The sequence below is a fragment of the Pseudoalteromonas sp. AWH4_217 genome, assembly GCF_056161105.1.
On the sequence record NZ_JBSWYM010000013.1, the window covers coordinates 57,672 to 115,342 of the forward strand.

General features: G+C 51.2%; 31 protein-coding genes, 1 tRNA gene and 3 CRISPR repeat arrays (2 of these 35 cut by a window edge). Of the genes, 18 read left to right on the plus strand and 14 right to left on the minus strand.

Features of this window, described 5'->3' with window-relative positions; genetic code table 11:
- From ACXAH1_RS16595 to ACXAH1_RS16670, 16 genes are all read left to right on the plus strand, one after another.
- Window positions 1–1,188, plus strand: the 3' portion of a protein-coding gene (locus tag ACXAH1_RS16595) for a metallopeptidase domain-containing protein (RefSeq protein WP_475198184.1). The gene continues 276 nt to the left of window position 1, outside the view; only the last 1,188 of its 1,464 coding nucleotides appear in the window; the start codon falls outside the window, past its left edge; it ends in the stop codon at window positions 1,186–1,188.
- A gap of 226 nt (window positions 1,189–1,414) precedes the next feature.
- Window positions 1,415–1,927, plus strand: coding sequence for a DUF2141 domain-containing protein (locus ACXAH1_RS16600; RefSeq protein ID WP_475198186.1), 513 nt, complete (start codon window positions 1,415–1,417; stop codon window positions 1,925–1,927).
- Between the two features lie 1,347 nt (window positions 1,928–3,274).
- Window positions 3,275–3,934 (plus strand): GIN domain-containing protein, encoded by a 660-nt coding sequence (locus ACXAH1_RS16605; RefSeq protein ID WP_253050505.1) that lies wholly within the window; start codon window positions 3,275–3,277, stop codon window positions 3,932–3,934.
- 231 nt (window positions 3,935–4,165) lie between these two features.
- Window positions 4,166–5,800, plus strand: coding sequence for an HAL/PAL/TAL family ammonia-lyase (locus ACXAH1_RS16610; protein ID WP_475198187.1), 1,635 nt, complete (start codon window positions 4,166–4,168; stop codon window positions 5,798–5,800).
- Window positions 5,801–5,819: 19 nt separating this feature from the next.
- Window positions 5,820–6,092: a phosphopantetheine-binding protein gene (locus ACXAH1_RS16615; RefSeq protein ID WP_054013672.1), complete on the plus strand. Its 273-nt coding sequence runs from the start codon at window positions 5,820–5,822 to the stop codon at window positions 6,090–6,092.
- A complete protein-coding gene (locus ACXAH1_RS16620) occupies window positions 6,052–6,594 on the plus strand; it encodes a MaoC family dehydratase (protein ID WP_475198189.1) in 543 nt (180 codons plus the stop codon). The genes ACXAH1_RS16615 and ACXAH1_RS16620 overlap by 41 nt, the downstream gene beginning before the upstream one ends.
- Window positions 6,595–6,596: 2 nt before the next feature.
- Window positions 6,597–8,126: a hypothetical protein gene (locus ACXAH1_RS16625; protein ID WP_475198191.1), complete on the plus strand. Its 1,530-nt coding sequence runs from the start codon at window positions 6,597–6,599 to the stop codon at window positions 8,124–8,126.
- Window positions 8,113–10,338 (plus strand): beta-ketoacyl-[acyl-carrier-protein] synthase family protein, encoded by a 2,226-nt coding sequence (locus tag ACXAH1_RS16630; protein ID WP_475198193.1) that lies wholly within the window; start codon window positions 8,113–8,115, stop codon window positions 10,336–10,338. The genes ACXAH1_RS16625 and ACXAH1_RS16630 overlap by 14 nt, the downstream gene beginning before the upstream one ends.
- A 2-nt stretch (window positions 10,339–10,340) precedes the next feature.
- Entirely contained in the window at window positions 10,341–11,105 is a 765-nt protein-coding gene (locus ACXAH1_RS16635; RefSeq protein WP_054013675.1) for an ABC transporter ATP-binding protein, read from the plus strand.
- Window positions 11,102–12,208, plus strand: coding sequence for an ABC transporter permease (locus ACXAH1_RS16640; protein ID WP_475198195.1), 1,107 nt, complete (start codon window positions 11,102–11,104; stop codon window positions 12,206–12,208). Before ACXAH1_RS16635 ends, ACXAH1_RS16640 begins: the two co-directional genes overlap by 4 nt.
- The gene (gene fabZ, locus ACXAH1_RS16645) at window positions 12,205–12,651 is read left to right on the plus strand and encodes a 3-hydroxyacyl-ACP dehydratase FabZ (RefSeq protein WP_475198196.1); all 447 of its coding nucleotides are present in this window, start codon (window positions 12,205–12,207) and stop codon (window positions 12,649–12,651) included. Before ACXAH1_RS16640 ends, fabZ begins: the two co-directional genes overlap by 4 nt.
- 1 nt (window position 12,652) lies before the next feature.
- Complete coding sequence (locus tag ACXAH1_RS16650) at window positions 12,653–13,381, plus strand: SDR family NAD(P)-dependent oxidoreductase (protein WP_475198199.1); 729 nt, start codon at window positions 12,653–12,655, stop codon at window positions 13,379–13,381.
- Window positions 13,378–14,094, plus strand: a complete 717-nt coding sequence (locus ACXAH1_RS16655; protein ID WP_475198202.1) for a hypothetical protein — start codon at window positions 13,378–13,380, stop codon at window positions 14,092–14,094. The genes ACXAH1_RS16650 and ACXAH1_RS16655 overlap by 4 nt, the downstream gene beginning before the upstream one ends.
- Complete coding sequence (locus tag ACXAH1_RS16660; protein ID WP_475198205.1) at window positions 14,091–14,858, plus strand: thioesterase II family protein; 768 nt, start codon at window positions 14,091–14,093, stop codon at window positions 14,856–14,858. Before ACXAH1_RS16655 ends, ACXAH1_RS16660 begins: the two co-directional genes overlap by 4 nt.
- Entirely contained in the window at window positions 14,848–15,621 is a 774-nt protein-coding gene (locus ACXAH1_RS16665; protein WP_475198207.1) for an SDR family NAD(P)-dependent oxidoreductase, read from the plus strand. Before ACXAH1_RS16660 ends, ACXAH1_RS16665 begins: the two co-directional genes overlap by 11 nt.
- Window positions 15,622–15,714: 93 nt before the next feature.
- Entirely contained in the window at window positions 15,715–31,029 is a 15,315-nt protein-coding gene (locus tag ACXAH1_RS16670; protein ID WP_475198208.1) for an amino acid adenylation domain-containing protein, read from the plus strand.
- Between the two features lie 216 nt (window positions 31,030–31,245).
- On the opposite strand, the gene ACXAH1_RS16675 is transcribed toward ACXAH1_RS16670, so the two are convergent.
- The 3 genes from ACXAH1_RS16675 to ACXAH1_RS16685 form a co-directional block, all read right to left on the minus strand.
- A complete protein-coding gene (locus ACXAH1_RS16675; protein ID WP_475198211.1) occupies window positions 31,246–32,823 on the minus strand; it encodes a pentapeptide repeat-containing protein in 1,578 nt (525 codons plus the stop codon).
- Window positions 32,824–33,235: 412 nt separating this feature from the next.
- The gene (locus ACXAH1_RS16680; protein WP_475198212.1) at window positions 33,236–35,308 is read right to left on the minus strand and encodes a M13 family metallopeptidase; all 2,073 of its coding nucleotides are present in this window, start codon (window positions 35,306–35,308) and stop codon (window positions 33,236–33,238) included.
- 417 nt (window positions 35,309–35,725) lie between these two features.
- Window positions 35,726–36,538 carry a phage protease gene (locus ACXAH1_RS16685; RefSeq protein ID WP_475198214.1) on the minus strand — a complete coding sequence of 271 codons (813 nt, stop codon included), beginning with the start codon at window positions 36,536–36,538 and terminating at the stop codon, window positions 35,726–35,728.
- Between the two features lie 87 nt (window positions 36,539–36,625).
- On the opposite strand from ACXAH1_RS16685, the gene ACXAH1_RS16690 reads away from it, so the two are divergent.
- On the plus strand, window positions 36,626–37,723 hold the full coding sequence (locus ACXAH1_RS16690; protein ID WP_475198216.1) for a hypothetical protein: 1,098 nt from the start codon (window positions 36,626–36,628) through the stop codon (window positions 37,721–37,723).
- A 231-nt stretch (window positions 37,724–37,954) separates the two neighbouring features.
- Window positions 37,955–39,266: direct repeats of the CRISPR family, unit length 29 nt; unit sequence CGGTTCAGCCCCGTGCGTACGGGGAACAC.
- Between the two features lie 91 nt (window positions 39,267–39,357).
- Window positions 39,358–42,139: direct repeats of the CRISPR family, unit length 29 nt; unit sequence CGGTTCAGCCCCGTGCGTACGGGGAACAC.
- A 157-nt stretch (window positions 42,140–42,296) separates the two neighbouring features.
- Here the strand turns inward: ACXAH1_RS16690 and cas2e are convergent.
- From cas2e to ACXAH1_RS16730, 8 genes are all read right to left on the minus strand, one after another.
- The gene (cas2e, locus tag ACXAH1_RS16695; RefSeq protein ID WP_475198217.1) at window positions 42,297–42,605 is read right to left on the minus strand and encodes a type I-E CRISPR-associated endoribonuclease Cas2e; all 309 of its coding nucleotides are present in this window, start codon (window positions 42,603–42,605) and stop codon (window positions 42,297–42,299) included.
- Window positions 42,602–43,531, minus strand: a complete 930-nt coding sequence (cas1e, locus tag ACXAH1_RS16700; protein ID WP_475198219.1) for a type I-E CRISPR-associated endonuclease Cas1e — start codon at window positions 43,529–43,531, stop codon at window positions 42,602–42,604. The genes cas2e and cas1e overlap by 4 nt, the downstream gene beginning before the upstream one ends.
- Window positions 43,532–43,603: 72 nt before the next feature.
- Window positions 43,604–44,281 (minus strand): type I-E CRISPR-associated protein Cas6/Cse3/CasE, encoded by a 678-nt coding sequence (cas6e, locus tag ACXAH1_RS16705; RefSeq protein WP_475198220.1) that lies wholly within the window; start codon window positions 44,279–44,281, stop codon window positions 43,604–43,606.
- A complete protein-coding gene (gene cas5e / locus ACXAH1_RS16710; RefSeq protein ID WP_475198222.1) occupies window positions 44,274–44,945 on the minus strand; it encodes a type I-E CRISPR-associated protein Cas5/CasD in 672 nt (223 codons plus the stop codon). The genes cas6e and cas5e overlap by 8 nt, the downstream gene beginning before the upstream one ends.
- A complete protein-coding gene (gene cas7e / locus ACXAH1_RS16715; RefSeq protein ID WP_475198224.1) occupies window positions 44,942–46,087 on the minus strand; it encodes a type I-E CRISPR-associated protein Cas7/Cse4/CasC in 1,146 nt (381 codons plus the stop codon). The genes cas5e and cas7e overlap by 4 nt, the downstream gene beginning before the upstream one ends.
- A 14-nt stretch (window positions 46,088–46,101) precedes the next feature.
- On the minus strand, window positions 46,102–48,186 hold the full coding sequence (casA, locus tag ACXAH1_RS16720) for a type I-E CRISPR-associated protein Cse1/CasA (RefSeq protein ID WP_475198226.1): 2,085 nt from the start codon (window positions 48,184–48,186) through the stop codon (window positions 46,102–46,104).
- Between the two features lie 484 nt (window positions 48,187–48,670).
- Entirely contained in the window at window positions 48,671–51,553 is a 2,883-nt protein-coding gene (gene cas3 / locus ACXAH1_RS16725) for a CRISPR-associated helicase Cas3' (protein WP_475198228.1), read from the minus strand.
- A gap of 106 nt (window positions 51,554–51,659) precedes the next feature.
- Window positions 51,660–52,493, minus strand: coding sequence for a WYL domain-containing transcriptional regulator (locus tag ACXAH1_RS16730; protein ID WP_475198230.1), 834 nt, complete (start codon window positions 52,491–52,493; stop codon window positions 51,660–51,662).
- Window positions 52,494–52,620: 127 nt separating this feature from the next.
- Between ACXAH1_RS16730 and ACXAH1_RS16735 the strand changes: the two genes are divergently transcribed.
- Window positions 52,621–52,689 (plus strand) — tRNA-OTHER (locus tag ACXAH1_RS16735).
- A 482-nt stretch (window positions 52,690–53,171) separates the two neighbouring features.
- A CRISPR array of direct repeats spans window positions 53,172–56,315; the repeat unit is 29 nt; unit sequence CGGTTCAGCCCCGCGTGTGCGGGGAACAC.
- Between the two features lie 396 nt (window positions 56,316–56,711).
- Here the strand turns inward: ACXAH1_RS16735 and ACXAH1_RS16740 are convergent.
- The 3 genes from ACXAH1_RS16740 to ACXAH1_RS16750 form a co-directional block, all read right to left on the minus strand.
- A complete protein-coding gene (locus tag ACXAH1_RS16740) occupies window positions 56,712–57,146 on the minus strand; it encodes a hypothetical protein (RefSeq protein ID WP_475198232.1) in 435 nt (144 codons plus the stop codon).
- Between the two features lie 9 nt (window positions 57,147–57,155).
- Complete coding sequence (locus ACXAH1_RS16745) at window positions 57,156–57,410, minus strand: hypothetical protein (protein ID WP_054013689.1); 255 nt, start codon at window positions 57,408–57,410, stop codon at window positions 57,156–57,158.
- A gap of 146 nt (window positions 57,411–57,556) precedes the next feature.
- Window positions 57,557–57,671, minus strand: the 3' portion of a protein-coding gene (locus ACXAH1_RS16750; RefSeq protein WP_475198236.1) for a hypothetical protein. 593 nt of this gene lie beyond the right edge of the window; the window shows 115 of its 708 coding nt (coding positions 594–708); its start codon lies off the right edge, out of view; its stop codon occupies window positions 57,557–57,559.

Consider the following 57,671-nt stretch of genomic DNA (forward strand, 5'->3'; position numbering starts at 1 on the left):
AGCGACCCCAGCTCCACAGCCCCCGGTAATGCTCAGTGTATCGTATTAAGTCGCCCTGCATCTTATTGGGGCTACATTACACTGGATGGCAATCACAGCGGCAGCTCTATTGTGGTCGACTTAGGTGCCACGTCCTGCCGCACTGCCGATACCACAGAGCCTCCAACGGAGCCACCCGGCGACAACGACGGGTATCCGTATGATCACGTCAATATTCAGGTGTATCGCTTTCAGTTTAGCGACACACCATTAGATTGGCCGACTATGGAAAGCGATATGCAGGGGGTGACCACTTACTACGACCAGCAGTCCTATGGGCGTTTCAATGTCACCTATGACACCAGCACACCTGTCATAAATATTAACCAACCAAAGAGCACGTACGATAACGACTTTCATGGCTGGACTGCCATGTGGAAAAGTAAGATCCGGGCCCAGGGTATCGATCCGGATGCACCCGGCAACGCACAAGTTGTAATGATGGTTGCCCCTCAGGTCGGCAACTTTAACTCCAGCGCCGCGCCCCCGAGCATTTCTCTGTACCACCACACAACTGGGGTAGTTGCTCATGAGTTGGGACATGCATTGGGGCTGCGTCACGCAAAAGCCATTGAAGCAGGTCCGGGCAAAGTGATTGGTGTCGGTGATTACGACACAGAAAGCCTGAATTATGGCAATGTGTACAGCATGATGGGCATGGGCGCACACTCTTTACAGGCCTACAACCTCTTGTATAAACACTATTTTGGCTGGCTAAATGACAGTGAAGTACCCGTCATCAACGCCTCGGGTACCTATCGTATTTACGCCTTTGATCAGGGTGCGAATAACCGCGGCTACATTGGTCTCAGACTAAAGTCTGGTGACGGCAAATACACATACTGGCTGGAATATCGTACCTCTCACGATCGCTACACCAATACGCAAAACGGTGTACTTATCAACCTGCAAGGCTATTTTGAAAATGAAAGCGACAAGCGTTTTTGGAAAACCACCTCTTATTTGCTGGACATGACTCCAGGTTCGAAAACACCTGGCTGGTGGGGCGATGACCAAACTGACTCAGAGCTGGTCATTGGCAAAAGCTACACCGATCATTGGGGCGGATTCACCATTACACCTACTCAAAAAGGCGGTACGCCCGGAACACCCGATGCCTGGATAGAAGTTCAGGTAGACCTCAAGTAACTCTGACGCACACAACAGCAGGGTTTACGCCTGCTGTTGTATCATGCCGACTTCGCGACATATATAAGAAACGCCATCAAGTCCAAACAATGAGTACAAACATGGGCCTCAGCAAAACACCCGTCGTTCCTAAAAAAATAACAACTGCAATCAGTGTTAACCAGTGTTAATATTTTTGAAAACACATTAAGGTAGTATTCGTGAAAAACTACAGCCAGGATTTGCTATGAAACCACTTTATTTAGTCGCAGCACTCACTTTGGTGTTGTCCGGATGCCAGTCGACCAGCTCGCAGAGTATTAATTCAGCCGATGCCACGCCCGCCAGCTTGACCGTTGTGATAGACAATGTCGCCAGTGAACAAGGACAGCTGATCGTGACCTTACACGATAACAGTGAGAGCTTTCATTCCGACGATAACATCAACGACAAAGACAGCAGATACTTCCGCAGTCAGGTGATTACACCCAGTATGCCAGTCACAACCGTCACCTTTGAAGGGATCCCCTCGGGCCGTTACGCTATCAATGTAGTCCACGACGAAGATAAAGATGGTGGACTGGATCGCATGGTTTTTCCTTTTTTGGGTATGCCCAGTGAGCCCTACGCTCTGTCGAATAATATTTATGACACCTTCAGTAAAGGCGATTTTGAAGACGCCCTGATCACCGTTCAAACACCTGGCAGTGAAGTACATCTGACACTGGCAACTCATCTGAATAAGATAAGCGGGCTGTAATACTGTTTTTATAATTTGCTCTGCCGCGGCCAGTTGGTTTTACTGGTACACAGTGGTGACCTACAGCCCCCGCCCAGCTAAGCACGCCAGTCTGGGCTTCTCTGACCTCCTGGCACGGCAAAATAAGGTTTAAGTGCGCTCAATAGTGACGTGCCTCACTCACCTTGTTGGAAAGTACAATGTAACCAAAAACCCTCCAATTCCCAAGCAAACAGCAAAACACGTTTATCGATATCCGCTCACGGCTGACAATCTAACCCCCAACAGACTGTCGTTGATATATATTCAACTTTTCCAAAATGAATCCTGAGTTTTTGTGTGTTGTAGCAAGCATTGAGTGGAAATTAATGCGACTTAAACGGGGTTTTCCGGAACTCATTAGTGCCTATATTGGTAAGAAACGAGGATCTGATGAATATAAAAGTCAACTTAGCCAATTTGATTTCCCCAAAATAATTAATTACCCATTTACCAACCACCTCACAATGAATGCACATTACAAAAAACAGCTGTGCTACCTGCTATGTTTGCACTCCTTGGACTTTTGCCGGCAATTTCAGTATCGATACATTGCCATTTTTAGTAAACAATGGATTACATTTAAAGATATTTTGAATCTGAACCATCTGTCAGGTCCTGACCATACCGCTTACGATCCCCCCCAACCGGGGAGGGAGTTCTCTCCATCACGGCTTTTTTATGCTGACTGAATAACTTCATTCATAGACCTGCGAAATTTTTTTCTCTTTTTTCGGCCCATTTTTTTATTGTGTATAGTGCAGCGATAGAAATGACTCTGGCAACCGCCGGAAAATTCCAACACCTGTGTGCCAAGGAATTGCCCAATTTGGAACAATCCATTTTAGGGACGTTTTTTGCACAACTCCCCGACATTTGTCGCAAAATTGCACACAAGTTCACCTCTTTATACCCTCTGTATAAAAAATAAAGCATTTACTCTACTTTAAATAGCATTGTTGTTGTTTATCCAATATTAGTTTTTTGATTAATGTTGCGGGCTAATCAAAATACCGTTTTTTGTAATTGTTTTTTAATTTTTTATCGTTATCATTCGATAATTCTTTGCTTCCACTTAGTTAAAGCTTTGTTAAGCAACGGCTTGACCCTGTATTTTTTATGGGTAATATATTTGCCGACACAACGCGTTATTTAATTCCTTGGAATGTTGTGTTGTTTTTTGCATGCAATAAATTGGATATTTATATATTTATTTGGTTTTACTGTATGTTGTATATTACGCTGTATCTGTTGTTCAGATAGTAATAATTTATTGTTTAAGTCAAATAAACGGATTTAATTTTTTATTACTCATAGATGGAGTTTTAAATGAAAACGGCAATAAATGGCCTGGTTTTAGCGACAGGCGTACTGGGTGCTTCTTTAGCACATTCTGCTGAAGAGTCATTCAATGTAGCGGCGTTCGATCAACTCAACCTGAAAAAAGGTATCGAAGCAACCGTTTACTGTGGCAACGAGCCAAAAGTAGTAGCGACGGCACAAAGCCATGTTCTTGATGTACTTGAACTGACATCTCAAAACGGTGAACTCAGTGTCAGCAACGAGGCTTACAGCGAGCGCGAGTGGTGGAACAAAGACAATCGCTTAGCACTTGCCATCTACACCAATCAACCTATCTCAAACTTCGAAAACTATGTTGGCGTTAAGCTGGATGTTGCATCTTGCGCAGTGAACACGTCTCAAGTTTCAGTGACAGGTACGGTTGGCACCGACATTAGCCTTGCAGGTCAAACCGAACATTTGAATCTGGCCTTGCTTCAGGGCGGTAACTTCACAGCCAGAGACGGTAACTTTGTCATTGACAGCGTTGACCTTAGCCTGGAATTCGGCAGCCATGCCGAACTGTGTCATGCCACTTTGGTTTCTGGTTACATGTCTTTCGGCACTAGCCTGCACCTTGGCGCAACGACTCAGTACAATGTCAGTCAGAGCTTTGCAAGCTCAATCCGCACTGACCTTTGTCAATAAGTCGCTTTTATTAGCGTCCACTTGAGTGGGCGCTTTTAATAAAAACTTTTAATTATCGTATTTTTAGTAATTGGTAAAAGAAAAGGAAGCGTCTTAAAACACCCCTTTAATTAAAAACTCACTTTTTTTCGAAAAGCGAGCTTATTTCGGCGTGCATAAAAACTGAAAATGGATTTATCAGGCAAGGCAGACTACATGGGTAATCTTAATAATTATATTGGCGTATAAACTATGGAAAACATATTTGACAAAGACTTGGTATCAAAATCAACGAGCAGAAATTCAGACCACCTAACTCTTGAAATCGGGGGAGACTATGAATTACTTATCGATGATGTAGGTTCGTTTGTAACTAACCCTAATGTGGATATATCTCTGAATGCTGCGTTGGAGAAAGTCATCAGAGAAAATCGCGAATATCTTGATGATAAAATAGAGAATCGTGAAGATATATATGGTGTAACTACTGGATTTGGCAACTCTGCCAGCAACCGTATATCGCCAGAACTTGCTGCCAGTCTACAAGAGAATTTAATCGCCTACCATGGATGTGGTGTCGGGGATTACCTGCCTGAACAAATCTGTGCAGCGACCTTACTGATCCGCCTCAACTGTAATGCCAAAGGCTTTTCTGGCGTAAGTTGGGAGCTGCTGAAACAAATGGAATGCTTGTTAAATCACCGAATTTTCCCAGCTATCCCGGCTATGGGGTCGGTTGGTGCAAGTGGCGATTTAACGCCTCTGTCATACATAGGTGCGGCACTGGCCGGTAAGCGTCACGTCTATTATCGTGGAGAGATCCGCCCTACCAGTGAGGTATTTGCTGAATTAGACATCACCCCTTACCGCCTTAAGCCCAAAGAAGGGCTGGCCATCATGAATGGGACATCGGTGATGTGTGGTATCGCCGTCATGTCATTTTTGGAAATTGAACGTGCTATCGAACTAAGCTGCAAACAAGTGGCGCTATTTGTTGAGCTGATTGACGGTCGTGCTTCGCCTTTTCACCCTCAGGTACACAACCTCAAGCCACATCCGGGCCAGATCAAATGCGCTGCGATGATCTACGAACGCTTATCAAATCCGGAGCAGCGTCTGGGGCGCCGCCTGCGCAGTGACGATGAATTTGGGGCAGGAAAAAAAGAGCAATTCAGATTACAGGACAGCTACTCCATTCGTTGTTCGCCTCAGGTCATAGGGCCACTGCTGGATACGCTTGACTGGGCCAAACGGGTGATCACCACAGAGATTAACTCAGTAAATGACAATCCGTTGTTCGACAACCAAAAAGATCTGATCCTCAACGCCGGACACTTTTATGGTGGGCATGTTGCAGCTGTCTGCGACGCACTAAAACCACAACTGGCTAACCTCGCCGCCCTTTTGGAGCGCGAGTTGGGCATTTTAGTCGATGACAGACTAAACGGCGGGATCCCAAACAACCTGGTCGCCATTGACGACTTAGGTGATGAGTCCTGGATCAACCATGGCTTTAAGGCTGTGCAAATCACCGCCTCGGCACTGACCGCTGAAGCCCTGAAGAATGCGTCACCGATGAGCGTATTCTCCCGTACCACCGAGGCACTTAACCAGGATATCGTCAGCATGGGCACCATTGCAGCCCGCGACTTAAAACACATTCTCTCTTTGGTGAAACCTGTGATAGCCATCCACGCAATGGCAACCCGCCAGGCCTTTTACGTACTCGATAAAGATGGTAGTGCAGACAAGCTCAATACCGAATCCATGCGTTTCTTTGAGCAACTACGCGACTACTTCACCCCAGTGATCCAGGACCGCCCGATGGACCGTGACATTGACACTATGGTTAAGAAGCTGTTCCCGGAATATCAATTACATAACTAATAAAATAAGGAGTTTTCACATGGCTGATTTCGACCAGATCAGAACTTTTATCAAACAGGACATCATCGTAGATAACCTGGAGGTGGTGGATTCCATCGACGAACTGGACGACGAACAGGGACTGGTAAGCGATGGCCTGGAACTGGACAGTATTGAAGTGCTTGAGCTCGTGGTCTCAATCGAGAAAAAGTATGGCATGAAGTTTAGTAACTACGGCAATGAAGTGATCAAGGAAAAAATGGCATCAATCAATGCCCTGGCACAATTTGTCAGCGAAGAAGCCAGAGCCTGAGGTCGCCATTGTGTACACGCTAGGTAAAACCTTCAGAGAGCTGACCTTAGGTGAGCAGGCAGGGCACAGCAAGACCATTGCCGAAACGGATGTGTATAACTTCGCTGGCATCACAGGAGACTTCAATCCGGTGCATGTTGATGAGGTGTTTGCACACTCTTTCGGCTTACAGGGACGCATAGCTCATGCCGGCATAGCGCCCGCCATGATAGCACCGGTTATTGGCATGAAGCTGCCCGGAGTTGGCTCTATGGTGCTGTCGATGGAGATAGGGTTTCACGCGCCCATTTATATCGGCGACACCATTTTTGCCAAAGCCGAAGTCAGTGCCAAATTCGCAGACACTCGCCAGGTTGAACTAACACTCAGCTGGCACAACCAGCGAGGTGAATTGGTCAGCGATGGTAAGGCTGTGGTTTTACCGCCCAAAGCGGCGAGTAAAAAGCGGCTTGCCGAGCGTTTACGCAGCTTAGATAACACGGAAACTGCACAGGAGCCCTAGGTATGAGACATCAGCAAGTTGTCGCGCAGATCCGCGTGCTGATGCAGCACTCATTGGAAATAGAAGTAAGCGAACTGGCAGAGTTGGATAATCAGGCCGATCTGCTTGGTGCCCCTTTGTTTCTAGACTCTATTGATATGTTGCAGCTTATCGCGGATTGCGAGCGCCACTACTGCATCAAGCTTTATCCGCAGCGCCATACATTACGTAATTGCGTTGCCGATCTGGCCACCCTGATCATCTCACAACTGGGACAGACACAGGTAGCGCAGCAGCACTTGCACCGTTTTATGGCAAGCGATGGCAGCCATTATGACGAAGCCGAGCTGGTTGAGCTGCTCAATCGGGTGCTCAGTTTCAGTCCTGAGTTGGCTCGTCAGAGTAAAACAGAGGAAGTGCAGGTTGCACAGCAAAATGCCATTGCGCTGATGCTAACGGTCTTCAGTTTGCTGTTAAGTGGCCGCACTCCCGTGCTTGGCGGTAATGACGGACTGAGCTGGCAGCAATTGTGTGCCGGGACCGATAACGGTGAGCCGGCTACCCCACATTGCACAGGGTTAGATGCCAGTCTGATGCACCGGCTAGGTAACGCCAGGGTGGGCTTTCTCACCTCAGGCAGTACCGGAAAGCCAAATTTGTTTTTTAAATCACTGCATAGTATGTGGTCCGAAGCTGAAGGGATTTGTCAGAGCCTGGATTTCTCAGGCTATGCGCTTATCAATGCGCTGATCAGTCCGCAACATATGTATGGGTTTATCTGGACCTGGTTGATACCGATACGATTAAACAAGCCTGTTTTCTATCAGGACGCCCAATATATCGATGCCACGCCCTGTGGCGAGATCAGCATGTTGAATATCCTGGTCCCCAGTGTCTGGGATTTACTGGCCCATGAAAACCTGACTCCGGGCAGCGCGGTGATCAGCTCGGGCGCACCTTTCGGCGCACGGCGCGAAGCTGAATTTGCCACGCTACAGAAAACAGTCCCCCAATTAAGTGGGATTGAAGTCCTTGGCAGTACCGAAACTGGTGGGATCGGTTTTCGGGCTATCGCCCAGGATAGTATCGCTACCTTCACTTTATTTTCCGAAGTCCGGCTGCGGCTGGATGACGAGGGTACGGCCATATTGCGCTCACCCTATCTGCTGAGCGACCACCCAGAGTTCGTCATGATGGATAAAATTGCCTTACTCAGCGATGGTCGCATACGTCACCTAGGACGCAAAGACAAAGTCTTTAAATACAAAGGAAAACGTTTGTCACTGGAAGAGGCAAAACAACGCTTACAGGTGTTTTTTGGTACGGCGCCATTAAAACTGTTTTTTGTCGAAGACGACAATGACAAACGCGGCGGACAGCTGCTGGCTTTTGTCGAAACCCAAAGCCAGCAGCATCCGTGCGAGCAGGCACTCAGGGACGCCTTTCGCGATTACCCTGTGCCGAATATCGCCCTGCTACCGTCTTTTCCGCTCAATCAAATGGGAAAAACGACCCTTAGCTCACTATTGGAAGTAACTCATGCAAAGCAATAACCATAATGACAACGCCATGGCGGTGATCACCGGCTATGGCCTGGAATCAGCCATCGGCAACAACCAAACCTTGTTTGCCAGCATGGCTGCCGGACATTCAGGCGTCAGAGCCCAGGCTGATTTTGCTCAGTTGCAGCTGGAAAGCCATCATGCCGCCCTGCTCAACGAGTTTAGGACCAGCCATAAAGCACGCTCAGACCAGTTCGACTTTGCTACCCTGTTTGCCATTTCGGCGGTAGAACAAGCGTTGGCAGATGCCGGTTTAAGCCTCGAACAACTGGCCGATAAACGCGTTGCGCTGTGTTTTGGTAATGCCAATTCCGGTACCGACATTTTGCTTGAAGGGATGGCGCAGCAAGACAACGAAAAAATCAAACAATATCCGGCTTATCGGCAGGCCGCCAATGTGCACCGCCATTTCAATCTGAACGGCCCACTGTTTTGTTTTACCTCAGCGTGTACCGCCAGCAGCAGCGCCATCAGCTTTGGTCGCGAGTTACTACGCGATAACAAGGCCGACATAGTGATCGCTGGAGGCAGCGACTCGCTGGCCAGACTGGTATATGCCGGTTTTCATTCGCTGCGCTCAGTCTCTGCCGGCGTCTGTTCGCCCTATGGCGTGGATACCGGACTGAGCCTGGGAGAAGGCGCGGGTTTTGTGGTGATGGAAACGGCAGAAGCTGCACAGCAGCGCGCAGCAAACATACTTGCTCAGCTACGTGGCAGTGGTTCCAGCCTGGATGCCTATCATGCCACGGCACCAGAACCAGAAGGTCGGGGCGTATCTCGGTCACTCAGTATGGCGCTGGCGGATGCGGACGTATCGGGCGCGCAAATTGACTATGTGAATAGCCACGGTACCGGGACACCGGCTAATGACGGTGCCGAGCTACAGGGGATCCGCAGAGCCCTCAGTGGTAAACAGCCGATGACAGCCCGGGTGTCGAGTTCCAAATCCTATTTCGGCCATGCCCTGGGCGCCGCTGGTGCACTGGAGCTTATCTCTGTACTGGCCGCACAACGTCATGGTTGTCTGCCAGCGACTCTGGGTGTCAACGACGTGCGTGAAGATTGTCAGGGATATGCTCTGATCCGAGAGCGCCTGGCAGAACAACAAGTTGACTGGTTTGCCAGTACCAACTCGGCGTTTGGAGGCCACAATACCAGCTTAGTGCTGGCCAGTGGAAAGGTTGCACTCGCGCCAAAGGCACCCGCAACACAGCAGCGCGTTTTTATCGCGGCGCATACCCGAATCGATAGTCAGATCCGCACAGCTGCTGATAAAACAGCCACAATCTCCGAGCTTGACGAGGCCGGCTTTAGTCTCAAGGCGCATTTCCCCGCACTGTACCGACGCCGGATGAGCTGTTTGTCCCAGTATGCCATTGGCGCTGCCGAGTTTGCACTGGCGGCCAGTGGATTAGAGCGTGAAACAAACGACCCGACTCGCTGCGGCGGCTATTTCGCCACGGCACTGGGTTGCAGTGAAGTACAAGAGCGCAACTACGATGATCTGGCAAAGCTGGGCGCCAACAATATCAAGAGCACCCTGTTTACCGATACCGTGCTGAATGCCTCTTTGGGGAGCCTGGCGATTGCCCACACTATCCGGGGTACAGCGGCAAACTTCAGCGACTGTGGTAACGAGGGTTTACAAGCCTTGTGGCAGGCCTTTTACGACCTGCGCGCCGACCGAGTTGAGCGGGCACTGGTGGTGGCTGGCGAAGACAGCAGCAACAGCAGTAAACAGATCTGGCAAGCTCAGGCGGTGGATGCAGCAGACACCCAACAAGCGAATGCCGCGGCACTGGTCATGGTCAATGAATCCGGGCTCGCGACAAACACCCAACCGCTGGCCGAAGTGGTGACGTGCTTTACCGTTTCCACAGCACAAGGGAAGCAATTGCCCGAAATGGTCAGCTTAGAGGAAGTGGACCATGTGGTCGTTGCAGCAACTCGCCAACATGAGCTACAGCATGCTCAGCACCTGCTCAGCGAATTATGCCCGCAAGCACAAAGCGTCACTCCGTTGGTCGACAATCATTTGTGCATTGCAAGTCAAGGTTTAAAGGCCCTGATCCAGGGGCTTGATGAGATGTCCAGTCAGACAAGCGAAGCACCATTGTGCCGTGTGCTGGTGGTGTCTGTTAATGCCGAGCAGATAATGCATGGCTGTGTGTTACATAGTGTCGCATCGGCACCAAGGAGTTAAGGATGGAACAGGTTATTGCCGTCAAAGATCTGAAAAAGGTCTATGACAGAACACAAAAAACGGCCGTTGCGGGCGTGTCCTTTGAGGTGGAACGCGGCCAATGTTTTGGTTTTATCGGGCCTAACGGGGCAGGCAAATCCACCACACTGGAAATGTTACAGGGCCTGAAAAAGCCCTCAGCCGGGAGCATAGAATTATTTGGCATGCCGTGGCAGGGTAACGAGAAAAAACTTCGCCGTCGCATTGCCGGTGTGCTGCAGGAAAATGAGATGTATGCGCGCCTTAAGGTAGTGGAAGCGGTTAGATTGTTCGCCAGCTTTTACCCGGACTATCAGGCCATCGACGAGGTGCTGGAGCAGTTTAATCTTACGCCACAGCGCAATAACTGGCTGTGCGAGCTTAGTGGTGGACAACGTCAGCGGGTCTTTTTGGCGATGGCAGTGGTCGGCAAACCCGAGATCATCTTTCTTGATGAGCCCACCACCGGACTGGATCCCACCAGCCGCCAGGAATTCTGGGAGATCCTCAACAAACTCAAAGCCGATGGTGTCACCCTGATACTGACTTCTCATTATATGGATGAAGTGGAGTTTTTGTGCGATACCCTGGCGATCATCGACAAGGGCACCATTATCGAGTCGGGTTCACCTCAGGACATTATCCATCGCACTTTTGCCGAGCCGGTCATCAAAGAGCCACGCAAGGCGACCCTGAACGACGTGTTTTTAAAATTAACCGGATTTGACCTTTCGGGAGGCATGGCATGAGCCACACAATCAGCCCTAAGCTTTACCCATTCTGGCAATTAATGCTCCTCAATGTCAGACCCTTTTTTCGCGAGCCGGCGGCTATGCTATGGACCTTTGCATTGCCGGTGTTGATTGCACTGTTAATGGTCAAAGCCTTTTCCGGCAGCGCCCAGTTGCAGGAAATCAATGTTGCAGTGACCTACAATGAGGCACCAGACAAGCGCTGGCGCGAGTTGATGCGAGACGACCTGCAGGTCAACCTGATCACGCTTAGTCAGGAGCAAACCGAACAGCTTCTGGCCTCTTTGGCCGATGCGCAACAGGAGATCCAACCTTCAGGCCCATTGCAAAACCTGCTGGCCCAGTATGACTCCCTGTTGATTTTAAATCAGGGGCAAATCTATACCACAGGGGACTCTGATCAATTTAACGATAAGGCAATCAACTACCTGATGCAGCTGAAAAGCGGCTTAACGGGCAATCCCCTGAGTAGCCAGCAGCTCAGCATCGTCGGCTATCGCTATGTCGACTGGTTGATCCCCGGGATAATCGTGCTACAGATCCTTGGTCTGGCGCTGTTCTCCATCTCCAATGGCCTGGTCTCAGATCGCCAGCAGGGCTTTTTTAAACGTCTCAAGTTATCACCCTTTAAGAAATCGGATTACATTATGGGCGTGGTGCTGGCTCGACTGTTTTTACTGAGCTTCCAGCTGTTATTGTTGCTGGCCATTTTCTACTTTATGTTCGACTTTAAACCGCCCGGCAACTGGGCCAATATCGCCGTCGTGCTGTTTTGTGGATCTGCCTGTCTGTGCCTGTTAGGCGTCTTGATCGGCGCTCGCAGCACCCGGGTCGAAGTTTCTACCGGTATCGCCAATATGCTGTATTTTCCGCTGATGTTCTTGTCCGGCATTTATTTCCAAACCAGTTATTTCCCGGACGTTTTTGAAGCCTTTGTGCAGTGGCTACCGTCCACCGCTTTTCTGGATGCCTTCCGTCTGGTAGCCAACGAAGCCGCCGGATTACAGCAGGTTGCACCACAACTTACGATACTGGCAGGCACCTCAGTGGTGTTGTTTATCGCTATTTATCTGAGCTTTGACTGGGGAGACAACGGATGAGCAATACTGAGCCGACAGGCAACCTAAACACTTTGAGTGAACGCTTGCCCCACAGGGCACCGTTTAAATTTGCCGACCGCATAGTGCGTCTTGAGGCGGGCGAATACATCGAAGGGCACAAGTTTATTAGCCACAATGAACCAAGCTTGCAGGGCCACTTTCCCGACCAGCCCATCTTTCCCGGTGTGCTGATCATCGAGACAATGGCACAGATCAGTGGCCTGTGTTTTAGCGAGTACAGCGCGGGCATGTTGTCGAGCATCGACAAAGCCAAGTTTCTGCGTCCCGTCGTGCCTGGCGATATTCTGGTGATTAAGTCGCAATTATTGACTCGCCTGGAGGACATGGCGCTCTTTCAGGCCATCGCTTATGTCGGCGACGAGGAAGTCGCCCGGGCCAAGGTATCTATCCATTTCAGTCAGCCTGTGTCGTCGGAGGCCTGATATGGACCTGCAATTGCAAGATAAGGTGGTCCTGATAACAGGCACGTCCCGCGGGATCGGGCTGGCACTGGCGCAGGCTTTTCTGGCGCAGGGTGCCAGGGTCTTCGGGCTGTGCCGCAGTAAAGATGTGGCTGAAGAATTGGCGCAGCCAAACTATGTCCAATTCAGCGGTTCAGTGGACGACCCTGAATTCGTCGAGGAAACAGTAGCCAGGATTATTGCCCAGCATCAGCGTATTGATGTACTGGTCAATAATGCCGGTATCACCCGGGATAACTTGTTACAGACCATGAGCCGGGACGACTTTAATGCCGTAATGCAGGTGAATTTTGTCGGCGCATTTTCTCTGTGCCAGGCCGTGTTGCCTCATATGCAGCGCGCAGGTCAGGGACGGATCGTTAATCTGGTATCGCTCAGCGGCGTGTCAGGACGTGAAGGCCAGGCAAACTACGCGGCCTCCAAGGGGGCCGTGATTGGCATGACCCGCATGTTGGCGCGACGTTATGGAGAATCGGGCATTTATTGCAATGCGCTGGCGCCTGCATTGATAGCCACTGAAATGGCCGATGTCATGCCACAAAACAAAGCCAGGCCTGTACTTGCGCATACCTCGCTCGGGCGGGTCGGACACGTATCAGAAGTAGCAGATTGGGTGTTGTTTCTTGCCACACCGCGAGCTGGATATTGCAACGGCCAGGTGATCAAACTGGACGGAGGGTTTTTACTATGAGCAGAGTCATCTACGCGTTTGCCCACAGTGACTGGGACCGGGCACTGCTCGACTATTTGCAAGCTCAGGGCGAGTCACCACTATTGCTCGCGCCAACAGCTGAGATAGTCGCGCACTTTCCGGCTTTAGCAACCCTGCCAATAGACGCGCTGGCACAAGCCGATGAACCAGACGCGGTGCTGTTTCAACAACTCAGCGCACAAAGCAAAGACACTGACACCGGTCTGGTTGTGCTGCATGCCATCGGCGGCGTTGCAGATAGCGCTGCAGCGTCCGATCCAACGGTCAGTCAGGCGCACATCGAAGCGGCGTTTCTCACCGCCAAATATTGTTGTGGTGTATTGCGAGAATTTGAAGGCAGTCTGTGTTACCCGTTACTGTCGGGCGCCTATGCTTATGTTCAGGAACAAGGTTGCCTGCACGGCCACGACAGCATCACCTGCTATGGCATAGATGCATTACAAAAAAGCCTGGCCAAAGAATGGTGTGGCTACCCTGTGCGGGTAAATAGCCTGGCATTGCCGCTGTGCGCCAGTGATGACACCGAACGCAAGGCACTAAAGCGAGCCATGCGCAATTCGGTATACGGTGCTAAGCCTGCGGTCATGCTGCGCGAGCAAGTGCTGGCCGAGATCTGGCGTCAGGCCAGTGATCCGGGCTGGCAAAACGGCCAGACCCTGGCGTTGCGTCCGGCAATGGATATTAAGCTATGAGCGATGTTGTAAAACCGTTCACCTTGTTTTGCTTTCACCATGCCGGCGGGTCGGGACGCTATTTTCGTGCCTGGTCGCAGTTACTGCCCGCTCACTGGCAGGTAATTTGTCCTGACTTGCCCGGTCGTGGCGACAAACTGGCGATGGCAGGCTGTCGTGACTGGTCAGAACTGACAGCGCAGTTGCTTAGAGAGATAGGCCAATGCCAGACTCCGTTTGCTTTTTTCGGACACAGTCTGGGGGCCAGAGTCGCTTTTGAGCTGGCTCTGGCACTTCAAAAGTCGGGCCAACCTTTGCCACTGTGGCTGGGCGTGTCCGCCTGCCGGGCACCCTCACTGCCCAGCCGAACCCAGGTCCACACACTGGCGGATGAGCCGCTGGCCGAGCAGCTGCAGCGTTTGCAACAGTTCCCAGCCCAGAGACTCTCCCACCCTGAAGTCCGGCAACGTCTGCTGGCGCAGGTACGCGACGACTTTTATCTCGCTGAATGTGCACCACTGCGCAAGCCCAGTCCGCTCGCTTGTGCCCTCAGTGTCTTCAGCGCCACTGATGATGAAATCGTGAACACGACAGAGCTGCCCCCCTGGCAGGACTTTTCTCACTTTTCCCTGTGCAGCCACCAATATGCGGGGCAGCACTTTTACCTTGAAGAGCACAGCGCCGAGGTATGTGCGCAAATCGACCACGATATTTCCGCGGTCATTGCACAAACGGGCCAGCGCCTTAATCAAGACACTTTGCAAGGAGTTAATCATGGAGTTTAAGCAAGGTAACGACAATCAGGCAGTCAACTCTGCCCGGGTTGTTGTCTGTGGTGCCAGCTCAGAGCTGGGCCAGGATATTTGTCAGCGGTTGAGCAACAACGGCTACAGCCTGCTGTTATTGGGGCGCAATCTGGCACTACTGGAACAGATCCGCGGCACCTTACCCGGGGAACACCAGGTTGCGCAGGTCGATCTTAACGAACCAGATAGCCTGACCGAGCACATCATTGCCAACGCCACAGCCCATGGCCCTTTTCAGGGCGCGGTGCAATGCGCCGGCGTGCATCAGATGACGCCGTTGCGTTCCACCTGCTACGCCGACTTTGAGCGCATGTTTCGCATCAATACCGGCGGTGCCCTGGCATTACTACGGGCTTTTACCCGTAAAAAAGTACGCGCAGCCGGTGCCCCGACCTCTGTGGTGTTGCTGTCTTCGGTGAGCCAGTCTCAGGCAGAGCCAGCCGTGTCTGGCTATGCCGCGAGTAAAGCTGCGATGGCTGCGCTATGTCGTAGTGCCGCACTGGAACTGGCAAAAGATCAAGTGCTGGTCAATTGTATCGCCGCCGGGATGATCAAAACCCCGCTCAATAACGGTTATGCCGAAGTCGCCGCAGAGGCCATCAGTGCAATCGAGAGCAAACACCCGCTCGGCTTTGGCCAACCCGGGGATATCAGCGATGCAGTGCTGTACTTATTACAGCAAAACCGCTGGAGCACAGGCAGTACCTTATATGTAGACGGCGGCTTCAGCTGTCGTGCCTGAGCTGTGTTACCCAAGCTTTATCCGGCCCCCGGGATTGTCCCGGGCGCGCCTTTGCAGTGTTTAAAATAACGAATAAAATAACAGGAAGTCCCAGTGAATACGCGTAATCAACAAACCAACCTGGTTATCGAGCTCTCACCTAGACAAGTTCATTTACTCCAAGATCAACAGCTGCATCCGCTAAGCCCAGTGTATAACGTATACACGGGCTTTTTGGTTAAGGGCCTGACGAGTCAACAATTGCAGGAGGCCGGACGCCAGCTGTTATTGCGCCATCCGATTCTCAATTGTCGCTGGCAAGCAGGCAGCGACAACCTGGTTACCTGCACAGACGCTCATGAACCTGGTGAACTATTCACCTACGATCCCGAGTTAAGCGAAGACCTGCGAGGCTGGTGCCGGGCGCAGGTGGCTAGCGCCATCAGCCTGGAGGGCAAACTGTACGACTGTCGGATCAAGGCTTGTGAAGCGGGATATCTGGTGCTGTTTAAGCTTCATCATGTGATCTGTGATCAATGGTCTTTGCAGGTATTGGTGAATGACTTCCTCGCGTCTTTAGAATCCATGCTGGAACACAAAGATGCGACCTCAGAGCCGCTTGATTATACCTCGGTCAGTGAACAAAGCACCGATGATGAGCCCCTGTACCAGCCTGATCACGCCCTGGACTTTAGCGATACCGGACTGCAACAGACACAAAATAAGTTCAGCGGATTAGGTGAGTTCGACACCCTCAACGATGAGTACACGCGACTGGCAGAGTTGGCCAGCGAATATGGGGTAAGCCGATTCTCCGTGCTACTGGCATGCTGGTTTCTGGCCTTATATCGCCACAGCGGTCAGACAGATCTGACTATCAGTATTCCGGTAGCCAGGCGCAGCCGTAAAAACCGCTACCATCTGGGCCATTTTGTCGACCTGCAACCTGTCAGTATCACCGCCATCGACAGCCTCAGTATTCAGGAGTTGCTGAGAAAGCTGGAGCAACAGACCATGACCGCATTGCGCTCACCGGCGGCCGATCCGCAAGGGCACAAACATAATGTGATCTGTAACTACCTGCCACAGCTCAAGATCCGTGGCTTCCGCCCGGGTCTCATGGGATTGCTATCGGGCGTACAATCCACCCCGTTAAGCCTCGCAAACGGCCAGGCGCAATGTCACGGGCTGTGTTTGAGTGACGCGCAAGACAGTGCGATTGCTCAGGTTGATTTGGAACTGACTTTGTTTGAAGTGAATGATGCACTGCACACTAAGCTGATTGGCCGGGCGAATTACTTCGATCAGCAGGAGCTGGCCCATCTGGCCGAATTGTTTAGCTGCGCCCTGACAACACTGACCCCAACCCAGCCGCAAACCATTGCGAACCTTCTAACATCTGACAGGGGATTTGTCTCTTTACCCGAACAGCCACACACGCATATTTTGCAACACCTCCACCAGCTGACACAGCAGCAAGGGACGTTGTGCGCAGCTGAAGATGAGCACACTGCACTGAGCTACGCTGAACTGATGCAGGCACTGGAACGGCGCGCCGCCCAACTCAGCGAACAAGGGGTTTGCAAGGGCATGCGGGTTGCCGTCTGTCTCGATAAATCTCTCGACAGCCTGGTCACGATTTTAGCCCTGTGGCGCCTGGAGGCCGTGTCTTTACATTGCGACATCGCCTGGCCGAAAGAACGACTGCTGGCATGCCTGGATCAGCCTGGGTTGACCTTGTTGCTACTCAGTCAGGAAACCAATGTAGATGTACCTTGTCGCACTTTGCTGCCCGCACAACTGAGCGCACCGCAACAAGCGCTGACCACATCAATAGAGGAACTCGATGCCACAGCTGCTGCCTATGTGATCTTCACTTCGGGCACCTCAGGTAAACCCAAAGGCGTACTGGTCAGCCATGCAGGACTGATGCCGCTGGCCCGCGCCCAGCAAACGTTATTCAACGTCTCCCCTGACGACAGGGTGTTACAGTTTGCTTCTTTGTCCTTTGATGCCGCTATTTCGGAAATCGTGGTAACGCTTGCTGCCGGTGCGACCCTGGTCATGGCTAAACAAGCCGACACCTTCTCTCATCAGACGCTGTTAGGACTACTCAACGATCTGGCTATCACTTCAGTGACTTTGCCGCCGAGCCTGATCCAGCTGTTACAGCCCTGCCAGGTTCCACAACTGAAAACCTTGGTCAGTGCAGGTGAAGCCTGTCCGAAAAAACTGCTCCAACTGTGGCCTCAGCATCTGAGATTTGTTAACGCCTACGGCCCGACTGAATGTACCGTATGCGTGTCGGCCAAAGTCATCACCTCGGCGCAGCTGGCAAAGCCCGAAGCGTTACACAGCAATAATATTGGTAAGCCCATCGCGGGGATGCAGGTGCAGATCCTCACGCCTTTGGGCAGACAAGTACCCGACATGTGCTGGGGCGAGCTGTGTGTCAGCGCAGCGGGCCTGGCACTGGGGTATATTGGCCAGCCCGAAGCCACAGCCAACGCTTTTATGGAACATCCGGATGAGCCCACCCTGCGCTACTACAGAACGGGTGACAAAGCTCGCTTGCTGCCCAACGGTGAGCTGGAAATTGCCGGTCGTATTGATCAGCAGGTTAAAGTACGCGGTTTTCGCATTGAGCCCGAGGAAATCGCCCAGCATCTCACGCTCCATCCTCAGGTCAGGCAGTCGTGTATTCTGGCGCTGCAACAGTCCGGGAAAACTTACCTGCATGCCTGTTATGTGGCCGAGCCCGATTGCGAAATAAGCGCACAAACACTGCAATCTTATCTGGCTGAGCGACTCCCCTATTACATGGTGCCAACCCGCTGGAGCGAGCGAGAAGTATTACCACTCAATGTCAGCGGCAAAATTGATAAGCAACGCCTGAGCGAATCCGTACAGGCTGAGGTGTCTCAGCCAATGATTACCGACAGAGCAGGAAGCGAGCAAGAGCACACCATACAGGCAATCTGGCAGGCGCTGCTGGGTCACCCCGTCGCACTTGATGCCAATCTGTTTGAACTCGGAGTTGACTCGCTGCAACTAAGCCAGGCGCATCGTCAGGCTTGTCAGGCACTCAATAGTGTGGCCGGCATTAAAGACTTTTATCAGGCCACCAGCATAGCTCAGCAAACCACGCTGCTACTGGCGCAACCCGGCCAGGGGGAAACCAGCAGCTGGTCCGCGCCCACCACTGACACTCAGCGCTTTGCCCGGCCGTCACTCAGTGCCGAGCGCTTATGGTTTGTCGAGCAACACGAGGGCGCACACGCCCGCTATAATATTCCAATTGCATTGCGCATTCAGGGCGCACTGGACAGCGAGAAACTCACCGCCTGTCTGAACCAGGTTGCGGCTCGTCATGAGATCTTGCATACCGCTTTTCGTATAGAAGAAGGTGAGCTAACCACCCATCTGGTTACTCCACCAAAACTGCAAGTCGAGCATTTGTGCGTAACTGAGTACGATGATGAAACCCAAAGACTGAAAGCTGCTGCTGATGTGTATCAGTCGCAATTACTGACGACCTGCTTCGATCTGTCTCAGCCACCACTATTACGCTGTGCGCTTATTGAGTTGGGCAACGAGGATCATGTGCTGGCGCTGGTGTTTCACCATATCGTTGCAGATGCCAGCTCTGGCGCCTTATTTTTACGCGAACTCACCGAGCTGTGGCAGCAACCCGATCTGCAAACAACCCACTGGCCGCAGGCAGGTCGTTACAGCGACTATGCCAGAATGCAGCACGCATGGCTGCAAAGTCCGGCCTGTGCAAGACAGCAAACCTTCTGGCACGACTACTTAAATGAAGCACAAGCACTGGCATTCCCTGTCGCTGGGGTGGTGGATGCAGGTGATAGGGCTGGCACAGTGCGCCGCGAAATCCCGACCTCGCTGAGCACAGCCATGAAACAACTGGCAGTGCGCTTACAAGTGTCTGAAAACATGCTGTATCTGGCCAGTTTTCAGGTTCTTTTATGGCATTACAGCCGCCAGTCACGGTTTGTCATTGGCCTGCCTGCGTCGGAGCGCAAAGAAGCACAACAATATACGCTTGGTTTTTTCATTAATACCTTGCCGCTGCTGGCCGAAGTTGACCCGCAGCAAAGCTTCACTGCGCTGGCCGGGCAGGTAAAAGAGCACTGTCTGAGTGTACTGGAGCACGCCGAACTGCCCTATCATCATATCCTGCAAAGCAGCGAAGGCGCAGCGACCGGCGCTAAACGCGACCTGGTGCAGGTATTGTTTTCCTGGGTGCAGGCTCAGCCTGACATTCAGTTGCCCGGACTCGATATGGCACCGTTTGCCGTGGATGCACAGCAAGCAAAATTCCCGCTGACTATGAATGTACTGGCCAGCAATGACCGGATTGAACTGTGCTTTGAGTACGCACTTAAAGCGATGGACTCAGTCTATGCCGACGACTTTATCGATAACTGGCTCACTCTGTGCGAAGATCTGGTGAAGGACAGCAGCAAGCGCGTAGGCAAACTAAACTGCGTATCTGAGCAAAAGCGCACCGAGATCCTGTGCGAGCGCAATAACACTGAAGTGGCGCTGCCAAAGACCAGGAATATTTATAGTTACTTTCGTGAGCAGGTGCAGCTTCACGGTGAGCGCACCGCCCTAAGCTGCGACAAGCAAAGCCTGGATTATGACTCACTACAGCAGCAAGCAGAGCAGGTAGCACAGCAGTTGCACCAGCAAGGCATAGTCGCAGGCGATAAAGTCGCGCTGTGTTATCAGCAGGGCAGCGAGGGACTTATCGCTATTTTGGCCACAGTACGCTTAGGTGCGGTGTATGTACCCGTTTCTGTGGATTATCCTCTGTCACGTATCAAACACCTGTTAAAAGCCAGTGACGCAAAAGTGTTACTGAGTGATGTAAAGGAGGTACTGGATGCTGAACTTGCCTGTCCGTGTCTGAATTTGAATGAGACCCCAGCACCTGAAGACGTTACTTTGCCAGAGTGTGAGCGCACCTTAGCGGATCCGCTGTGTATTTTGTTTACCTCAGGGTCAACCGGTTTGCCAAAGGCAGTGCCTGTCTCTCATGGCGCCATACTGCGTACGGTTTGTAACAATAGCTATACCGAACTGAGCTGTCAGTCGGTGATCTCACAAATAGCGAATATCTCCTTTGATGCCGCCCTGTTTGAACTCTGGGGTGCCTGGCTACACGGTGGTGAACTGACCGTGGTGCCACGCGAAGCGGCAATGGCGCCGGATGCGCTGCGCCAGTACATCAGTGCACGCGGGATCAGCCATATGTTCCTGACGACGGCCTTGTTCCATGAGTTGGCACGTCAATGCCCAGAGGTATTTGAGGGTCTGCAAACCCTGTTAACCGGAGGCCAGGCTGGTGACCTCAAACTGATGCACGCGGTGCTGGATGCCTGTCATCAACCACTACAGATTGTGAATGGCTACGGACCCACGGAATCAACCTTCTATGTCAGCAGCTATTGCCCGGCCAATCATGGCGACTTTACGGCAACCCGTTATCACACCGCCCATGCCCCCCTGGGTAAGGCGCTGAATAATACGCGTTTGTACGTACTGGATGAGCAATTACAGGTCGTGGCTGACGGCAGCTGGGGCCAGCTGTATATTGCCGGTATGGGACTAACCTCAGGGTATCTAGACAGTGCGCAACTCAATGCCGAGAAGTTTACTGAACTGACGCTGCCAGTGGTCGGCACTGAACGTCTGTACGCCAGTGGCGACCGGGTGCGTTATCTGCCAGACGGTAATCTGGAATTTGGCGGCAGGCTGGACAATCAGCTCAAAATCCGTGGATTCCGGGTCGAGCCGGCAGAAGTTGAGGCCTGTTTGCGTAATTGCCCGAACGTAGCCAATGCTGCGGTACGCGCGTTTAATGACCGTCAGGGCGAATTGTATCTGGCGGCTTATCTGGTCGCCGAACCCAACACTGACATCAACCTGTCACAGGTCACCGCAGAGCTGGCAGGTGAACTCCCGGCCTATGCGCAGCCCGGGGTATATGAATGCCTTTCAGAGCTGCCGTTGACTGCCAATGGTAAGCTCGACTATCGGGCGCTGACAGAGCCGCAAGTAAAGGCAAGCGGCGATTCTGTTCTGCTTGACGAACGTCCGTTTGATGACTGGGAAAACATCGTGGTCTCTCATTGGCAGCAGCTATTGGGCGTGCCACAGGCCGACCGCAATAGCGACTTCTTTGCACTCGGCGGTCAGTCCATCCTGGCTATGCGTTTATTGCATCAAATTAATCAGGCACTCGAACTTTCGGTCCCGGTTGCAACCTTGTTTGCCAACCCTAAACTGGGTGACTTTTTAACCGCCATTGCCTCAGAGGAAGCACAGCAAAGCAGCCAGGCGCTGTCAGTCCATTTTGATAGCCAAGACTGCTATCCTCTCAGTTATGCGCAGGAAAGATTATGGGTTATCAACCAACTGCAAAGCCAGGATCCGGGCTATAACATCCCCTTTGCTTTAGAAATCCACGGCAGCTTCGATAAAACCGCCTTCAGCGCCGCATTGAGCGATTTGGTCGTGCGTCACTGTAGCCTGCGTACTGTGTTTAAACGTCTGGCAGGTCGGCCAGTGCAGCACGTGTTAAGCCCCTTTACAGTCGCCATTGAAGAGCAGGATTGCCGAACACACAGTGACGATGAGCTCACCCTGACACTGCGTCACCTGGCACGGACACCGTTTGATCTGAGCCAGCTTCCGCTGTTTCGGGTTACCCTGCTAAATTGCGCCGAAGAACGTCAGATACTGTTATTTAACTTTCACCATATTATTGCTGACGGCTGGTCGGTACGGATACTACAACAGGAACTGGCTGAGCTATATGAAAGCCATTGTCGGGCGACCCAGGTAACGTTAGCCACTTTACCTTTGCAGGTGAAAGATCTTGCCTACTGGGAGCGCCATGACAGCAACCAAAGCGCGGTGAATGACGCCGTTTCATACTGGCAAACTTTAATCGGCAGCGAGCCAAAGCACTCTGTATTACCCTACGACTATGAAGAGAGCGGCGAGAATCTCAATCAGGGAGAAATCTTCCGACTGAGCTTAGATAGCAAGCTCAGTGAGGCAATCAACACCTGCTGTAAACAATACAGCACCACGCCTTATCAGTTCGGCCTGGCTGCTATGGCCTTGTTACTGGGGCGCTACAACAACAGTGACAAAGTCATTATTGGTACACCGTTCGCAAACCGTCAGGTACCACAAAGCCAGTCGCAGATAGGTTTTTTTGTCAACATGTTGCCCTTCGTAATCGACCTGGATGAGGCAGACAACACCGCGCAACTGCTGGCACAGATCAGTCAGCGCTTTACATCTGCCATACAATACCAGCACGCCCCCTTTGACCGTATTGTCGATGCACTGGGCGTTGAACGTGTCGAGGGCGAAACCCCCTTAGTACGAGTGGTATTCGACAGCCAGATGCATGGCATTGAAGCCAATACCGAGCAACAGGGCAGCGTGTTCCGAGCATTACCGCTGGACATGCATAGCGCTAAATTTGACGCCACCTTTACCCTGGTTGAAGATGAGCAGGGACTGGGGCTGGCCATTGAATACAACACACAACGCTTTGAACGCGGCACCATAGCGCGCTTTGGCGCCAATCTGCAGAGCGTCATGACTCAGCTGTTGGAGCATAGCGCACTGGCCGAGGTATCTGTGGTGGCGCCTCAGGAGCAGGCGCAGATTGCCCGCTTCAGCGCGGCGCAAACCCGTTACCCGGTGACCGACTTGGCGACGGCTTTTGAACAGACAGCGGCGCGTTTTGGTGACCGCATTGCCGTCAATTATGAGGGCGAAGCATTGAGCTATCGCGAACTCAATCTGCGTGCTGAGCAAGTGTCTGCGTCTTTACTGGCATTGAATATTTCTGCCGGAGACTTTGTTGCCATTAACGTCGAGCGCTCACTGGATTTAATCGCCTCCATCATCGCGGTGCTTAAATTAGGTGCGGCCTATATCCCGCTCGATACCCATGTACCACAAGACAGGATCGCCACCATACTGGAGGACGTCAGTGTTGCCGCCTTTATTGTTGATCAGACACCCAGCGAGATAGTCGCCGCCAGTGGCGCGCCCTGGCTGGCACTGAGTGAGCTGCAAAACGGTGAAGCCGCTGACTATGATCGGGCAGAGATACTGGCGCGGCGTGACTCCGAACTACCCTGTTATGTGATCTTTACTTCTGGCTCAACCGGGCGCCCCAAAGGCGTGATGGTCAATCATAGGAACGTGGTGCGCCTGCTCAAGTCCAATGAACAAAATTATCACTTCAGCGAGCAGGATGTGTTCAGCCTGTTCCACTCCTACGGATTTGATGTATCGGTTTGGGAAATGTGGGGAGCGCTGTTATATGGTGGCCGCATTGCCCTGGTGCCACAATGGGTGTGTCGTGCACCAGAGCAGTTTGACCGCTTTATTCACGATCAGCAGGTCACTATATTAAGCCAGACACCCACGGCGTTTCTGGCGCTGATGCGCGCACATCTGAGTCATAATCAGTTCCGGTATGACGCACTGCGCTATGTGATTTTTGCCGGTGAAAAGCTGGATATCATGCAGCTACAACCGTGGTTTGAGCGTTACCCCGAGCGACAGCACCGCCTGATCAATATGTATGGCATCACAGAAACCACAGTTCATAACACCTATCGGGAGATCACAGCCGCAGACTTAACCTCAGGCGTGGGTAATGTGATCGGTCGTCAATTCGATGACCTGTCTATCTGGGTACTGAACGAACAAGGCGAACCGCAACCGCTGGGGGTATACGGTGAAATGTTTGTTGGTGGTGACGGCGTTACGCTGGGCTATTTACACCGGCCAGAGCTTAACGCGGAGCGTTTTGTGACGAAACAGCTGGATGGGCGCGAACAACGCCTTTACCGCAGTGGCGACGTTGCCAAATGGCACCCCAGTGGCGAGCTGGTCTATCGCGGACGTAAAGACAATCAGGTGAAGATCCGGGGTTTTCGTATCGAGCTGGGTGAGATTGAGGCGGCGTTTTCCGCTTTGCCACAGGTCGAAGCCTGTGAAGCTATGGTGTGGCAACGAGATGCAGGCGACCCCTGCATTGTTGCCTGCCTGAAAATGGCAGCTACCGCCGATGCCAATATCGACGAAGCGGCTTTCAAGGCTAAGGTTCAGGGCCGTTTACCTGCTTATATGATCCCAGCGTATTTGCATGCGGTGAATGACTTTCCGCTCACCAGTAACGGCAAAGCCGACAAAAAAGCCCTGCTACAACAGTTGCAAGACAAACTGGCGCGTCCAGCACCGAATGCCATGACGACACACCATAGCAAAGCAGTACCTGATGCCCTCAGTCCGCTGCGCACTATCTGGGCCAGAGTGCTAAAGCGCAACGACTTCAGTGACACAGACAACTTCTTCACACTCGGTGGTGATTCGATCTCGGCGCTGGAAGTGGTTGCCGCAGCTGCCAAACAGGGCATTAAACTCACTGCCAAACAATTTATGAGCAACCCAACGCTGGCGGCTCTGGCGCCATTAAGCGATCAGCTTGTCACCAGCCACAACCACGCGGTACAAAATTACGGACAGGTGCCGCTGACGCCAATCCAGCAATGGTTTTTTGCCCAGCAATTTACCACCCCGGCAGGCTGGGACCAAAGTGCCATCTTTGCGCTGGATTTGAGTATCGGGCAAAGCGAGTTGAATGCCGCGGTGGCCAGACTGGCTGAGGTTTACGACCTGTTCCATACCCGCTTTAATGAGCAACAGGGTCAGCAAATGCAGTGGCTGTATGACAAGCAGCAAAACCACGCGCCGCTCTATCAGGTAATTGATGCTGAGCTACACTGGCAGGATGAAGAAACCCGGACTCAGGTATTGCATGAATTTGCTAATCAGGTGCACCAAATGGTCAACCCCTGGCAAGGTTGTAACCTGGTCTTTGCCCGCATCTGCGCAACGCACAATGAACAACCGCAACAATACCTGCTGGTGGCGTGCCACCACTTATTAATTGACGGTGTTTCCTGGCGTCTGCTGATGAAAGATCTGGCAGATGCACTGGCAAACCCAGACACCAAACTAACCGCTCCACAATCCGGTTACCGGCAGTGGGCTGAGCACCTGGTTGAGCAGGCTCAAAAACCGGAAGTCGTCAGTGAGATCACCGCCTACTGGTTGTCACCCAAATGGCACATCAGCGGGGTCGATGACGCCTTGCAAAGCAACTATGAAGAGAACCTGTATGGTGATGCCACCACCGTGAAACACACCCTGAGCTGCGCGGCAACTCAGGCATTGCATAATGCATGTCAGCGCATGCGGTGTACACTGGAGGAATACCTGATTGCCCGGCTGTATCAGTCACTGACCGGATTGTTGGACACAGACGCGCTGGTTCTGGACTTAGAAAGCCATGGCCGCCACAGTTATGACGAACAGCTGGATGTTTCGGCCACAGCAGGTTGGTTTACCAGCATTTATCCGGTTCTGCTTCAGGGTAAAGCACAGCAAACGGATCTGGTAGGCTGTATCAAAGAACAGCTACGCGCCGTGCCTGAGCAGGGGTTAAGCTACAATCTGGCGCGCTACTTAAGTTTTGATTCGGCCCTGCGCGAGCAATTAAGTACACTGCCAAAAGCCTGGCTAAGCTTTAATTTCCTCGGTGATTTTAGCGCCGAGGATACGCCAGACGCGCTGCTGAGCGCACCGTTACATCACCTGCCGCTGGGTGACAACGCGGCACCGGAAAATAACCGTCCTTATTTACTGGAAGTGATTTTCTGGCTTGATCAGGGACAGCTACACAGCCGCTTAATCGTTAACCCGGATTTGCTGGCGGGTCCTTTGAATTCACTGGCAAATACTCTGTGGCAGACATTAGAAACACCGCAAAGCAGCGATGACGCGCACCTGTGGCCGAGCGACTTCTCAGCCAACCGACTTAACCAGGAAGCCATGGGTGAACTGACACAGGCCCTGACCGAGCAGCAACTGACACTGAATAACGTCGACGATGTTTATCCGCTGACGCCGGTGCAGCAAGGTATTGCGTTTGATACTCTGGCTGATCCGGGCAAGGGCGTGTACATTTGCCAGCTTTACTGGACCTTTACCGAGACGCTGGATGAGGAAGCCTTTGTTGGTGCGTGGCAAACTCTGATAGACCACAACCCGATTTTGCGTACCAGTTTCCACTTTTTATCTTCAGGCGAGCACGCTCAGGTGGTCCATACGCAAATGGCCCCACCGCTAGAGCACCTCGATCTCACCGGCTCAGTGCAACAGGCTGAACAAATAGATCAGGCACTCACGAACAGCCGCTACCAGGAATTCAACCTGGCACAGCCAGGGCAATTTCGCCTGCAACTTATCCGCCTAAGCGAGCAACGCACCCTGTTTTGCTGGACCTATCACCATATCATCCTCGATGGCTGGTCTCAGGCCAATCTGTTGCAACAGCTGTCTGCGGCATTAAAGCCGGGCACCCAAATGCGCTCCCTGACGCCTTATCGCGAGTATGTTGATTTGGTTGCCGGACGAGATCAACAGGCTCAGCAGCAGTTCTGGCAAGCCTATTTAGCAGCCTTGCCTGAGCAGCGTAAATTATTGCTGGCGCCACCTACACCAGATGAAACGCAGAGTTTCGCTATGCTGAGCGAGACGCTGAGCGATGAGCAGTTTACCAGGCTGCGTGAGCATGCAGAGCAACAAGGCACCACATTAAACAACCTGGTACAGGCTGCCTGGGCACTGACTCTCAGCGCAGTATGTCATAGCAATCAGGTGGTCTTTGGGGTAACGGTTTCTGGCCGCCCCACCGACATGACCGGCGTGTTGGATATGACAGGCCTGTTTATCAATACCCTGCCTATGATAGTGGACTGTCAGCCTAAACAAACGGGTAGCGAACTGGTTCAGCAGATCAGCGACTGTCAAAGCGCCCTGATGAGCTGGCAATTCAGCTCTGCTCAGGAGATCAAGAAATGGGCACAGATTGACGCCGAAGACGACCTGTACGAGAGCATACTGGTGTTTGAAAACTACCCGGTTGACGAAGACATGATGCGCGGTGACGGTCTGGCTATCTGTGATTTACACGCGAGAGAAAATACCGCCTTTGGCCTGACCCTGAGCGTTTGCCCGGGCGACACGTTCAGCCTTAACCTGGGCTATAAAACAGCCAGGTACAACCGTGCAGGGATCCAGACATTGCTCGACAGCCTGTGCGCCAACCTGAACCGACTGGTTGAAGACGCACACCAGCCGCTGCAACTGTCTGAAACGGCATTGGTCTGCGCTGCCCCCATGCACGCTGCACAAAACGCCACCTTGCTGGATGAGTTCAGCCAGCAGGTTGCGCTCAGAGCACAGGCAACGGCCCTGACCGATGGTACACAGAATGTCAGCTTTACTGAACTGGAAGCCAGTGCAAAAGCGCTGGCACACGGCCTGATTGCGCAGGGTTGTTGTCCAGGCGATGCCGTAGTTCTGGCGCTACCTCGTTCGGTGGACTTAATGCGCGCACTGCTGGCCATCTGGTATGCCGGTGGTGTCTATGTGCCTGTAGACCCGAGTTTTCCGGCGGAACGTATCGAGTACATCGCCAATAAGGTCAAGGCTAAAATCCTGATCTGTGAAGAGTCCTTACTGGACAGCTGCCAGGCACTCAGCGTGCCACAGTGCTACATCGACACGCCTGCGGCCCTTGCCAGCACAATTCACCCGGCGTGCGAGTTACCCGGGCCCAGTGCGTTGGCCTATATACTCTTTACTTCGGGGTCAACGGGTCAGCCTAAAGGGGTTGAGATCACCCACAGGGCCCTGGCTGAGCATATTCGCTGGCATGTCAGTGAATTTGACTTGCAGCCTCAGGATAGCTGTTTGTTGATCACACCTGTGGTGTTCGACGCCTCAATCAATGCCTTGTTGCCCTTTATGGCCTGTGGCAGCAGTTTGTATCTGGCCCCGGCCGACGTGCACAATGAACCGGACCGACTCATAGCCCTGCTCAGAGATAACCATATCAGTCAGTTGCACCTGGTCCCCAGTATGCTGGACATTTTGTTGCAACAGCCCGAGTTTGCCACCCTGGATAGCCTGAGATATGTCAAAGCCGGCGGTGAAGCCCTCAAGGCGTCAACCGTCACGGCATTTTATCAGGCTCTGCCCGGCAGCGAGCTAATTAACCTGTATGGCCCGACCGAATGTTGTGTCGACAGTCTGTTCTGGCGTGCGCCGCGAACCTTTGGCCCTGAACAAGCAGTCAAAATAGGCAACCCGGCCGGACCAATCGCCGCCGTGGTGGTCGATCACAACCTCAATCCGGTTCCCGATGGCGTCACTGGCGAACTGCTGCTCAGCGGGCTCAAACTAGCACAGGGCTACTGCAACGACAGCGAGTTAACCCGCCGCGCCTTTGTTACCCTGAACGGCCAGCGCTACTATCGCAGTGGTGATTTGGTCTGGCGGGATCAACAGGGTGAATACCTTTATGCAGGACGCCGCGACCATCAGGTGAAGCTGAACGGGGTGCGTCTGGAGCCTGAAGAGATTGAAAACCAGCTGGCAACACTGGCTGGCGTAAAAGAGCTGTGTGTAGCAGTCAAACCACTGGCCACACAAAACAACAAACCCGTACTGGTCGCCTACTGGGTGGCGCGCGAAGACACAGATGATGATCTGCAAAGCGCACTCAGAGCCCATGCAGAGGCCCATTTACCGCAAACCCACAGACCTGGCGTATATCAGCAGCTCACGGCGCTGCCGCGTCTGCCAAGTCTTAAGGTAGACCGTAAGAAGCTGCCCGAGCTCAACCTGATAAAAACAGGTGAAGCACAGCGCGTCGCACCGCAAAGTGAGGCAGAACACGCACTGGTAGTGGCATTGGCCGAGTTACTGAGCCTGGAAACAACGCAAATTTCGCTTACCGATAACTACTTCTCTTTGGGTGGCGATTCACTGATTGCCATTCAGCTCGGTGCCCGTCTGAAACGCGACGGCTGGCGCCTGCAAGTTAAGGATCTGTTGGCGCAGCAAACCCTGAGCCAGGTGGCAGCCTGCTGCACGGCACTCATCGGCTGTGAACAGGCGCCGGTTGAAGCCCGCCTGTCTGGCCCGCTGGTGCCTATTCAGGCACGTTTCTTCGAGCAAGGATTTGCCGAGCAACACCACTGGAATCAGGCTTTTGCCTTCACTTTGTTACAGCCTCAGTCGCCAGACTTTATTGCTGAGGTAGTTACCCAGCTGGACAAGCACCATGAGATCTTCCGCCTGCGCTTTGATCGTCAGGAAGGACGATGGCAACAAAGGATAGACCAGACAAGCACAGGTCTGGTGCTTGAGTATCATGATTTAAGCCAGCATGACGACAGCCTGATGGCAGAGCAGCTCCAGCTCATTGCCGGAGATGCTCAGGCCAGCCTGGATCTGCAACTGGGGCCGAACAGCAAAGTCTTATTATTCGATTGTGGCCAGCACCGACCTCAAAAGCTGGTGTTTATAATGCACCATCTGGCGATCGATATGATGGGCTGGCGCGCCATTTTTGAGGACCTGTATCAGCTGATTGAAAGTGCCGAGCCACAAGCCGAGACATTGCTGCCCACGACCTTGTCGTACATTGAGTGGGGTCATCACCTGGCAGAACATGCCGGTGTGTACCGAGATGAGCTGAATTACTGGCGCAGCCTGCCCTTCGACAAAGTGCCGGCCCTGCCTCAGGATTTTGCTGTGCAGGACAACACCGAAGCGTGTGCCGAAGTGGTCTCAGTTGCGCTGGATGAAACCCGCACCGACACGTTATTGCGGACCATTCCACAGGCGTTTTCAACCCAGATCAATGCACTGTTACTGACTGCTTTGCATCGGGTAATGGCCCAGTGGCATGGCGCCGATCACCTTGCCGTGAACCTTGAAGGCCACGGACGGGATGAACTGCCCGGCGTGGACAGTGTCGACATCAGCCGCACTCTGGGTTGGTTTACTAAAATCTACCCAGTGGTATTGCAGCTTGACCAGCATGCGGATCTGGTGAGCGCCCTGCAAAGCATTCAGTCGCAGCTGGATGCAGTGCCGAACAAAGGGATGGGCTACGGGGTACTGAAATACGCCAGTGATCAGGCTGAGGAGCTGCAACACTTGCCTAAGCCGCAGATAGAGTTTAACTATCTTGGTCAGTTTGTCAGTCAGGGCAATGCATCGCCCAAGATGGTGATAAGCGATGACGCCATCGGACCGCTACACAGCCCGAAAGCCCATCGCTCTGCCTTGCTGGGGATCGACTGTTTTGTGAATCAGGGACAGATCAGCTTCCACTGGTCTTTCAGCAATGCCATTCACCGTCGGGAGACCATTGAAGGGCTGGCACACGCTTATGTTAAAGTACTGCATGAGCTATGTCAGTTGGCAGAAGCTGAACTGACATAAACCCTGCATCAGCAATACGCGAGATAAAAAACAGGGCGCCCGTGAAGTAGCGCCCTGTTTTTGTTTATGCCGACAGAAACCGAAAATAACTTGACCACCACAAACACAGCTTCTGGCATAATGCGCCTGTATTACATTTATAATCATATTGTTACTTTTACTTAGACATTAAAAAACCCCGCGATTGCGAGGTTTGTTTAGTTCCAGAATGTGTAATCAAATTCTAAACCGGTTTCTCAGGCCAAGGCCTATCAAAAATATAAAGATAAAAGACATAAATGCATGGATATAGCTATAGAGGTCATAGCGCATTGGAGGGCTATCCCCGTATAGTTTCGCAACCGCTCTTTCTCTTGCTCTTTTAGATATAGAAACAAATGGTGTAACTGTAGCGATTGATACAGTTAGAGCTGCCTCAACGTATTCATTGTTTTTCTCTATATGGCTAATATTAAACAAAGTGAACAAAACTATTGAGAATAGCAAGAGCATAAATGGTCGAGATATACTCTGGCCATAGTTACTAGAAAACGAATAAAGCATATCCAGCAAAGACTGTCTAAAGCTGAGCTGACCCCACCTCTTAGCTCTATTTTCATACGCGTTATACAGCAACGCCCTTCTATAGTCCTTGCTTGACTCAGCGAGTTCTTTCAGGCGGCATAAACGTTCGGAGTCATCTGTATCATTAGCTCTTTCAATTCCATAAACCTTAAAACCCTTGATTCTGATAGGCTCACGCCTCAGAGTTACTGACAAATTATTGAAGCCTACATGATGGGTCATCTTTGTTTTTCTTAAGTCAGGAACAGATGGGAATATACCGGATAATGTAAGTCCCTTGAAAAATTCGGCGCCTTCAAAAGATAGTATGTGAGCTGATTCCGGTTGCCTCGGTGATTCAAGATCAAAATCAAACGTCGATTCAAATGTCGCATTTTTAAAACTTGTAAATCCACCTATTTCATGCACTGTAAAAGATGCCACCCCTTTGAATATTGCTTCTTCAAAACTACACCGACCAGCTGATAGCGTCTTCGCTGAAAAAATCAATGCTTTATGAAACACGACCCTGTCAAAAGTTGCAGAAAAGCAAAATTCGTTGCCCGAAAAATCAGTACTATCACAAAACTCCGAATAACTAAAACTTACGTGTCTAGTAAATCTAGCACAGGTAAAGGAAACCCCCTTATTGAAAATCACATAATCAAAATTCACACGTTCATTAAAAGTCAATAATTGCATTCCAACGAATTCGCTGAATTCCACTTTGAGAAAATTCGTACTACTTCTAAATGCTGCTCCAAAGAACTTCGTGAGCCCACGGAATTTAGCGTCAGTGAAACTTGTGAAACTTTCGAAGTTAGCGAACTCAAAGCGCACAATTGACCGAAACTCTGCTTCTATAAAGCTCGTATCACCATAAAACGTCGCCTCTCCAAAATCGGCTTCCTCAGAAAACACCGAATGCGCGAATTCAGCGTGTGCGAGAAACCTTGTCCCTCTAAAGCTTACCCGCCCTGGAAACCTGTACCCTCGAAAGTCTATACAACAATTATCTGCTGCATCTCCAAGTTTCTTTAGTACTAGTTCACAATTCGATGATAGGCGCTCTTTTAGGCTATCAGGGTGAAAATCCATTTTCTCAAAGTTAACCTCGGCCCCAGGGTTTTCTTCTGCCCAGTTATTCCACACATCTTTACCTTTCAACCATAAGAGGATTGCATCATCCCCTTCGAGCTTTGTAACTTCTTCAGATTGGCTTGCTTGTTCTTGTTGTAAATCCTTTTCCATAAGTACACCTCGCAATGTCTATGAAGTACACAATACCTTTATTGATATAGTATGGAATAAAAACTCCTGGCCTGAGAAATCGAATTCTCAATCTGTTTCTTAGACCAAAACCTATCAAAAGTATAAAGATAAATGATACACCTGCGTGAGCGTAGCTTTAGAGACCGTAATCTTCCGGAGGGTTGTCACCATATAGCTTTTTGATACCCGCTTCGCGCTCCGTTTTAGATATTGATATAAAAGGTGTCACGCTTGCAACAGATACTGTTAGCGCAATTTTAAATTCACTTTCGTCTTTATGGGTATTCTACTCAAGAACTGTTGCAGTTTATGGGGGAGTTACAATGTGAAATCAGGCCCCCTGAAACAAAAACCGCAGACAGATTGCCTGCGGTTGCTTTGAAGTGATGTGCTACCAGATCTTAACGCGTTCGCTTTGTGGGCGGTAAAGTTTATCACCTTCTTTCACAGCAAATGCCTCGTAGAAAGGCGTAAAGTTAGATAAAGGACCATTGGCCCGATACTGCGCCGGAGAGTGTACATCCGTGATCAAACGCTGACGCGCCGCCGCTTCACGCTTTTTGGTTCTCCAGCTTTGCGCAAAGCCAATAAAAAAGCGTTGCTCTGGCGTATAGCCGTCAATGATTTCTCTGTCCTTGCCCGATAGTGACAGCAAGTAAGCTTTGTACGCTACAGTCAGGCCACCTAAATCACCAATGTTCTCACCCAATGTCATGCGACCATTTACTGCGGCATCTGCAAACGGTTTATAGCTATCGTACTGTGCAACCAGTGCGTCGGTGCGCTGCTTAAACTGGTTCAGATCGGCATCCTGCCACCAATTACGTATATTACCATCACCATCAAACTGCGCGCCCTGATCATCAAACCCGTGTCCCAGTTCATGCCCTATCACTGCACCTATGGCGCCGTAATTCACAGCATCATCCACGCTCATATCAAAAAACGGCGGCTGCAATATCGCGGCAGGAAATACAATTTCATTCTTCAGCGGGTGATAGTAGGCATTCACTGTTTGCGGTGTCATTTCCCACTTTGTCTGATCAACAGGCTGGCCAACCTGACTCAGATGGAAGTCTGTCTCATGCCCTCTGGCGCGGATCACATTGCCAACCAGATCGTCAGCTTTGATCTCAAAATCGTAGGAACGCCAGTGATCGGGGTAACCTATTTTATAACTGACTTTGGTGAGCTTATCCTGCGCCGCAGCTTTGGTTTCGTCAGTCATCCAGTCCAGGTTATCGATACTCATTCGGTACGCTGCAATCAGGTTCTGTACCAGAGTCTCCATGCGGGCCTTTGCCGCAGGCGAAAAGTGTCTGGCCACATACAGCTTGCCGACTTCTTCGCCCAACATTGCATTGGTCATAACCACACCACGTTGCCACCTTGGCTGCTGCTCAGTCACGCCTCGCAATGCCTCGCTGTAAAAAGCAAACCGGGCATCGGCAAAGGGCGCACTCAGCAACTCTGCAAAACTGTTGACTGTATGAAACTTCAGATAGGTTTGCCAATCCGCCAGGGAGATTTGGTCGAATAATGTGCCCAATTCTTCGAAGTAGCTTGGCTGCATAACAATGATTTTATCTTGCGCCGGCAGGCCCAGCCCGGCAGATACGTTATCCCAGTTAAGTTTACCCAGTTTTACATCAAACTCAGCAGTGCCATGGGGGTTGTAGATCAGGCTGATTTCGCGGCTTTTGGTGCGGCTCCACATGATATCAGCCAGCTTAGTTTCAACCGCAAGCACAGCCCTGGCCTGCGCTTCGGGGTTTGGCTCACCAATCAGACGCAACATGGTCACCACCATGTTCTGATAGTCGGCCCTTAGCTGCACCGATTTATCATCATCTTTACTGTAATAGTCTTTGTCTGGCATACCTATGCCATCTTGCGCCGCATACAAGGCATTGAAACGTGCATCTTTGCCATCGGGTATCACAAATACGCCCAAAGGCGTTGTAATCTGATGCCTTTGCAGTTTACCCATCAGCGTACTCAGTTGATCGTACGTATCAATCGCAGCAATGTCTGCCAGCAGCGGTTGCAACGGTTTGTACCCAAGCTGTTCAAGCGCCTGTTCATTCATAAAGCTGGTGTACAAATCACCGATTTTCTGCTCGCTACTGCCTGCTTTACCCGACTGTTGCTGCGCTTCGTGGATCAGCGTTTTTACCGCCTCATCCGACTCAAACCGCAAACGGTCGAAACTCCCCCAGGATGCCTTATCCGCCGGAATATCTGTACTCGCCAGCCAGCTACCATTTACATACTGGAAAAAGTCATCCTGTGGCCTGACACTCGTATCAAAATGGCTTTGCTCAATACCCGATTTAAGCGCCTGCACCTTCTGCGAGGCTGCTACCTGAGTACCGCGTTCACCTTGTGATGAGCACCCGCTCAGAGCTGCCAATGCAGCTGCCAATGCAGCTGTCATAGCAATCACTAATGCTGTTTTTTTCATGCGTTTCCCTCTTATTATTGTGTGTTAGCGGGCAAAAATATCACCCAGCAGCGCAAAATACACAAGCCAAAGATGTTTCGGCATGTACACATTCACACTCTTCAATATCTTTTTTATTTAATATCAATAACTTGATAAAATCAGACAGAAAAAATGTTACAAAAAAGAAGGTGAAAGCGATCTGGCCTCCTTTGCTTAAACATAAAAAACCCCGCTGTTGCGAGGTTTGTTTGGTTCAAGAATGTGTAGTTCCAGAATATAAGTTAAATTCTGAATCGGTTTCTCAGGCCAAGGCCGATTAAGAATATGAAAATAAATGAGAGCAAAGCATGGAGGTAGCTATGCGTGGAACACAAGCCTGTTTATCCGCATACCATACTGTGGTTTTGCCCCGTGCGTACGGGGAACACATCCCAATTAAACATCAGGCAACTCCAAGTATCGGTTCAGCCCCGTGCTTACGGGGAACACGGTGGTCAGCTCGTCCGTTTTTTTCGCTTTTTCTTGCAGCGCTTTGAGTGCCGTGGTTGCCGTAGTGTACTGCTCGACAGTCGGTTCCTGGCCGTCGGCCACGGTCACACCGAGCAACGCGAGCAATTGCAATGCTTCATTCATGGGTTTGTCTCCTGGAGTGTTTTCGGTTTTGAGTGCCACCACGTTCTCCATGCCGTCAATGGCGGGGTCGTTCGTGAGGGCAAAATGTCTGAATCGTATGGGTCGGCCGTCTGGCCCGTAATCAAATACCGGGCTGATATAACGGTATTCATCACCGCGCAGTGCGGCGGACGCTCTGGGTGTCCATTTCACATTGAGCGCAAATACGCCCTGACCTGGCACATACTCAAACGCGCTGGGCAACACCCAGCCAGAGGCCGGAGCAGGCTGGCCGTTTTGCTCGGTAAAAATGGTCTGGTGCTCGTAGTCAAAATGCAGGTCGTTGGTGCGGTTATCTAGGTGATGTTTGAGCATCGTCCAGGCAATCTCATCCATTAACCAGGCACCGTGCTCGGTGTCACTGGGGCGACCATCTACTGAGGATCTAAAAAATCCGTCCGGCATCACCTGCACACGCGGGCTCACGCCCAGGTCGTTAATCTCAATGTCAGAGATTTTGCACACGGCCATGCCAATTGGCCCTGTAGGTTGAGAGGTCAAAACCGCCAATAATGCCCCATTAATAGGGCGGGTGCGCCCGGGTTGCTGTTGTACGCGGTTGTGTTGATTGAGCATTACTGACACCATTACGTGATTGATGGCGTCAGTATCTGATTTGGCTGGCGGAATGTATTTTAACCTGGGTTAAAAAAGGAGGTTTTCATGTTTTTTGGGTCAGGGTTCAAAAAAAAAGGAAAAGAGGATTCAACTGATGAAATCCAGTTGTTTCTTATGGAAGCTAAAGAGCACTTCATTTCAGAGGATTGTGGTAAGCATAAGCTACAGTTACTTAGCTTCGTATCGATTGCAGTTATTTTTTCACTCTTAAGCTGGCAAGGGATAGAGGTTCAATCTTTTCTAGGCATTAAATTGTCTGAGAATATTCCCGCTGTTTATTTGTCATTGTTAATGGTGCCTCCAATCGTCTATCAGATTTTTATGTATTATTTAAAGCTCAGTGAGTCATATGACAGCTGGTGCGAGAAATTTGGGCTTAAAGAAAAACCGGTTGAAGAGGTTACAACTATAGACTGTAGTGAGGCGAAACCCGATTCCAGGTTAGATAAGTTTAACTGCTCACTAGGTGGAAATAAGTTTGTTCCCGAGGGGGATTTTAAATCTCATTGTGAACAGTTGATAAATAAGAAATCTTACATACCGGGTACGAGCCAACTTTTGGATGACTCGATGAAAGATGGAATAGAAAAACTGAAAACAACTGTCCAGTCCCTAGAAACTAAGCTCAGTGGGGTATGCCTGGTAGATTTTGCAAGTGAGTCTAAAAGGCACGAGCGTTATTTGACTCGTTTAGAAGAAATGGTGTCTCTGGAGATGACCCCCAGGGCACGGGACTTCCGGCATGCTTGGGATGAGCTTAAAAGAGTAAGTCATACAGCACAGGACCTAAAAAATATGTACGACTCTTTTAAGGACATTAAACAGATTATGGAATTAGTTAAAGGGTGCGCAGAGCAAAACGTTGAAATTTTTGAAACACATAAAAATGACATAGAGAGTTGCAAACAACAAATAAATCAATTGAAAATTGAGCACTGCCAAATGTTAAACACAATGGGCCAAAAGCTGGAACAGTTATCAGTGAAGCGAAGTTTCACAAAAGTTATTTTGCCCTATTACATTTTTCCGATTTGTTATGCGTTACTCGTTTTGTTCTTTACTGGGTGGCAGGCTTGGGTTGAATTTGATAAGAGCCCTATTCACGCTGAAGTTACAAAATCTTGTCTCCTGGCATCACTTTAAAAAAACAGCTTAAAACGGGGTGAATACCCCGTTGACCATTCAAATAGTGGGGTTGTTGTCGAAAAGATTTACCCGTCGGATAACTCGCAATGTGAAAAAGTTGCGCACTGGGTTCACATCAATTTCGATTCGCAGCTCGCCAAAGTCTGCAAAGTGAGCGACAAGTTCAGACGGTTTAGCCCCGTCCGTACGGGAACACTAGTGACACTGTGTCACCCAGAACCAGTCACTCGGTTCAGCCCCGTGCGTACGGGGAACACTGCTTGGCCTCAGCTTGCTGAAAGTCATAGGCCGGTTCAGCCCCGTGCGTACGGGGAACACCGTATAACAACGTGGCTTTTCACACAAACCAGCGGTTCAGCCCCGTGCGTACGGGGAACACAGAGTTTCTTAAAAACTGGTTAGGATCATCAGCGGTTCAGCCCCGTGCGTACGGGGAACACTACGCTTCCGCGTATTAAAGCCACTCCATTATCGGTTCAGCCCCGTGCGTACGGGGAACACGCGGTATCATGAGCATTGCCCGACCCCGATAAAGGTTCAGCCCCGTGCGTACGGGGAACACAAAATACCCGACAGCGCATACCCGAGAGATATCGGTTCAGCCCCGTGCGTACGGGGAACACGATTACGGAAGCAACTCCAACGCCAGTGAGCAACGGTTCAGCCCCGTGCGTACGGGGAACACGCCCATCCCTAACACTGTGATATCAATGTCACCGGTTCAGCCCCGTGCGTACGGGGAACACTTTGTTTTTTAATTTTTGGTGCTCGGTGGCGGCGGTTCAGCCCCGTTCGTACGGGGAACACCTGGATTTTGACCAAATCCGTCAGGGCGCGGCCGGTTCAGCCCCGTGCGTACGGGGAACACGATGCGTATCGGCGCATAAAAACGAAAGAGTACGGTTCAGCCCCGTGCGTACGGGGAACACAGCCGAAGAATCGGCGGTTAAGGCCGGTATGACGGTTCAGCCCCGTGCGTACGGGGAACACACCGTCTCTTTGAATCAAAAGCGACGCATTCACGGTTCAGCCCCGTGCGTACGGGGAACACTGACGTCGAGCAGTTTCGCGTGCAGCATCAATAGGTTCAGCCCCGTGCGTACGGGGAACACATTAATAACCTGTCACCTGACCTGTCCAAACACGGTTCAGCCCCGTGCGTACGGGGAACACCGCCTGACCAGCAGCCTCAATAAAGTTCTGAGCGGTTCAGCCCCGTGCGTACGGGGAACACGTTGTTGCCAGAGAAGGCGAAGGGGTTAAATACGGTTCAGCCCCGTGCGTACGGGGAACACGTGATATCCACGGCTGCATCGTTCAGCCTCTCCGGTTCAGCCCCGTGCGTACGGGGAACACGTAATCTCATCATTGCCAGGTCCGATAAACTGCGGTTCAGCCCCGTGCGTACGGGGAACACTGGCTCCCCATCATGACGGGTGAGTCCAAAGCCGGTTCAGCCCCGTGCGTACGGGGAACACATCCAAAACGGCAACCCTGGCGTTGCTCTATCCGGTTCAGCCCCGTGCGTACGGGGAACACCCGGTTTAGAAAATGGCTGCATATCAGGCGTCCGGTTCAGCCCCGTGCGTAGGGGAACACAGTTGAGTTGTTTTTGTGCGCATTGCTGTTTCCGGTTCAGCCCCGTGCGTACGGGGAACACCTAAGGCCAGATTCGAACTGCTCTGACAGGCGCGGTTCAGCCCCGTGCGTACGGGGAACACTTTCGTTGTAGTGTGACCACGGGTCTTAATGACGGTTCAGCCCCGTGCGTACGGGGAACACCTCAAGCAGCGGAGTATACTTGGCAATAGCCTCGGTTCAGCCCCGTGCGTACGGGGAACACCGATCATTTGGCGTTTACGTTCAAACTAGCTGAGGTTCAGCCCCGTGCGTACGGGGAACACGCCATTCAATTTAATGGATGACAGTGCATCAGCGGTTCAGCCCCGTGCGTACGGGGAACACGGCCGACAATGTTCGCTCATCGCTACTCGCCCCGGTTCAGCCCCGTGCGTACGGGGAACACCGATGTGATAGCAGATTGCACACCTCTGAACCCGGTTCAGCCCCGTGCGTACGGGGAACACGGTAAAAGCTGGAGTGAATAAGCAGCCTACAAACGGTTCAGCCCCGTGCGTACGGGGAACACTAACCCAAAGTCATGCACCGCTTTCAAAACTCCGGTTCAGCCCCGTGCGTACGGGGAACACCGCTCAAACACATGAATAGTGTTGCCACCCCGCGGTTCAGCCCCGTGCGTACGGGGAACACGCCCGTCAAATTTAATCATGCGGCTCTCCCTGCGGTTCAGCCCCGTGCGTACGGGGAACACGAACTGTTTAATAACTGGGCCGACATCAGTTACGGTTCAGCCCCGTGCGTACGGGGAACACTCCCTGATCGCTTTTGGTCAGGTATCCGACGGCGGTTCAGCCCCGTGCGTACGGGGAACACCTGCAACTGAGTCCCTAAGAATGTTTGTAAGGCGGTTCAGCCCCGTGCGTACGGGGAACACACACCACCCTGGCCGATAGCTACAGCAAAATCCGGTTCAGCCCCGTGCGTACGGGGAACACATATTGAGCCCTCTTACCGTAATGGTAGAGGGCGGTTCAGCCCCGTGCGTACGGGGAACACTTTTGACGGAGAAAAAACGGAAACCGTTTCCACGGTTCAGCCCCGTGCGTACGGGGAACACATCGGCGCGGCATCCTAAAGCGCATCTGTGAGCGGTTCAGCCCCGTGCGTACGGGGAACACATCCATGATTGAGGCTGAGGGCATTCACACTGCGGTTCAGCCCCGTGCGTACGGGGAACACGTTTTATCAGGGCCATCATTACCGCATTGCGTCCGGTTCAGCCCCGTGCGTACGGGGAACACTTCAACACCTTGCCCACTTCTTTTACTGCAAACGGTTCAGCCCCGTGCGTACGGGGAACACGGCCGCGCGGACCCGGTACGGCAGACATTTACCGGTTCAGCCCCGTGCGTACGGGGAACACTCGTTAATTTCCTTTGCGGTGACGCCAAGTGACGGTTCAGCCCCGTGCGTACGGGGAACACGCCTGCTATCACCAGCACAATTCGCCATTTCGCGGTTCAGCCCCGTGCGTACGGGGAACACGTAAGCGCGCGACGAACCGCGCCCGCCGTACCCGGTTCAGCCCCGTGCGTACGGGGAACACGTATTTTTGGACGTTAAGGATAACTCCCCACTCGGTTCAGCCCCGTGCGTACGGGGAACACGGTAAAGCCGCCATGTTTGAGTAGGGTCTCAAGCGGTTCAGCCCCGTGCGTACGGGGAACACTGTTGCACCTCAATAGCAAGGTGAAATCTAAACGGTTCAGCCCCGTGCGTACGGGGAACACTAATGGAACATTTTATATGACACATCGCCGTCCGGTTCAGCCCCGTGCGTACGGGGAACACGGGCGGCTCAGGTAAGAGCACATGGCAAATTGACGGTTCAGCCCCGTGCGTACGGGGAACACAATCAGCGCTGGAATGACGCTACTCAAAAAGCCGGTTCAGCCCCGTGCGTACGGGGAACACAGTCGGCTTTTGCTCACCGTCAACGCCATCTACGGTTCAGCCCCGTGCGTACGGGGAACACCCTAAAGATAGGCCCGTACATAGAGAAGAAATCGGTTCAGCCCCGTGCGTACGGGGAACACAGCGAACCGGACGTTACCAACAATCTCACCACCGGTTCAGCCCCGTGCGTACGGGGAACACAGCGGCATAACCACATTAGCGGGCGCCACACACGGTTCAGCCCCGTGCGTACGGGGAACACAACGCAGGGCTTGTACTGTTTGCTCAGGAGTGCGGTTCAGCCCCGTGCGTACGGGGAACACCGGTTAATTTTGCGGTAACTGGTGTTGTTGACCGGTTCAGCCCCGTGCGTACGGGGAACACCACAACCTAAACAACATATACATACAGGTTTACGGTTCAGCCCCGTGCGTACGGGGAACACGAACATAATAAAAGTCTGGAGCGGCAAGCCTATCTGGTTCAGCCCCGTGCGTACGGGGAACACGAATGGTATGACGCCTGAACAAGAAAACCAGCTCGGTTCAGCCCCGTGCGTACGGGGAACACATAGAGCGGCATATAGGTGCCATACTCGTCATCGGTTCAGCCCCGTGCGTACGGGGAACACACAGAATTTTTTTGACGCAGACCACCCGGTGGGCGGTTCAGCCCCGTGCGTACGGGGAACACCCTTGACTAAGCAAAAAGTCGAACAGAAACAACGGTTCAGCCCCGTGCGTACGGGGAACACGCTCATACCTGCGGGCAAACTTTTATATTGCTCGGTTCAGCCCCGTGCGTACGGGGAACACTTGCACGGGGCTGACGCCTAACCAGCAGCAGGCGGTTCAGCCCCGTGCGTACGGGGAACACTCTAAAATTATATACTTGTTTTTAATAAAGAAAAAATACGCTTCAAAATCTACCGAAAATATTGGGTACAAGCATATCTATTTTTTGAAGCTTTGAATCTCAATATCCAACTTGTTAAAGAGCAATAAATCACAGATAAAATGACAGGAATAATTCGCTAATCAGCTCCCTGATTGTCGTCTGCTCTGGGTGTATACTTCACCAATCTCAGACCCTGAAAATCGACGGGCATTCGAGCATTTTCACCATAGGTAATAAAATCAAAACCCGATTCGGTGTTGGTTGCCCAGGCCATAACCGCATTGCCGTCTTCCGCTAGCTCACGGACCTGAAACCAGATCATTTCGCGAATACGCTTGCTCACATCGCCAACATACACACCGGCGCGGATCTCCAGCAGCCATACTGCCAAGCGGCCTCTTAATCTTGGTGGTACTGCCTCCGTCACAACCATGCACATACTCATAGTGGGCCTCCGCTGCGATGGCCTTCGTCGCCAATGGATTCAGGCTCCGGGATAGCAGGTGGTTGTGCATCGGCGTAAGGCTCGGGCGGTGTTACTTCCCCTGCGGCCAATACTTCTTCAATCAGCGGAATAAGGCGTGGTAATACCTTGTCTTTGCGAAACGCTTCACGACAGGCAATTCGCACTTCCCTATCGGGGGATTGTGGCCGCCGTTTGGCTATTTTAAACGCCACAGGCACCACGGTATCGAACTTGATAATGTCTGCAATATCATACACAAACGACAATGGTTTGCCTGTATGCAAAAAACCAATGGCAGGCGCATAGCCAGCGGCCAAAACAGCGGCTTCGGTAACGCCATACAGGCAAGACGTAGCGGCGCTGATACACTGATTGATCACGTCACCCTTCGCCCAGTCTTTAGGGTCGTAGCGCCGGCCTTGCCAGCTGACCTGATACTGTTTGGCAAGCAGTTCATAGGTTTTGCGCACACGCGAGCCTTCAATGCCCCGCAGCTGATCAACCGAACGCCGCTCCGGTGCCGGTTCGCCAAAGCGTAGCTCAAACATTTTGCGCACGACCTTGAGCCGCAGGTTTTCATCCAGCGCCAGCTTGGCCTGATACAGCAGCTTATCGGCACGCGCACCGCCTGGCTGACCCGCCGAATAAAGCCGTACGCCCGCTTCGCCCACCCAGATAAGCAAAGTACCCGTGGTCGCAGCCAGCTTCACCGCAGCATGGCTCACCCGCGTACCCGGCTCCAGCATAATACACACCACAGAGCCCACCGGGATCAGCATCCGCTCACCGTTTACTTCATCAATCACAGCAAATGCGCCATCGCGCACATCAATACGCCCCATACCGATAAAAATCATCGAGTTACGATCTTTGATTGGAATAGGCTTTAAAGGCAGAAATGCCATTCCCTGCACTCCTAAATTGAATAAAAAATTAGCTAAGAAAAAAAGGCGAGTCACCCCGCCTTACTGATCAGGTTACAGTGGCTTAATCAACATCAGCCCGCAACCAAAAGCTTTGGAGCGGCCGATGCCGTTGAATAATGCCTGGTCCAGTTTTTGCGCATCGGTGATTTTCGCCACGCCAAAATAATCGAGCGTACTCAACTGGATGGGCCTGGCCCCGTCCTTTTTAACCACTTTGTGCTGCTTGTAATTGCTGAACTCAATACACTGAGTCAGCAACTCCAGACCACCCTTTTGTAGTTTTTTGTCAAGCCAGGCTTTTGCAGCAATATCAACAGCTTCATTCACATCGCCATTTGCTTTTTGAGCCTGTTTTTTAGCATGCATCAAAACATCGTGACGGCGAGTTTTCTCTCCTTTTGGTGTAATATCTACCGTCGGGTTAGCTCGCAACGAGAACTGAACCAGCCCTGCTTCTTTGAGCTGTTCCGGCTGTGTTTGAGTGACTATTTTCCAGCTTTTAATGGCATCTTTTAACTGACGTTTTGAGCGAATAAACACTGTTGGCACTGGCAACGCCATATCCACACGAAACATAAAATCAGCCTGAGTCAGCTCGCTGCCAGCAAAACTACGCCACACCCACTGATGCTGCTTGTAAAGATCATCGGGATGTAAAAACCCAAGATCTTCTCCCGCCTGCTCTGGATCAAAATACAATCGGCTTTCATACCAAAGAGTGTCAGACATATAGCACTTCCTCCGTATCCACTAACCCCCAGCTGCTTTTAACGCTTCTGAATGTAAAGGCTCTGTGGTTTATCTCAAAGTTCAGTGGCACGTCATGCCGTTGCTCAGTGCCTTCTTGTGCCTCGCTGTCTATGATGTATTTCACCGGTGTTCCGGCTACCTTTTCATGCTCGGCTTGCATTCTTGGTGCTTGTTGCAACGCCAGCTCTAAAGGTAACTCTATACACGCACTATGGGGATCAACTAAAGGAATGCCCGGCAAATATGACTTACGCCCTAAAAACTGTGGCCAGACCGGGTTCAGCAAAGCATGATGTAGTTTTTTAAGTAAAGCCACGTCGCCTTCAAAGCCCACCCAAAAGGCGGCATCTGCCAGATAAGCACGATGTGACAGCTGCGTATCCGGCTTGCCACCGTCAGCCTTTGCCACATTCAGCGCCGTCTGGTAATCAAATGCCAGATCGCCTGGTTTATCTATACGCACGCCCATTCGCAATGCTGTAAGATCATTCAGAGGCTCATTTCGCTCACGTCCTAGCGATGCACACAGCAAACCGATCACACCACTTTTTGTCGGATCAAGCTGAGTGTTGCGCAGTTCAAAAGCACTTTTTAGCCCCCATGACTGCATTGGTCCGGCTAGTCGGATCAACAAAGTGCTCATTGACACTCCAAAGCACCTTGCAGTGCATCAAGCATCTGAGCTTCCAGTTGTGCAATGGTGCCACTGTCTTTGTCCTGATACTCTTCCAGATTGTCGATGTAAGTGCTGCGGCCCTCAAAAATAAAGCCCGATTCACCGTACATTCCAGCAAGCTTCTTGGCGAACATTTCCAGTTTTTGTGCCGACTGGTGCTCAAGCTCCGCTTCATCAGGCTTGTCTATCATTACCGCCTGAGTAAATGCGTTGCTCAGAGACCAAGGCGCACCATCTTTGCGTACATTCACTTTGATATAGCTTGGCGGGTTCTGCGCCGCAAAACTGTTTTGTTTACCCGATGGCACCGCCTGAACTAACGCCCGGAAAAACCCTTTTACCGCGCCAGTCACCTGTTCCTTATCTTGCCCAAGGTTGGCCGCTAGTTTATCTATATTGATCTGGGCATAGCGGTAATAACAGGCACTGTTAAAGTAAACGCCACCCATCATGCCAGAGCCTTGCTCACCCGCCTGCAACTCGTCGTCTACAGCAGTGAAAAAGTCCATGGCTGGTGTAACGATATTGGTTGAAATTGCATGAGCCACCTGGCACGCCGCATCAACATTGATATTGTTGTTGTCCGCAACCATACGGCCGAATAGTGCGATATCTGCGGCGAAGGACTTGCCCTCTTTTACAAACACATCGCCCACTGCTTTGGTGATGGCTTTGTCCAGCTTGTCTGCCTGAAACTCGCTGAAGTGCGCCTCAGCAATCGCTTTCAAAGCACTCACTTCATTTAATCCAAGAAACAGCAGATATTCTGTTTTAAACGGATGCTTTTTGTCTTTGCTCAGGCTCAGCTTTACCTGTTCTAACAGCTTTTGTGCGACGATTTCGCTTTGCTTTTCGTCATTACCATTAGTAATCAGGTGATCACGGATGTCGATAGCTAGCTTACGAGTGCGTACTGCGCGGTCGCCCTGATGCTCTACCACTGCATCGTTAAATGCCCCATGCGTGCGGATCGCACGCTTCTGACACTGGCTTGAGATACGCGCCCGTTGTGAACCACCAAACACACAAGATTTAGGCGTATTGGTATCGTCACGATTTAAGTTGCTGGGGGCAAAGTTCTGTAATACATGAAATTCGATAAAAGACATAAGGTAACTCCTTTTTAATTTGTCGCGTCTGCTGAGTCTGTAGACTCATCGGATTGAGTTGGTTTGGCCCAGTAATCTCTGGCCCATTTAAGTTGAATGCGTTTGTCGTCGCTATCCCAGTGATAGAGATCTTCCATCAGGGTGCGGTAATCAATGGCAATGTCTTTGCTTTTTAGAATTTGTACCATCTGGCGCAGCGTATGTTTTAATTGCTCGCCTTTGGCCTCGAGCAAGCACTCAAAGCGAAAGCTCATACCGGGGCGCTCACTGCCATCGCAGATCTGCCATACTTTCCCAAAGCTCTGATGTTTTTCGCTAAAGTACAGCGTGTTATGACTGGCAAACAGCCCGGCAACAAAGGCCTGAGTCTCAGCTCTTGTTAAGTCGTCAGATAAAAGGTGAGCTAGATAGGGCATGACGGCAACGTGTGTGCTCTTTTGCTGGTCGAGTGACTTTTTCAGCGCCGCGAGAATTTCTCGGTTTGGATGATCTGGATTTGCCCATTTCTCCAGTTTTGCCACTAACGTCTGTGTATCCAGACTCCAGTATTGGCTAGACTGCCATTCACGTCCATAAAGTGCCCGCTCCAGCTGCTGTGACGCAAGACCCAACCCTTTTTTAACTTTTGAGCCTCCATAACGCCAACTCACCGTCGCACCTTCGAACGCCTTCATCGCTGTGTCGAGACAAAGTGCACGCCATTTAGCATTGGCATCATCTGTGTTAGTGCTCAGCGCGCAGACAAACTGCTCAAACCCTTCGTTTAGCCGTGGCCAGTAAAATCTGCCTGGGTTGATTGCAGACACCCTTGCAGTCACATCCTGCACCCGAGCACCATCAGGCAACAAATGCCGAGCAAATACCCTAATTGCATTTTCAAGCTGATAGAACATTCCTTCTGCGTTTTTCAAACCATGTACCAATAACTCACTGTAATTAATCCCCAACTCTGCGTCTTTTTGCACCAGGTTTGCTGGCAAGGGCAAGCGCTCATTAAACCATGAAAGCGGGTTAGCTTTATTGTTATCCAACCCTATCAGCTGACAGTTCAGTGTAAGTCCACTTAACACACTGTTATCCAATGTTGCCAGTTGCTGAATGCCCGCTGGCCGCAAGTCTTTGGTTGCTATTTTGCCTTTCGTAAATTCCGCCAGTCGCAACAGATTAGCCGTCTCTCGCCAGCAACTGCGTGCAAAGCTCAGTCGAACAGGCAGCATTTTTTCGTCTTTGTTAAGACGGTAAGCAAAATAAGGTTCCCGTGGCATTTCTTCCGGTGTTGGCAGGCCCTGAGAAAAATGCATTTCAGACACTGATCCATCTTCCTCAGCAATAAGCCGAACGTGCCTTGAACGCCATGTCAGATAGTCGGTTAAGCCACGCATAGCCCTGGCTTTAGGGGCTTCCTGCTTACTATCTGCTTGCTCCCAGACAGGCAGATCTGTGTCATCCAGCAGGGCTTTATCTTTAGGCATTTTCAGGTTAAGCATCAGAGTTTGGAATAAGTTTTCCCCTTCAACCATCACTACAGCACCGCCCACTAACGGCGCATTGGTAAAGTTGGGATGTTTCTTAAATAAGTTTGAACTGCCACTTACCCCACCGCCGAGACTAAAATACTGACAAACCAGTAGCTGGATAGCCGCCTCACCCGCTGAAATTGAGAACTTTTTACTATCAGCCAAATGGCTCCAGAGTAGCTTATTTGAACCTGTACTATAGTCGGGCACTAGCTTTTTAACCGACGTGGTTACACCATTGTCTTTTTGAAATTCGGCAGTCTGAAAAAAGGGATGCTGCGCACAAAACAGATCGAACTTGCCCTGGCATCGGTCAGACTTTATATAATCAAATACACACGCATCAAACTCCCCTTGTTCAAATGCTTTGTGCCAATTTTTACTGCTTAAATATCGGTAACTGCGGTACAATATGGCTAACAATAGCCTTGAAATTGCACTGACGGCCAATGGCCTGTCATGCACAATTTGGCGCAGTTGAGGGGCTGCCTGCAGTACACCGAGTATTGAGTAATGCCGGATCTCACCCTCTAAATTTTGTGCCGGGATCCAGCACTCCTGTTCCAAAAGATCGTAATTCATAATCCTTTAAGTCCTCCTGTAGGTTTGTATGCAATTCACTTAGTTATTACTCGTAAGTATTATGTGACTGCGCTTTACTCGTCGCTCTTTCCAAATAATTTAGAAATAGCCCAAATAAGCAGTGAGATGGCGCAAATAAACAACAATATATATGTTGTAGTGTTGGCATTTTGTAGCGCTTCAATCGCTTCAGCTAGTCCTGAAAACATTGTATACAGTGCCTATTTTTTCATCATAGTTATTAAAGCTAGACTCGAACTCAGATACTGTCAAATTAGGATTAATATTTGCTAATTTGCTGACCTACATACCGTTCTACTCTTTTATTTTAATAAAGTTCAAAAACCTAAAATTTATGGCTACACTAACCTTAGTTCCCCGAGCACTCGGGGATAAACCTAGTAGTACGGTCATTTATGTCTGCGTACTTCATGTGTTCCCCGTACGCACGGGGCGTCTGCCGATAGCTTTTGCTATCGGCTTCTTACCTCTTAGAATGGTTGTGACTACTCCTGCATTTCTCTACTTTTAACCCCAATACTGGATCTAGTTTAAGTGTGCCAATCGAGGTCACTGAGTAGGTAAAATGCTGATCTAAGATAACCGGTAAACAACTGTGTAGCTGCGAAGTTCTTTGCCATACATCCTTAGCAACAAAATCAAATGGCCAGTTGCTTTCAACCTCACGAAAGTGCTCAACCCAGTCTGCATGGCTGAGTTTCACCAAGGATTGCTTCAGTCTGCCAATATCATTTTTATTAAAGCGTTTATCTGCACGCCAGTTTATCGCTTCATAGGGAGTATTTTCTCTCATGGGCGTCTGGCATTGTTGCAGGTAAGGCTGATATTCGGTAATGGGTACCAACGAGCCGTCTTCATTCTGGATCAGCAGAATTATCTGCACACTGAGACTGGCAAGCCGGGTCGATAAAACCAAGTCCTCATCATCAAACTGATCATTTAGATAATCCAGCAAATCCGATACATCTTCCTGGTCTGCATCGAACATCATGTTGTTAGCAAGCCGGTACACGAGCTTCTTTTCAAGCTCGAATTCAAACGCTTTTTCTTGCTCCTGCCTCAACCAGCCCACCTGCTGCTCAATATCGTTGTACACGTTATTTACCCAATCATCAATCTCTGTATCAAGATCCAACTCGAAACCGTTATTTATCCCTGAACTTGCAGCTTCCTCCCACAGCAAACGGGTCGTTACCGCGAGTATATGCGACGGGTAAATTTTAACATCAGCGTATCCAAGCCATTTAGCGTAGTCTTCAGGGATCTCATCTAACCCCGGCAAATAGACATTAAGTCTCGGGCTTTGAACAAGCTTAGATCTGAAAGGGTTATTTACCTGATGCCGCCATATCCGCCCTAGCCGCTGCATGATCAGATCAATGGGTGCGACCTGAGTAAACATCTCACAGGCGTCATAATCCAAACTCTGTTCCAAAACTTGGGACCCAATTAGAATTAAACACTGATCTTTGACGGGTCGATTTGGATTAACCGCTTTTCGGTCTCCCGGATTCTTGCCTACCAGATATTCAACCATGTCTTCGATGGCTAAGCGGTTACCGATGGGGTATCTGGCATGAAACACCAGACACTGCATGTTTTGACTTTCTCTCTGATTGCAGTACTCAAGGATAATTTCAGTGAGTGCCTGTGCCGCGTTCACCGTATTCAGAATACACACAAATACACCGCACCCCGCTTCCTTTGCGCGTGCTAAAACATCGCTTGCCATCTTTTCAACGCACTGTTGTGGCGTGGTTTTATGTAACTGAATCCCAAACCGTTTAGGTGGTGAAGCCAGCTCATCAGTATTTTCACCTTCTGCAACGTGAACAGATGTCGCCAACTGCCCTCCGCTATAAGTTGTAAGCCTCGGATAGGCTGCCTCTTTTATCTCAATATTCTCACCGAACTCCTGGCCATAAGCCTGCACTAACTCTCGGAGCATTAGCTTAGGTAAAGTAGCAGATAAGATGATCACCCTGACTTTCAATTTTGCCATCCACCGTAACGTGTTTTTGAGCAAAGAAAGTTGGAAGTAATCTAGTGCATGTACCTCATCTAAAATGATGGTTTTATTTGCAATAGCGAATAACCGTACAAAGTTATGCTTATAAAGCATGGCGGCCATAAGTAGCTGATCAATAGTGCCAACACAGGCTCCGGCCAATAGCCCCCTTTTTTTAGCTGTAAACCATAAATTAGCCTTTACTGAATTTTGCTCATTCAGATTCTCAATACTGGACAGCAACAACCCCTCATAAGCTGGGTTAAATTCGGCATTACTGTGTTTTAAATGGGTTTCAATGTCCTCATATCCCAAGGACTCGTGCTTCAGGAACTTTAATGTCCGTTTATAGAGTTGATTCGCTGTAGCCTGAGATGGCATAGCGACATACAGCCCTGAGTGGTCCAGATTACGAATAAAATGATCCGCCAGGATGAGTGCTGCTTCTGTTTTTCCGCTCCCCATACCGCTTTCAATCACTGTCAGCCAGGGTAATTCTTGTGAGTTAAATAAAGCCAGCATGCTTTGCTGCAATGCGTTGGGCTTAAACTCAAATACTTTATTAAATTCAATGATACTTTGTGCAGCTTTAATATGTTTGATGCTTAGCGTATCTGACAACCGTTGCGCCGCGTCAATACGCAGTGCAATATCAGAAAAATACGCTTCTGCACTGATATAGGTAAAATGGTAAGGGTCAGAGCCAATCCAATCAGAAACAGAGCACAACCCAGCCGTATAGGCGTACCAAGTAGGAGTAAGTAATTCATCATCAATCTCACAAAGCTGTGATACGTCAACCTGAAAGTAATCGAGTAACCAGCTTATTGCTTGAGTCTGGATTGTTTCCCACGCCGATTTTCGCCCCCAAAACCGACCGTTATTTGAGCCAGTTACAAATTCTCCATGATGACTAGCAACGGAAGAAACTAAAGGCTTAACAGCATAGCGGTTCAGACCTGTCTTTGTGGCCCAGTTTGATAAAATCTCGTAACCCGATGTACCATGCTTAGTCTCATCCGCGCCTTTTTGACAATAAACCTCGGTATCAAACAAACCCTTTACCCGATCATGCAACTTATACTGAAAACCCGGTGTGATCTTACCAATATCATGCAGAGCAATAAGCAACACTACCATAGCAATCGCGGTATCCTCATCAACGCCTTCAATAGCTAAAAACGGCTTGAGTAAAATAGCCCGCTCCTGTGCTGCCAGCTTGAGAATAATCGCCCGGGCGACAAAGGCGACATCCAGCATATGACATACTGCGGGTAACGTACTTTGTTCATCGGCCTTGCCCCAGAACTGAAAAATATCGCTGTTAAAATCACTCACACTATTACTTCCTTGCTTTTAATACACTCAGCTTACGACGCGAATAGAATGCCAACAATCCTGCGATTGCAACCAGTAAAAAAATTACCCGGTCTGGTGCGTTTGTTTAGCTGTTCCATAACAACCTTCTGGCCCTCAGCTCCCGATAACAAGCCGGTTCCATCACTATTTGTTGGGCTTCCGGGTGCGGATGCTGAACGTCTAGCCTCAAAATGCTGATCAGGTAATTGATCAGTGCAGCATTGGTTTTAATTTGCTTTTGGTGATTGTGCATATCAAAGTCGTGGGCGATAACTTGCTGGGCGTATTCGCTGAGTCTTGGGTCGGGGATAATGGTTAAAGTGACTTCCTGCTGCCAGGCTTCGTCGTCTTTTTTGTACTTTTGTGCTTTGCTGATAAATTCAGGGGAGGCAGAAACGATACGCGATAATGAAAAGTCTCTGAACCCTTTGGCTTTTTCACAGTAGGCTCTCAGGTGATAGCGCAGCCCGGAGTTGATCAAGGTGTGAGGGCGGATCACGCGTTCAGTTTCGTCGCCTTCTTTTATAGACTGATAGCGAATATCCAGCACGCTTTGTCGCCGACAGGCATTTAATATGGGTCGCAAAATGGTTGGATTGAGCTTTCTGTGTGGTAACGCCAGCGCTGTGATGGTGGAGGTGCTCAGATTATGGACGTACTGATCGCCGGTCAAACTGGCGTACTCAACAAAATCCTGAGAAATATAATTAGGTGTAAAGGGGCTTGCCAGTACATAGGCTTTCTCAGACTCGTTATAGCTTGCTGCAATCTGGTAACGCTCGATAAAGTCGGTAACATAACGCCGTGCGCTAGGCCTTGAAAGCTTGAATTTATCCTGGAAAGTACCGGTTTGGATTTCTCCTTGCCAAAACAACACCGCTTCAATATACCGAAAATACTGCTCTTCCTTAGCCTGCATAAAACACTTTAGTAAACTTATCGTGAAATAAATGTATCAAAACAAGCGATACAAGTCATTGACCTGAGACAAACTGCCAGAGCAATCGTACTGGCATTTTTTTGATGGGAGATTAATAATCAGTCTGGCGGCAGTGTACCCCGATAGGTAAGGGGCTGTATTACAGTGATGTGAGTTCGATTCTCACCCTGCCGCCACTTCAACGCACTCACTGTATTATCTTGATTCACAAAGCCAAGTGTCGCTTCACAAGCTGGTTAGCTTGAGCAATAATCGAATCTGGCGGCAGTGTTTCCAATGGGTAACGGTTATATGCTGTTTATATATGATGTGAGTTCGAGTCTCGCCCTGCCGCCACACCTCATATAAGCCACCGGTTCAGCCACGCGTATGCGGGGAACACGTCTTGCTGGCGCCAAAAATCTCATCCAGTAGCGGTTCAGCCCCATACCTGCGGGGAACACGTCACGAGGAACGCAGACTCCACCGCCAGCCCCGGTTTAGCCCCGCACCTGCGGGGAACACTATGGCTGAAGATCCAGGTTATACCGGTGAACCGGTTCAGCCCCGTCCGTACAGGGAACACAGATATCAAACAAGTGTGCGGATAGTCATAGGCGGTTCAGCCCCGTGCGTAGGGGAACACATTGTTGTGCATCAAATCAGTCTGAACTTTGCCGGTTCAGCCCCGCGTATGCGGGGAACACCTTTTGGTGATCCGTTCTAAGGCCGACTTTTGCGGTTCAGCCCCGCGTGTGCGGGGAACACAAACGACAAGCAGGACGGGTACGACGACATGGCGGTTCAGCCCCGCGTGTGCGGGGAACACTGGAGCTTGCTTTTCCCTTGTCTTATCTCGCGCGGTTCAGCCCCGCGTGTGCGGGGAACACTTGCGGACCTGAGCCGGAACGTGGCCCGGATTCGGTTCAGCCCCGCGTGTGCGGGGAACACGCATTGTATCTTGCAATGTTCATTACTGACTCCGGTTCAGCCCCGCGTGTGCGGGGAACACGGCTGCTACATGTGATGTGAAACTAGCAATAACGGTTCAGCCCCGCGTGTGCGGGGAACACCTCGGTCATTTGCACAATTTCGTCCTGGTCGTCGGTTCAGCCCCGCGTGTGCGGGGAACACCATTTTCAGGTTTTCACCTCGACCATCCAGCTCGGTTCAGCCCCGCGTGTGCGGGGAACACATAAAGCGCGAACTAAGACAAGGAAAATCCCAGCGGTTCAGCCCCGCGTGTGCGGGGAACACCCGGGGGCGCGTAATGCTGGCCCCTCGCGGGGCGGTTCAGCCCCGCGTGTGCGGGGAACACAGTTTAAACCAGCCATCCGCAAGCATGCGCGCCGGTTCAGCCCCGCGTGTGCGGGGAACACAGTTTAAACCAGCCATCCGCAAGCATGCGCGCCGGTTCAGCCCCGCGTGTGCGGGGAACACCCAGAACAAGAAAACCAAGCCAGGCAAGCTGTCGGTTCAGCCCCGCGTGTGCGGGGAACACATAGCATCAAACTCCCCATTTGCACCGAGCTGCGGTTCAGCCCCGCGTGTGCGGGGAACACCCATCTTTGACCTGTGCGTCAGCAAGACCCTGCGGTTCAGCCCCGCGTGTGCGGGGAACACAATGTCCGACAAGCCGTAATCAGTAACTGAACCGGTTCAGCCCCGCGTGTGCGGGGAACACAAATGGATTTTGATGCTGCGGGAAAATACATGCGGTTCAGCCCCGCGTGTGCGGGGAACACCTATTTTAGAAGTGAATGTTGGTTTATCTCGACGGTTCAGCCCCGCGTGTGCGGGGAACACCAACACCCTGCTGATAACAGGCATTGACCAACCGGTTCAGCCCCGCGTGTGCGGGGAACACGAGCCGTCAGGATTTTCAAAACACCGCGAGCGCGGTTCAGCCCCGCGTGTGCGGGGAACACAATCATTCTGATTATAGTGCGGGCCGCCCGCACGGTTCAGCCCCGCGTGTGCGGGGAACACGCCTCCATAGCTGCCATCATCAGACAGCATAGCCGGTTCAGCCCCGCGTGTGCGGGGAACACCCATGCGCAGCACCGGCTGAGCTTATTTGTGCCGGTTCAGCCCCGCGTGTGCGGGGAACACGGCAATCGTGCCTGCGTCCCCAGCTTCGAGTACGGTTCAGCCCCGCGTGTGCGGGGAACACACTGGCGCTCTATGCCTGTAATAACCAAAGCACGGTTCAGCCCCGCGTGTGCGGGGAACACGTACTCGCGAGTTTCATAGATTTTGCGCGGTGCGGTTCAGCCCCGCGTGTGCGGGGAACACATACTCGCATTAATGCATTGATGGACAGAATTCGGTTCAGCCCCGCGTGTGCGGGGAACACTCCATTGCTGGGCATGATATTCGCCAGACTGGCGGTTCAGCCCCGCGTGTGCGGGGAACACACCCATCCACGCCATCGCGCACGCCGTTGAGGCGGTTCAGCCCCGCTCGTGCGGGGAACACGAAGACAACGAGATTTGGGTATTGGGCACAGCGCGGTTCAGCCCCGCTCGTGCGGGGAACACCGGCCAGGCCGTCTGTGCTGGTAACGCGTGGCGGGTTCAGCCCCGCTCGTGCGGGGAACACGCTCATTAACGGAAATAATAAATATGCGTGCCCGGTTCAGCCCCGCTCGTGCGGGGAACACGTTTTTTATTGATGAGGCGCATCTGGCGATGCCGGTTCAGCCCCGCTCGTGCGGGGAACACCCGTCCTTTTTCGGTGCATATGCCTGCTCTGCCGGTTCAGCCCCGCTCGTGCGGGGAACACATGAAGCAATCAACCAGCGTAGCAGGCAGTTTCGGTTCAGCCCCGCTCGTGCGGGGAACACGTCACGGATCGGGTGGACATGTGGGGGTTTGAGGGTTCAGCCCCGCTCGTGCGGGGAACACCCGAAACCGCATTACGCCGACAACGCTCAGACCGGTTCAGCCCCGCTCGTGCGGGGAACACCAGCTCTCGTTCGAGCAGTTTGGTGGCTACATCGGTTCAGCCCCGCTCGTGCGGGGAACACTAGCGCCGATTTATGTGGCAGTGCTGGCACTGCGGTTCAGCCCCGCTCGTGCGGGGAACACATTTCAATCGGTGTCTCACCTGCATAGCTCAGCGGTTCAGCCCCGCTCGTGCGGGGAACACTTTGCTCATTTGAGGCTTAGTAAATTCAATTACGGTTCAGCCCCGCTCGTGCGGGGAACACCCTGCTTCGGATGGCTAAAGGCTGCGGTAAGCCGGTTCAGCCCCGCTCGTGCGGGGAACACAACTATTGGACCACGAAGTGCTTACTCAGGCCCGGTTCAGCCCCGCTCGTGCGGGGAACACGCCTTCCTCTATAACTCCATCAAAGAAAAAGGCGGTTCAGCCCCGCTCGTGCGGGGAACACAGTTAGAGTTTACATTTATCGACTGACTAACACGGTTCAGCCCCGCTCGTGCGGGGAACACAATGACTCTCGCTTTGCGGTTGTGTCTTGGTGCGGTTCAGCCCCGCTCGTGCGGGGAACACCAAAAGACGGTCAGTAACATCATGCGTAAAGACGGTTCAGCCCCGCTCGTGCGGGGAACACTTGCGCTTTTGTGATTGTCATCGTGTTCATTCCGGTTCAGCCCCGCTCGTGCGGGGAACACGAATGTGGCGCATTATCAGCGTTTGACAGGCGCGGTTCAGCCCCGCTCGTGCGGGGAACACGTATTTGGTCAGAAGCGGAAAAAGTCCGAGTTACGGTTCAGCCCCGCTCGTGCGGGGAACACTACAACACCTATTCAAGGCACTCTTGATCATTCGGTTCAGCCCCGCTCGTGCGGGGAACACTCTAAAATTATATACTTGTTTTCATTAAAGAAAAATCGCATGGAAAAAGTTACCAAAAATATTGGGTACAAATTTGGCCTTGCTTTTTCCGATTTATTGTTCGCTATTTCGTCATTTTGTTAAAGAGCATTTGTTTAATGTAGCAACACAGCAGGCAGGAAAAAAGAGTTACAGCCAGAGCCATAAATAAACAAAACAAGAGCAGGCCTAACAATATCGCGGCTAAAAATGCCACCAGCGGCGAGGTGAGTAAGAACACCCATTCGGCTTCTATAACGGCAAAACATACAGTTGTAAAAAAGCCAAACAAATATAGAAAGTGGCCATCAAGCCAGAATTCGCCCTTGTCGTACAAAGTTTGCAACCACATACAAACCCTGCATTCATCCACCCTTTTTACGCCCCATTATTCCTGCTGGTGCCAAATACGTACCCTAGCAGTGCAGTCAGGGTTGGGAAGAGTACGTTGAGAATGATCAGCTGGAGGGTGTCGAACCAGAAGGCGCGGAAGGTGGCGCGCTGGTTGGTGAGCAGCTCAAGTTTGGCCTGCATTTGATCGGCAGTTAAAGTGTTGTTTGGATTGGCGGTGATGGCGTTAAAAAAGCGAATTTCACCCCAGACAAAAATGCTGAGAATAATGAGCAGAAAGCCAATTAAGACCGCGATGATCCCCCAGGTAAGGTTTACACCGGCTTTTTCTTTGCCAGTGAGTGGTTCAGGGTCGGACACCGGGGCTTCCATAGGCGATGAGTCCCGGGCTGTGCTTAAGTCCAGGTTTTGCCATGGTGTCTGAGTGTTGGTTTGGTCGCTGTCCTGTGCGTTATCCGTCATCCTGTTTACCTAATGCTGTGCGCTCGGCTTTGATTTGCTGATGTTATTGAGTTCAGGCATCACTAATCTGTGTACATCTTTTCCTTGCTTATCTGCAGATAAAATCGCTCTGTCATGAACTACCTCATCTGAGGCCCAGTCCAGTAAGGTCAGTGCTACTTTGGTCAGATCGCTGGATTTTTTTAACCCTAAACGCTGCTGTAGCTGTGCCAGATAGTCTGCGTCAACGGAAAAGCGTACTTCGGTTTTTTTGCTGTCTGCCATAATTACTCCAAAAAGTTTCCGGATTTCTTCCAATATTAGTGGAATAAGTATGCGGGTGCAATTAAAACAAGGCTGACGCGTTTCATTATGGAGATCAAAAAAGGCCAGTTAAATGTCTGGCCTTTTGCTTGTACTTTAATACGCGATTAGAAACTGTATCTAAAGTTGATGTCCAGCGTGTCGTAGTCGTCAACGTTGCGATATTCTGTATTTACCGAGAACATATCGTTAAAGTGGTAGCCTGCACCAACAAAGAACAGT

What these genes read in the sequence shown, in the direction of transcription:
- cas7e (WP_475198224.1), bottom strand. Translation starts at nt 46,087, where the DNA reads ATGTCTTTTATCGAATTTCATGTATTACAGAACTTTGCCCCCAGCAAC.
- ACXAH1_RS16615 (WP_054013672.1), top strand. Translation starts at nt 5,820, where the DNA reads ATGGCTGATTTCGACCAGATCAGAACTTTTATCAAACAGGACATCATC.
- fabZ (WP_475198196.1), top strand. Translation starts at nt 12,205, where the DNA reads ATGAGCAATACTGAGCCGACAGGCAACCTAAACACTTTGAGTGAACGC.
- ACXAH1_RS16650 (WP_475198199.1), top strand. Translation starts at nt 12,653, where the DNA reads ATGGACCTGCAATTGCAAGATAAGGTGGTCCTGATAACAGGCACGTCC.
- ACXAH1_RS16690 (WP_475198216.1), top strand. Translation starts at nt 36,626, where the DNA reads ATGTTTTTTGGGTCAGGGTTCAAAAAAAAAGGAAAAGAGGATTCAACT.
- ACXAH1_RS16685 (WP_475198214.1), bottom strand. Translation starts at nt 36,538, where the DNA reads ATGCTCAATCAACACAACCGCGTACAACAGCAACCCGGGCGCACCCGC.
- ACXAH1_RS16745 (WP_054013689.1), bottom strand. Translation starts at nt 57,410, where the DNA reads ATGGCAGACAGCAAAAAAACCGAAGTACGCTTTTCCGTTGACGCAGAC.
- ACXAH1_RS16655 (WP_475198202.1), top strand. Translation starts at nt 13,378, where the DNA reads ATGAGCAGAGTCATCTACGCGTTTGCCCACAGTGACTGGGACCGGGCA.
- ACXAH1_RS16740 (WP_475198232.1), bottom strand. Translation starts at nt 57,146, where the DNA reads ATGACGGATAACGCACAGGACAGCGACCAAACCAACACTCAGACACCA.
- ACXAH1_RS16640 (WP_475198195.1), top strand. Translation starts at nt 11,102, where the DNA reads ATGAGCCACACAATCAGCCCTAAGCTTTACCCATTCTGGCAATTAATG.
- ACXAH1_RS16620 (WP_475198189.1), top strand. Translation starts at nt 6,052, where the DNA reads ATGCCCTGGCACAATTTGTCAGCGAAGAAGCCAGAGCCTGAGGTCGCC.
- cas1e (WP_475198219.1), bottom strand. Translation starts at nt 43,531, where the DNA reads ATGGCATTTCTGCCTTTAAAGCCTATTCCAATCAAAGATCGTAACTCG.
- ACXAH1_RS16660 (WP_475198205.1), top strand. Translation starts at nt 14,091, where the DNA reads ATGAGCGATGTTGTAAAACCGTTCACCTTGTTTTGCTTTCACCATGCC.
- ACXAH1_RS16610 (WP_475198187.1), top strand. Translation starts at nt 4,166, where the DNA reads ATGGAAAACATATTTGACAAAGACTTGGTATCAAAATCAACGAGCAGA.
- ACXAH1_RS16730 (WP_475198230.1), bottom strand. Translation starts at nt 52,493, where the DNA reads ATGCAGGCTAAGGAAGAGCAGTATTTTCGGTATATTGAAGCGGTGTTG.
- ACXAH1_RS16635 (WP_054013675.1), top strand. Translation starts at nt 10,341, where the DNA reads ATGGAACAGGTTATTGCCGTCAAAGATCTGAAAAAGGTCTATGACAGA.
- ACXAH1_RS16665 (WP_475198207.1), top strand. Translation starts at nt 14,848, where the DNA reads ATGGAGTTTAAGCAAGGTAACGACAATCAGGCAGTCAACTCTGCCCGG.
- cas2e (WP_475198217.1), bottom strand. Translation starts at nt 42,605, where the DNA reads ATGAGTATGTGCATGGTTGTGACGGAGGCAGTACCACCAAGATTAAGA.
- ACXAH1_RS16605 (WP_253050505.1), top strand. Translation starts at nt 3,275, where the DNA reads ATGAAAACGGCAATAAATGGCCTGGTTTTAGCGACAGGCGTACTGGGT.
- cas5e (WP_475198222.1), bottom strand. Translation starts at nt 44,945, where the DNA reads ATGAGCACTTTGTTGATCCGACTAGCCGGACCAATGCAGTCATGGGGG.
- ACXAH1_RS16600 (WP_475198186.1), top strand. Translation starts at nt 1,415, where the DNA reads ATGAAACCACTTTATTTAGTCGCAGCACTCACTTTGGTGTTGTCCGGA.
- ACXAH1_RS16625 (WP_475198191.1), top strand. Translation starts at nt 6,597, where the DNA reads ATGAGACATCAGCAAGTTGTCGCGCAGATCCGCGTGCTGATGCAGCAC.
- cas6e (WP_475198220.1), bottom strand. Translation starts at nt 44,281, where the DNA reads ATGTCTGACACTCTTTGGTATGAAAGCCGATTGTATTTTGATCCAGAG.
- ACXAH1_RS16675 (WP_475198211.1), bottom strand. Translation starts at nt 32,823, where the DNA reads ATGGAAAAGGATTTACAACAAGAACAAGCAAGCCAATCTGAAGAAGTT.
- casA (WP_475198226.1), bottom strand. Translation starts at nt 48,186, where the DNA reads ATGAATTACGATCTTTTGGAACAGGAGTGCTGGATCCCGGCACAAAAT.
- ACXAH1_RS16680 (WP_475198212.1), bottom strand. Translation starts at nt 35,308, where the DNA reads ATGAAAAAAACAGCATTAGTGATTGCTATGACAGCTGCATTGGCAGCT.
- ACXAH1_RS16630 (WP_475198193.1), top strand. Translation starts at nt 8,113, where the DNA reads ATGCAAAGCAATAACCATAATGACAACGCCATGGCGGTGATCACCGGC.